The organism is Marinobacter sp. ANT_B65 (assembly GCF_002407605.1).
In the GTDB taxonomy this organism is placed as follows: domain Bacteria; phylum Pseudomonadota; class Gammaproteobacteria; order Pseudomonadales; family Oleiphilaceae; genus Marinobacter.
The window spans coordinates 114266-171287 of record NZ_NXGV01000005.1; the positions used below are offsets into that span (position 1 = coordinate 114266).

Sequence of the window (57022 nt, forward strand, 5' to 3'; positions counted from 1 at the left end):
TCGTAAAACCGGCGATTATACCGGAGAGGGACTGTGGAGGGGAGGGGGGGTAGCCCCGACAATTGACAGAAAAAGCCAGGTGGATGCGTCTGTGCCGGAATTGGTCAATCCGGATGCTCCGGGTATTATGGCGTGGCGAGGCTTGAAAATTATTCTGTAAGGTGGATTTTGCGGTTTGCCGGAGTAACAAAAGCACTTGCTTAAAGCATATTGTTCGACAATTACCGTAGCAGCCACAGGCGTGTGGTGGAGAGATTGTATATGAAGAAGTGGCAGTGCGTGGTGTGTGGTCTGGTTTATGATGAAGCGGAAGGCTGGCCCGAAGATGGCATTGAGCCGGGTACAGTGTGGGATGATGTGCCCGAAGACTGGGTCTGCCCCGATTGTGGCGTAGGCAAAGAAGATTTTGAAATGATTGAGATCGGCTGAACCCGAGCGGAGTATCGTTATGACAGAGCAGGCCCCCATAGTTATTATCGGAACCGGTTTGGCGGGATATTCTCTGGCCCGGGAAATTCGCAAGCAGGATAAGGAAATCCCGGTTGTGATGGTGACTGCTGATGATGGTGTCAGCTACTCCAAGCCGATGCTGTCCACCGGTTTTACTAAAGGCAAGGATGCAGACGGATTGGCCCAGGCTGCTACTGAAGCTATGGCAGGGCAACTTGGTCTTGAGCTCCGGACCTTTACGACGGTGACTGGCATAGACACGGAAGGTCACAGGGTTTTGCTGGGCGATGAGAGCCTGTCATATAGCAAACTGGTGCTTGCCTGGGGAGCGGGGGTTATTCGTCTGACCATACCGGGTAGTGGCCAGGAGCGTATATTCCCGATCAATGATCTTGCAGATTACCGTGCTTTCCGTAAAGCGCTGAACCCGGATAGTCGTGTGGCTATTATGGGCGCAGGACTTATTGGTTGTGAATTTGCGAACGATTTGCGTAATGGTGGCTATGAGGTGGATGTGATCGCACCTTCCGATGCTGTCATGCCGAGCTTGCTGCCGCCATCTGCTGCCGGTGCAGTTCAGGCAGAACTCGAATCGCTGGGTGTGCGCTTTCATCTGGAAACCGTGGTTGAGCGGATTGAGGCGGCAGAACCGGGTGTAACCCTGTTTCTGGCCAATGGTGATCAATTGCAGGCGGATCTGGTGATTTCCGCTGTGGGGCTGCGGCCCCGCACGGCATTGGCGCAGGCTGCCGGAATCGACACGGGCCGTGGAGTCACGGTGAACCGGGCTCTGGAAACCTCGGCTCCGGATGTCTATGCACTGGGCGATTGCGCGGAAGTGGACGGCCATGTACTGCTTTACGTACTGCCTCTGATGGCCTGCGCCCGTGCACTGGCAAAAACCCTCACAGGTGAGCGCACAGAAGTGAGCTATGGCACCATGCCGGTGATGATCAAGACACCTTGCTGCCCGGCGGCAGTCTGCCCGCCGCCATCAGATGTTGAAGGCAACTGGGAAGCCGAGATGGACGGCACCAGTGTAAAAGCCCTGTTCAAAAACGCGGAAGGCGATGTATTGGGCTTTGCGGTAACCGGCCGCTTTGCGCTGGAGAAACAGGCTTTGTCCAGGGTTGTACCACCCATTCATTCATGAGCAAGCTGCTCTCGCAGGCGCTTCACGTTGCGAAAATACCCCGCTTGGGGTAGAAACCCCGTCGTATGCTAACGAATCAACAGGAGCAGGCATGCTTGAAATTACAAAAAAACTGGTGGAGTTGCTGTATCTCTCCCCGACTGGAGAGGATCACTATCGCGGCGACAGCCAGGACCTTGGGTTTCCTCATGTATTTGGAGGACAGGTTCTGGGGCAGGCGCTGATGGCTGCCAGTCATACCGTTGAAGGGCGCCTCTGCCATTCCATGCACGCTTATTTTCTGCGCCCGGGCAACCAGCATATGCCTATCGATTATGAGGTTCAGCGGGTGCGTGATGGCAGGAGTTTTGCGGTTCGCCGTGTCATTGCCCGCCAGGATGGCAAGGAAATTCTGACCGGCTCCATGTCGTTTCACGCTGAAGAAGAGGGGTTCGAGCATCAGATCACGATGCCTGATGCGCCAGATCCTGAAACCCTGCGCTCAGAACAGGAGTGGGGCAAGATAATGGCGCCGCAGGTGCCAGAGAGGATGCGGGAGATCATGACCCGTGACCGCCCAATCGAAATCCGGCCTGTGAATCCGGTGAACCCGCTTCAGCCGGAAAAGCGCCCGCCACACAAGCAGAGCTGGATTCGTGCTGTCGGTCCTTTGCCGGATGATCCGGTTCTGCACCGTTGCCTGCTCACCTATGCGTCAGACTTTTCTTTCCTGGGTACGTCCCTTAACCCCCACGGTGTGTCCTTCATGAACAAAGGGCTGCAGATCGCAAGTCTTGATCACGCTATCTGGTTCCATAGGGATTTCCGTATGGAGGATTGGTTGCTGTACGACAAAGACAGCCCCAGCGCTTCTTTTGGTCGTGGCTTTAATCGCGGCAACTTTTTCAATCAGAAGGGCGTGCTGGTGGCCTCTACGGCACAGGAAGCGCTTATTCGCCAGCGCTGATAGCGAAGGTTATCCGGGCGAGTGTTGTTCAGGGGCTGCATTGAGCCTCTCTGTGAGCAGGCTGAGTAATTGTTCCAGCGGCAGAGGACGGCTCAGCAGGTAGCCCTGAATCATGTCGCACTCCATCCCCTTCAGCAGGATTGAAGTTGCCTCGTCCTCTACGCCCTCAGCGACTACCCGGTAGCCGAGAGCGTGGCACATATTGATGGTGGTCTGGACGATAACCCTGTCTTCCTCCCGGGTCGCCAGATCGGTTATGAGCGACCGGTCGATCTTGATTTCGCGGGCGGGCAGTTGCTTGATGTAAGACAGTGATGAGTAACCCGAGCCAAAGTCATCAATTGAAACCGGAATACCGGCATTTACCAGTGAGTTAAGTGCTTTCAGAGCGTTGGCAGGATCCTGCATCATTGATGTTTCAGTAACCTCAAAGACAATGGACCCCGCGTGCTGTGGGTGTGCACTCATAAGCCGGTCTACAAACAATGGGAAATCCGGCTCCCGGAGGTTGTAGGGTGAAATGTTTACCGAGATATCGAGATGATGCCCCTGCTCCGAAAGCCGGGTGCGAATCTGCAGAGACTGCTTCAGTACCCAGCGGGTCAGTGGCTTGATCATGCCCGACTGTTCAGCCAGCATGATCACTTCATCTGCAGGAACACACGGCTCCCGCCCGGGCCAGCGTATGAGTGCTTCCAGGCTGTCAATCCGGCCCGTCCGGAGGTTGAGCTTCGGCTGTAAATAGAGTTCCAGCTCCTCGTTTTCGAGGGCATGCTGTAACTCCGAGATCATTGTAAGCCGTCCGGCACTGTAGGAATCACGAGAGCTTTTGTAATAAGCGATCCCGAGCTCCCTGGCCCGGTCTGAGCCCTCTGCGATAACGGCTCTGCGTATCAGTGAAATGGCATCGCTGCCATGGGCAGGCGAGATGGCAATGCCGAGCTGTGCATTCAGCGGAACCTGCATTCCAAGATAATCAATGGGGCTACGGATAGCTTCCACTGCTCGTGCAACAGATAAGTGGGCGCTTTCCGCAAGGCATGCATCGACGACACAGGCAAAGGTCGCTGAGTCGAGAGAGGCTACGAAAAACTTGCGTCCGTTGTGCTGTCCAAGGGAAATAATACCGGGCAGTTCCCGTGTAATGGCATTCAGCCTTCGTGCCGCCAGCTCCAGGATCCGGTCGCTGTTCTGGTGGCCCAGTGTTTTTGTTACTGACTGCAGGTTGTTCAGGTGGATGACTACAACACCGTGTCGCTTGTCCGGGGCCTGGTGAAGGAGGTCGCTGACCTGCATCTCAAAACTGGTGCGGTTGGGCAACCCTGTAAGAGGGTTATGCAGGGCGTTTTCAATCAGCTTGAGCTCTGCTGAACGCTTTGCCGCCATGGCTGAAAGCTCTGCCTCACGGGCTTCTACCTTGTCCTCACGCTCCCGGTACAGGCGTGCGGCCAGAGCCAGAGCAATGAGTGTCGCTTCAATCACTGAGCCGATTTGCATGCTGTAAGTTGTGATGAAGTTGGTAGGAAGCAGGCCATATGTGCTCGCGCCTGTAACTGCGCCACCAAGAGAGAGCGCACCCCAGGCAATTGTGTAGTAGCCAGCCTGAGGCTTTCCACGCATCCATTGCAGGGGGCCGATTACAGTGAGCAGTACGGTGCTCAGAAGGGCCATGGCGACCGTAAGCCGGATGGCGGAGCTGTATTCAGCAAAGCTGCCTGCGAACACTGTCGCCAGATTCAGGAAAACGAAACCGAGCAAGATGCGATTGAGGGTTGGCCCGTTTTTTATAAGGTTGAGGAAGTCCCTTGCAAACAGCAGAGTGAATATTATGGCAAGAGGGATTGCAGCCAGTGTGGTATGGCTGTGCAATGCGGGACTTTCCGGCCAGATCAGTTGGAATGTTGTTCCATTCAGGTTACCGATGAGCAACAGGTAACTCAGGGTTGAGAGTACGTAAAAAAGATAGACCTTCTCTCGTAATGCGAAAAAAACAAAAAGGTTAAAGAAGATAATGCTGATCAATATGCCGTAATAAACGGCGTGGAGCTGTTCTTCAATGGAGGCGTGTTCAAAGAAGGCCTGGGTGTTCCAGAGCGCCATCGGAATCCTCAAGGTACCTCCGGTGCGAACCTCCAGAAGAATCTGACCGCCGCTGTTGGCTTCGGGGCTGAACGGGAATAAAAAGTGACGGTTGAGAACAGGGCGCTGGGCAAACGGTTTCAGGTCGCCGGTAATGATCGTTTCGGTGAGCTTTCCGTTTTTGACAATGTAAAATGCGATGTAGTCAAGGTGGGGGAAGGCTATCTCCAGTAAATCAATCTGGCGGTCAGCGGGTATGTCAAATCGAAGCCATGCGGTGTCGAGGGTATAGCCAAGGTTCGGGCTGTTGGTTTCCAGTGGTTGCCAGCCTTCAGCGGTCGCAGCCTCCAGTGCAGAGAGCTGTACATCAGGTGACTGCCGCAAAATCTCTACGTCGGGAAAACGAAACGTCTCTGCACTCTGGCAACTGAAAGCCAGAGATATGAGCAGTATCAGGGCTGTCAGCGCCCTGGACGAAGGTCGTTTTTTCACAGATCACCGTTAATCGTCATATTTGCCTGAATTGTCTTTATTGCAATTATTAGCGGTAAAAACGGTATTGAAATTACGTTCAGGTCTATAGGGCAGATACCCACTCGCGCACCCAGGGCAATGCCTCATCTTCAGGTTCCAGGGTTTCCGATGCATCAATGCGCAGGGTCTCGCCAACCTTGCGGGCAGCGGTTTCATAAAGCGCTTCTTCCATAAGCTCTCCTGCACCACAAAAAGTATCCCCGTAGGAGCTGTCTCCGAGAACGATTATGCCAAAAGGCCTGCCCGGCTGCTGTGGCAATTGCTCACGCAGGGCCAGATAGAAGGGCAGCAGATTAGCGGGAATCTCGCCCTGGCCAGTTGTTGATGTGCACACCAACAGTGCGGATGTGTTCAATGTTATATCGTCAAGGGTCGGGTTTTCCAGAACGGATACCGAGTGACCATCAGCATCCAGTGCCGTTTTGATGGCTTTTGCGGTCATCAATGCGCCCCCATAGACGCTGCCTACCAGAATTCGAATATCTGCCATGATCATACCTGTTCGTTGCAAAGGCGGGTTGCTGATGGCGCAGGATCATAGCGGCAGGAGCAGTTGGCCTCAAGCGCCTGGTTCGGCCTGGGTTTCTGTATTCTGGCTTCGGACCCGGGGGGCGATCCGGTTACGGCCTGCTTTCTTGGCGCTGTATAGCTGCAAGTCCGCTTGCCGGAGAAGGTTGTCAATAGAATTGGCCTGAGCGATGGAGCAGACGCCCGCACTCATGGTTATGGGTAAAACCTGTCCATTGAAGCTGAAGGTGCTTTGGGCCACTTTGCTGCGTAAACGTTCTGCCAAAGTGAGCGCCGGAATCAGTGAGGTGTCCGGTAGTAGCAGCAGAAACTCTTCACCGCCCCAGCGGGCTGCAATGTCGGTCTGGCGAATGGTGGATTGCACAAGGTCAGCGAACTGTACCAGAGCTGCATCGCCAGCGTCGTGTCCATATTGATCGTTGATGTTCTTGAAGAGATCCAGATCGATCAGGGTAATGGAGAAATGGTGTCCGGAGCGCTGGTATCGTGAAAACTCCTCCGACAACCGGTTCAGTATATCCCGGCGGTTCGAAAGACCGGTCAGTTCATCGGTTTTGGCGGTGCGTTCGTGGGCCCGGGCCAGCTCCAGAAGTTCATTGCGGGCCTTTAGTCTGCTCGCCTCCAGGACAAAACAAAGGATCGACTCAAAAGTCAGTGCGGCAAAAAAGCGGATCTTGAAGTCGCTGTCATACTCTGCATGTACAAAGGGCAGGCCCGGAAACTGAAATACAATAACTGCCACCAGGCAAACCAGCAGCAGGATCATCGTGCCGGTTTTCAGATTGGTCATGAAAAACAGCAGAGGTGGGAATACATAGAACCATAGAGGCCCGGTATTGCTTTCACCCCCGGAGGCAATCAGGTAGGTAAACAGGGCGCTGGATATGACGATCAGCCCGACTTTTTGCCTGCCATGATTGCCTGTACGTGCAAACCAGTTCAGATTTGCAAGGAGGGGAAGGGTAAATGCCATCAGAACCAGAGCGTGAGTGCTGTGACCGGAGTGCCAGGCTTTGAAGGCAATGCCAACAAGAAATACCACAGCGGCAAGGGTCAGCCAGGTCAACATCCGTGAAATCTGGGCATCTTCTCGTTCCCGGGCGGCTTGGTAGCCCGAGGATGTATCTCTGGTCATAGTGGCTCTGTCTGAATATCTGGCGCGCTTGTGCAGCATTCCGGCGCTTGTACCTATTATGTATCAGCCAGTGGTCTGTACGCATCCATTACATATTTGTTGTGTGATCGAGTCGCGGTGCTGCACATTTGTTTCAATTTAAAGTCAAAAATTCTATAGTTGCGCGCAACACATCGGTTCGCTCTCCATTCAGACCAAATGAGACCTTTTCAGCTATGGCCCGTTCAAGAGGATTCCTGGAAACTCTTCTTACCAGCAGCTCTACGGAACGATATCGAGTCGGGTTCAGCCTGTTTTTTCTGTTGGGCGTCTGGCTGGTTGTAGGTTCCTTCAGTGCTGGTCTTCCCAACAATGCACTGTTGATGGCAGCCGCGGTTATCGGCGGCTATATGGCTATTAATATAGGTGCCAATGACGTTGCGAACAATGTTGGCCCGGCGGTCGGCTCAGGGGCTTTGTCGCTGGGGGCCGCCGTTCTTCTGGCCGGTGTTTTCGAGTCGGCCGGTGCGCTGATTGCCGGTGGCGATGTAGTGTCGACCATCAAGGGCGGCATTATTGACCCGACAAATCTGAAAGATGGGCACACTTTTGTCTGGTTGATGACAGCTGCATTGCTGGCGGGAGCTCTCTGGTTAAATCTTGCAACCTGGATGGGCGCGCCGGTATCCACCACGCACTCCATTGTAGGAGGCGTGCTTGGTGCAGGCATTGCTGCGGGTGGCTGGGGTATTGCCGACTGGGCGGTTATGGGCAAGATTGCCGCGAGTTGGGTTATCTCCCCTGTACTGGGCGGTGCTTTGGCGGCTTTGTTGCTGTTTATCATCAAAAAAACGGTGCTCTACCGGAAAGATGTAGTGCCTGCCGCTCGTACATTCGTACCCTGGCTGGTAGCCATAATGGCCTGGGCGTTCGGGACATACCTGATGGTCAAGGGCGTAAAAAAGATCATCAAGGTTGATTTTCTGACGGCCTCTCTGGTGGGCCTGGCTGCTGCGGTGATTGTATTTGTAATCGTGCGGACCCTTACTGCCCGGCGTGCCGCCACGATGGAAAACAGCACCAGTGGGGTGAATGCGTTGTTTACCTGGCCGCTGATCTTCGCCGCCGCCTTGTTGAGCTTTGCCCACGGTGCAAACGATGTAGCAAATGCTATTGGCCCGCTTGCAGCGATTAACGACGCATTGTCCAATGGTGGGGTCGCCACGTCTTCGAGTATTCCTTTGTGGGTTATGATGGTGGGTGCCCTGGGCCTGACGGTAGGGCTTATGCTGTTTGGCCCGCGCCTGATCAGAACCGTAGGTAGTGAGATTACCGAGCTGGATAAAACCCGTGCGTTCTGTATAGCCCTTTCGGCTGCATTGACGGTTATTCTCGCCTCGCAACTAGGCTTGCCGGTGAGCTCTACACACATTGCCATTGGTGGTGTTTTCGGCGTGGGCTTCCTGCGTGAATACCTGAAATCCAACTACGCTACCCAGTTGCACAAGATCATGGAGGAGCGCGACGAGGTTGACCGGGCGCGCCTCAAACCATTCCTTGATGATTTTCGCAATGCGTCTGTGGAGGAAATGGAAGGTCTTCTGAAACAAGCCAGAAAAAAGAAACAGGTGCCCTTGTCCAAGTCGGATCGCAAGCGCCTGAAGAAGATCTATAAAGAAGAAATGGTCAAGCGTTCGCAATTGGCGCGCATAGCCGCAGCCTGGATTATAACCGTGCCTGCGTCAGCAGTTATGGCTGCTATTCTGTTCTTCACTTTGCGCGGGCTTTTGATTTAACGTACTGACTGGCTGTAGCACGCGGGTTTGGTCATACTGTGCATAAGTTGCGGGAGTTGAATGCTCCCAGAAAATTCATTTGTCCGGAGGGTGAGGTATGAGTACACCGGTTGAAAGCCGTCAGGCCAGGGTGATTGATGAACTGCGGGTGTTCATCAAGAAAGTGCTGAGCGATCCGACGATAGCAGTAAAGTCTGTAGATATTGCTCGCAAGTATCGCAAAGAAGCGGATTCCGATGAGTTGATTGCCCGGGAAATCAGCGCTAACACAACTATCCGTATTCCGGAAAAGTGGAGCGAAGCGGATCGCATGTTCCTGGATATTATTCACGAAGTGCTGGACGACGAAGAGGCGCTTTACTGAGTTAAGTGCTCGATGGAGTGAGCGAGGCGGGGCCGGTTTCAGAAGCACGCTGTGAATACTTCCCTGTACGCTCGGCTCCGCCATCCATGGCTCCGCACGGTTTCCGAAACCGGCCCCACCCCGCTCACCGGATCTTGGGAGTTATATTCCGTCAGGCCTGCTTCCGATCCTGCTTAAGCACAGCGTCTGCCATCTGATGCAATATTCTGATCTCGTCCTGAATCCCTTCTTCTCCTGAAAGTTCACGCTGTTCTTCCAGAATGTCAGCCAGGATTTTTGGTGTTGTGAGCGGGTTTGCCAGCACAACCCGGAAAACAATACACGGGAAATTGTAGTAGCAGTCGGGTTCCAGTCGGGTTCTTGAAACAAATGCCTTACCCCGCTCGCGCTGGGTTTTCTGGATAAACTTGGTAACGCTGTTCAGGCAGGCATTGAGTTTTTCCGCCTGGAGCGGATCCGCCAAAGCGAGAGCCTGCTGCACGTCGTCCGGGCAGTAACGGTAGGTAAGAATGTTCAGTTCGGGCCGGGTAACCAGTTCAAAGTCTGGCTGCGCTTCAATCATGTCAGCGAAAGTGGCCGCTTTCTCGATGCCCTGGTCAATCAGGATCTCGTAGCCCTCGCGGGCAAGAATTTTCAGGCCAGAGTGAATCAGCATGGACATGCCAGGGCGGGAGCCCTCCAGTGTTGTTGTGCCCAGATCCCGGGAGCCCTTCCGGATGATGTATTGGGCGTGATGCTCAACTGCGCTAGCCAGGCTCGGGTCTTTGAACACAACCAGACCGGCGCCCATAGGAACATACAGTTGCTTATGGGCATCGATGGTGACGGAGTCCGCCTGTTCTATGCCTCGCAGCAGGTGACGATAGGTTCTGGAGAACAGTGTAGGTCCACCCCAGGCAGCATCCACGTGAAAATGAGCGCGGAATTCCCGGGCAATATCCGCCATGGCATCAAGGGGGTCTACGTTGCCGGTTTCGGTGGTGCCGGCTACGCCACAGATTGCCAGGATCTTGATTTTCTGTTTCTGCAGTTCCAGGCATTTGTCGCGCAGGGCATCGGTCTGGATCCGGTTGTTATCGTCGGTATCTACAGCTACAAGTGACTCGCGGCCAAGGCCTAATACATCGGCAGCCTTTCCCAGAGAATAGTGACCACGGCGTGAGACCACGATAGCCGCGCCCTCGTAGCCATAGTATTTAAGTGCGCGGAACAGGCCTTCCTGATGCAGGCCGCGGAAGCTGCCTTCAGCGGGGAATGCGCGGTTTCGGGCTACCCAGAGTGCTGTCAGGTTGGCGACGGTGCCACCGGAGCACATGGCGCCGAGGGCATAGCGGGGGTCGTGCATCCACTTCCGGTAAAAAGCGCCGTCTTCCTGATATACCAGCCTGTGAATCATGCCGAGAACCTGGCGTTCCATAGGTGTAAACGCTTTGGAAGTTTCCGTTTTTACCAGGTTCTGGTTCAGGGCGATCATGATTTTGGACAGCGGTAACATGAAATATGGCAGCGCTGAGGTCATGTGGCCGATAAAAGCTGGTGAAGCGGTATGAACCGAATTGGCAACAAGCTTGTCGAGCAGAAACTGGGCCTGTTCGGACACAAACACGGGCTTTTCCGGGATAGCATAGTCTGAGAAATTCTTCTCGACGTCTGCCAGGTCCCGTTCAACCGCAACGATATGCTCCTGCAGGAAGCCTGCAAGATTGCGGGAAATGTCTTGGTCAACCCGGCTAAGTGTGGACTCCGGTGCCTCTGGCACGGTGAACACGCGGTACATTGCTTCGACTGAAGCCTGGGCGGATTTTTTCTTACCGGTCATAGATACCACACACAGTCAGTGGTCATCCGCAGGGTCGGTTCCGGATACCCGACGGATACAGCCGGGGTTTGGTTCCCGGCATTGGTTACTTGTCGCCTGTTGCTTTCAGGCTCACTGGCATCCTTGAGGTGGCGTAGTATACGGGCTGCTGTAATGTTGTGCCACAGAGCTTTGTCAGAGAATTTCTATGTGAATGTCGAGTAAGGCCGTGTCGATTTCCTGTGTTCGGAGTTTGGATCGCCCTCAGCACGATGGCATGCTCTATCAAATCGGGAAGTATATTCGGTTGTTACTATATCGTCTGAAGCGTTGCTATCTCGGGTCTGGGGGCCATCCGCGACCACACGAGTACTGTTTCTTCTTCTATTGTACTGGCAAGGCTTGGAGCCGATATGCATCGCTCAGGCGCTTTGTTCGGGACTTATCGTGTTATTCATCGCCAGGGAAAGAACTTTATTGTGCTTTCTGGATATGCCGGTTTGAGAAGGTATCTGACAGCACCGGTTTATGGCGTAGGAAACCCGAAAGTCATCAAAATGGGGATAGGGCAAGCAGCAGCAAAGGGGGCATTAAAAACCGGTGCAGTCCTGACACTGATCCTCAGTCCAGCTGTGAGAACTCTGGAGTGGCTTTTTACCGATGAACTGAAAAAGATGGAGGCGATGCTGGCCCACATAGCGACGGACATTGCGAAAGGCTTTATTACTGCGGGAGCTGCTTATTTTGCCGCAGCCATGCTTCTTAACATGGTGGATAATAAATTGGGCTTAACCGAGAAACTCGCCGATGCGCTGATTCAACATAAAGAGTCATGGGCTACGGCTATGGAAGAAAATAGAAGAAGTGTTGAGCAGATCCGGAGAGAGGCCAATTACTATTTCGGTAGCACGCGCGGTAACCTCGATTTTATTCGTCGTTTTGGTGGTTGGTGATGGGTGCGAGTAGTGGTTCATTGCCCCCTATCAATCGTCCCATTGCATTTTGGGGGGGGTGCTTGTATCAGGAATGGGTATTGGTCTGACAGCCTTATCTGTCTGGGCCCTTTGGGTCAACCATAGAGACTATGCTGAGGCTATCCAGGCGGGAGCACCTATCCTTCTGGAAGATACAGGAATTACAGCTATGTATCTTGCCCCGATCGCCTATATGGGGCTTGCTCTATTTGGTATGTGTGGGGTCGTTGTTGCGATTCGAGGTAAGGCTTTTGTAAAAGAAGTGTCTGATAAACTGAACAAAGTAGTGGCGTTGTTACTTGTTGTCGGCGTTTTCGGGATGCTTTCTGGCTCTTATGTCGCGAATAAGCTGTGGGCTGAACATTTCCATAATCAGGGTTATGTAGAGTGTTCCCAGCCATTCCTGATGACCGGCAAATGGTTTACTGCCGTATGGGTTGATTCGGTATCCTTGTGTGACGACAGAAGGGTTCTCAAGTTGTTTGGTGCTGGCAAGCATGTTTCGTATATCAATACCTTTATTGAGGAAAGCCGACACTAAAAGTCTGCAGCAGCGAGGTCTTTGGTTATATGTGGGGGGCTGACACTGCTCCCCCAGTTGTTGGTCTCGGCTACTGCAAGCTTTCACTGTCTCGTAATCCTAACGAAGACTATGCTGGATTTGCCTTTGAACTCTGGGGCCTGAGTCGTGTGATTAAATAAGTTCCCTGTGGACGTCAAGTATCGCCGCGTCGATTTTTTCCTGAATGGCTTTTTCGATCTGGTCCAGACGTTGGGTGATCAGCTGTGAGGATGTGCCAAGGGCAGCGATTGTCCAGGTCGCGCAATCCAGGGCTTCATGATCGGCGGTTTCTGCTACGGCCAGGTCCGGTTCTCTGCCCCATGTGGCGCGCAGAGGGGTGAAGACTTTGCGTTTGGCTTTGAGGTCTTCGCAGCCGTAGAGTTGGAAGTGTAGGGTGAGTACGCCTACGTGGGGTGTTATCGCGGCATGTTGTTGAGGTGCGTTGCCTTCTTTGAGTAGTTTTCTCAGTGCTTCAGACATGGTTCTTCCGATTTGGGTGCAGGAACCGGGGAAGGCAGTCTGCCCTCGCCGGTTCTCGGACAATTCAGGGGGAGTCCACACAGTTTCAGAAGCTGCGCCCCATTTGCACCCCTAAGCTGCTAGTAGGTTTTGTTTAGCCTACTACAGGCGTAGCCCTCTTGATAATAGCCGCTGTATCGGTGCCGGATGGCAGGTTCCCGTAGTTCATGCCGCCATTGGATTGCAGGCGGGAGGCGCAGAAGGCGTCTGCCACAGCTTTGTTGGCGTTGCGCAATAGCAGGGATGCCTGCATGGCCAGCGCCATCCGGTCGACCAGGTTGCGGGCGCGGTACTCTAGGTCGCTGGTGCCGGTGAAGTCATTCTTCAATTGCACAAGGAACTGGTCAAAGCGGCGGTCTGCACCTTTTGCCTCGGACGCTTCATGGAAGAACGCCTCCAGGGTTTCCGGTTCTTTATGGATGGCACGGAGGGTGTCCAGACACTGGACGTTTCCGCTGCCTTCCCAGATCGCATTGACCGGAGATTCCCGGAACAGGCGGGGCATTATGCAGTCTTCCATCACGCCGCTGCCTCCGATGCATTCCATGGCTTCATAGGCGTGGTTAGGTGTGCGTTTGCAGATCCAGTATTTGCCTACAGGAGTAGCAAGACGGGCCAGCAGACGCTCGTGTTCCTGATCCTGGTTGTCCAGCGAACGGGCGATTCGCAGGGTGTAAGCGAGGGCCGCTTCGTTTTCCAGAGCCAGGTCGGCAAGTACGTTTTGCATCAGAGGCTGATCGCTCAGGCGGCTGCCGAAGGCGCTGCGGTGGCGGCAGTGATGTGAGGCCTGAGCCACAGCCTGGCGCATTCCGGCAGAACTGCCGATCATGCAGTCGAAGCGGGTCATGGCTACCATTTCTATGATAGTGGGTACTCCACGGCCTTCTTCACCAATCATCCATGCCAGAGCTCCGCGCAGTTCTGCTTCGCTGGATGCGTTGGCGACGTTGCCCATTTTGTTTTTCAGGCGCTGTATCTGCCATGGGTTTTTGCTGCCGTCCGGGCGCCAGCGTGGCATCAGGAAGCAGGACAGGCCGCGGGAGGTCTGAGCCAGTACCAGAAAGGCGTCACACATAGGGGCGGAGACAAACCACTTGTGACCTACCAGTTCATAAGCCTGGCCAGGGCCACTGTTTTCTGCGGGGTAGGCCATAGTGCTGTTTGCGCGCACGTCGCTGCCACCCTGTTTTTCGGTCATCGCCATGCCGATGGTTACCGAGCTTTTCTCTGTATCTGGAACGTTGCGGGGGTCGTAGCTGTTGGCCAGTACGCGGGACTCCCATAAGGCTGCCAGTTCCGGTTGTTTACGGATAGACGGAATGGCGGCAAAGGTCATGGTGACCGGGCAGCAGTGTGCAGCTTCTACTTGAGAGTGCATGTAATACTTTGCTGCGCGGGTGACGTGCGCGCCTTTGCCGGGGTCTGTCCAGGGGCTGCTGTGCAGTCCGTTCTCGAAGGCGGTACTCATCAGTTCATGATACGAAGGGTGAAAATCCACCTGATCGATGCGGTGGCCAAAACGGTCGTGGGTGTTGAACACCGGCTTGTTGTTATTGGCCTGGAAACCCTGGTCGATGGTTGCTGCCCTGCCGGTAAGTGCGCCGAAGGCTTTCAGGTCGCTTTCCGCAGTTGTGGCGCCCTCACGCTTCACAGCTTCCTGAAGCGCAATATCCTCGTCATACAGATTGTAGTTCTCCAGCGCTGGAGGCTGATTGACGACTTCATGAGTGATCGCCAGGTAACGATCGCCGTGATCTTTGGAAGATATGGGGGGCGGGGTATTCATAGCTACCTCCTGGTGCCGGTCAACCCCTGTATGCAAAAGCGGATGATGGTGTTGACCAGCGAATCGTTGTTGTTGGTTTCACCTGCGGCTACCTGTCCGGCCTGCCTTGGTGACAGCGGTCCGACAAAGCTTTCCGCTATGGCGCCTACCAGACAGGTGCTGCTCTGGCGTGCATCCTGATCCGGAATGCACCCTTCCTCGATGCCTTCACGAATCGCTTGCTCAAACAGAGTGGCGTAGGCTTCCCGGTAGGCCAGCCGCTCTTCTTCTAATTTCGGGTCCACCGGCTCGGCAATGAGTGACCATGCAATCACCGGGGCTTTCATTGCACGTTCGGCAAACTGTCTCAGTGCACTTTCCAGTCGCGTTATTGCATTTCCCGGTGTTGCCAGAGCTTCCGCTACTTTGTCCACTTCGCGCTGTGTCGCCTGGCGGAATATTTCCGCAAACAAGTCTTCTTTTGACTTGAAATGCCTGTAAATCGTTCCTGTAGCCACGCCTGAAAGCTGTGCAATACGGGTAATTTTCGCATTACGGAAGCCCCCTTCTGCCACGCACTGAAAAGTGCAATTGGCAATCTGTTGACGCGCGGCGGTTTTGCGATGCCGCATTTTTTCCGTTTCACGGTAGGCCATTCCGGCTCTCTCCAATCAATGAATCATTATTCATTCTTTTAATTAAAGCAACATATCTTCAGGTAGCAAATATTATTAATAAAAATCAACATTCTACGCACGGTTACAAAAATTCACAAAAAATATATTGGCGGGAAATAGCGCTGTAATGGAAAGCGGATTATAAAGGCCTCTAGACAGGGCCGCAGTAGCGGCGGGTCGAGGTTAGGTGCTGTACCTTACTCTGGGGCGCGGCACTTGTAATAGTGTTTTCGTTGATGGAGAAAAATATGAGTGAGTTCGACGAAAGCAACCTGGAGCAATCCGGGAGCTGGGTTAACGAGAGTAGCGATGCCCATTCGATCACAGGTCGGGCGCGGGTACGGGAGCAGTTGCAGCGGGATATTGAAACATTTCTGAGCCAGGGGGGCAGAATCCAGGAAGTTGCGACATCTTTCCGTGCAGACTCCCCCCGCAAGGTTGAGACGGACTTTAACAATCGCTCTCTCTGATCACTGTCTGTGCAGGCCGGGGTTGTTGCAGGCCCCGACCATTATTGTAAAGCCTGTTTTCAGGCTTTCCTTTGTCCCTCCTGTAATCACAGTCGCTGTTGTTACATTCTGCCTGCCTGTTACTTTTGGTGGGCAAGGGCCCGCACTTGCGTCTGTTGGCAGCCTGCAACCGGCCGCCCCGGAGGTGTATGATGGGGTAAGCGGCGCCGCAATGGCCATGCCGCCGGGATTTTTGATCCAACTCTATAGCAGTGTCATTCAGGAGGTTTTCAGTGCCCTTATCAACTCCCCGTGCCTTTCCGGCTACCCGTCTGCGTCGTAATCGGGCCAGTGATTTTTCTCGCCGCCTGGTGAGGGAACACCAACTGACGCCGGATAACCTGATCTATCCGGTTTTTGTTCTTGAGGGTGAGGGGCAGCGCGAGCAGGTGCCGTCCATGCCTGGCGTGGACCGCGTCAGTATTGATCTTCTGGTTGAGCAGGCTGCAGAACTGGTTGAGCTGGGCATTCCCGCAATAGCTTTGTTTCCCGTTGTCCCTGCGGAGAGGAAAAACCTGTTCGGCTCTGGTGCCTGGGATTCTGAGGGGCTTGCGCAGCGGGCAGTCCGGGCATTAAAAAAGGCTTATCCGGAGCTGGGCGTGATAACCGATGTAGCACTGGATCCATTCACCACCCATGGTCAGGATGGCATCATCGACGACGATGGATACGTGTTGAACGATATTACTGTGGAAGCCCTGGTAAAGCAGGCCCTGTCTCATGCGGAGGCAGGTGCTGATGTCGTTGCGCCCTCCGATATGATGGACGGCCGTGTTGCCGCCATGCGTGAAGCGCTGGAGTCTGCTGGGCATGTGAATACCCGCATCCTGGCCTACTCTGCCAAGTACGCATCCGGCTATTACGGGCCGTTCCGGGATGCTGTCGGCTCTGCAGCAAACCTGGGCAAGAGTAACAAGGCCACCTATCAGATGGATCCGGCCAACAGCAATGAAGCGATTCATGAAGTGATGATGGATCTGGCAGAGGGCGCGGATATGGTGATGATCAAGCCGGGCATGCCCTATCTGGATATCGTGCACCGGGTGAAAACCGAGTTGCAGGTGCCGACATTTGTTTACCAGGTCAGCGGCGAGTACGCCATGCACATGGCAGCGGAGCAGAATGGCTGGCTTGATGGTGACACAGTCATGATGGAAAGCCTGATGGCTATGCGCCGTGCTGGCGCAGACGGAATTCTGACTTACTTTGCAGTGCGGGCTGCACGATTGATGCGGGCTCAGACGCGCTGAAACTGTATTACGTTAGTCACCCGCTGCCGGAAAATGCCTCCGGGGCGAACCACACAGGAACGGAAGGGCCATGACAACTGACATTACCAGTAAACGGAAGGCGGACGGAGAGCAGATCGTTCCGGCCTCAGTGGATGTTCCCCCAGCGGGTGAAGTGATCAATCTGGACGCCAGTGAGAATTACTTTAATCGTGAGCTGAGCCAGCTCCGGTTCAATTACCGGGTGTTGAAACAGGCGCTTGATACTGCTCACCCGCTGTTTAACCGTCTGATTTTCTGCTGCATTTTCAGTAGTAACATGGATGAGTTTTTTGAAATACGGGTAGCTGGCCTGCGTCAGCAGATGAAATACGGCCGGGAGACGGTTGGTGCCGACGGCATGATCCCGGAACAGGCGTTGAATGAGATCAGTCGTGTTGCCCATGAGTACATCAACGAGCAGTACGACATTCTCAACAATGTCCTGATTCCGGAGTTGGAGAAAGAGAACATCCACTTTGTGCGGCGTCGGGAGTGGACACCGGAACAGGCGGAGTGGGTGCGTAATTATTTTGAAGATGAAATTCTGCCGGTGGTCAGTCCTATCGGCCTGGACCCATCACATCCATTCCCGCGTCTGGTGAACAAGAGTCTGAACTTTATTGTTGAACTGGATGGCAAGGATGCTTTTGGGCGGGAGACCGGCATGGCCATCGTGCCTGCGCCGCGCTCACTGCCGAGGCTGGTGCGCCTGCCGGATGAGATTTGCAATGGCGGGGAGAACCTGGTGTTCCTGTCTTCCATGATCCACGCCCATGCAGATGAGCTTTTCCCGGGTATGGAAGTCAAAGGCTGTTATCAGTTCCGTCTCACCCGCAACGCCGATCTGGAGTTGGAGGATGATTTGGAAGATCTGGCGTCAGCCCTGCGCGGAGAGCTTCTCAGCCGCCGGTTTGGCGACGGTGTGCGGCTGGAAGTTGCGGACAATTGCCCGCAGGAACTGGTGCAGTTCCTGTTGACGGAGTTTGGTCTGGGGGCGCGGGATTTATACCAGGTAAACGGCCCTGTGAATCTTACCCGTTTGATGGCAGTTACCAGCCTGGTGGATCGTCCCGATCTGACTTACGCTGGTTTTTCGCCGTCTATCCCCCGGTCGATCCGAAGCAAAGAAACTATCTTCGATGCTATCCGGAAGCGGCCTATTTTACTGCACCACCCCTTCCAGAATTTCAGCCCGGTAGTTGATCTGTTGCGCCAGGCAGCAAAGGATCCGCAGGTTCTTGCGATTCGGCAGACCCTTTACCGTACCGGTGCTAACTCGGAGATCGTTGAGGCGCTGGCTGATGCGGCCCGTCGAGGAAAGGAAGTAACGGCTGTTGTCGAGCTGCGGGCACGATTCAGTGAGGCCGAGAACCTTGAGTTGGCAAGCCGGTTGCAGGAAGCCGGTGTTATTGTGGTGTACGGTGTTGTGGGGTATAAGACCCACGCCAAAATGATCCTGATTGTACGCCGTGAGGAGGGGCGCTTGCGCCGCTATGTGCACCTGGGAACTGGTAACTATCATGCTGCGAATGCGCGCCTTTACACTGATTACAGTTTTCTGACGTGTGACGAGTCGATCGGCGACGATGTGAATAAACTGTTCCAGCAGTTGACTGGTATGGGTAAGGCGCTGAAAATAAAGAAATTATTTCATGCGCCGTTTACACTCCTTACCCGCCTTCTTGGTTTGGTTGAGCGTGAAACCGCACTGGGTAGAAAAGGGCGGATTGTCATCAAGATCAACGGGTTGACAGAAATTCAGTTGATCAAGGCGCTTTACCGGGCTTCTCAGGCGGGCGTGCAGATCGATTTGATTGTGCGTGGTATTTGTAGCCTGAAGCCCGGCGTGCCGGGACTTTCCGATAATATTCGGGTGCGGTCTGTTGTGGGGCGTTTTCTGGAGCATACCCGGATTTATTGTTTTGGTAATAATGGAAAGCCGGATGTTTACTGTTCAAGTGCAGACGGCATGGAGCGTAACCTGCTGAATCGGGTTGAGACTGCATTTCCCATTGAAGATCCGGAATTGATCGCACGGGTGCGCGAAGATCTGGATACCTACCTGGCAGACAATTGCCAGTCATGGGTTTTACAACCGGATGGAAGTTATATTCAAAACCAGCCGGGCGAAGGAGAAGAACGTTTCGCCTCGCAGTTGGTGTTGCTTGAACGCCTGACGGGAAAATCCTGACATTTTCAGACGGAGAGAATTTTTGAAAGCAAAATGGATTATTGCTGGCGCCGGTGTACTGGTTGTGGCTGGCGCTGGCGCAATGCCTTGGGTCGTGGGTTATGTAACCGAGCAGCAGTGGCAGCAGGTTACCCGGGAGCTGAATCAGTCGCAGCAGTTTGTGCAGATGCAGACGGAAGATTATCGCCGGGGGTTCTTTAGCGCAGAACTGGATGGTGCGGTAACGGTGCTTAACCCTGAGACCGGTGAAACTCACCCTGTGGAATATCGGGCCAAGGTGACTCATGGTATCACCGGCAGCTTGATCGATTTTAAACCGGTGGATGGATGGGCACCAGAAGGCGCTGGCTGGTTTCAGGAAGAGCCCCGGCTGACTCTGGAATCCCGTCTCTGGGGTAATGCAGTGCTTGAGCTGGAGGCACCAGCTATGGCCATCAACGACCCTGAAGGCGGTGAATCACTCAGAACCAGTAGCGGTGTTATCCGGGTTGAGCTCAGTGACGCCGGGTCGAAGGCTGAAGCGCTGGTGGTATGGCCACAGTTAAGTTTTACCGGGCCGGATATGAACGTCCGTGTTAATGACTTCCGTGCTGAGCAGAGCATGTCTCACCTGAATGGCGATGTCTGGACAGGAACCATGGAGTCCTCGATTGCGTCTGTTGAAATGACCTCATCCGCGGCTCCGCCGGTAACCCTCGAGGAGCTGCGGGCGAGCAGCAGTACCGAGGCAAAAGATGACGGGCAGCGGCTGGATTCCCGGTTGTTGATTGAGGCAGGGAAGGTTCGCCTTGAAGACGAGGCCTATGGGCCGCACAAACTTTCGTTCGTTCTCGAAGATCTGGATGTTGCGAGCTGGGGTAATCTGACAACCAGTATTGCGGAGCTTCAGAACACGGCGCTTGCATCGGATGCGGGCAGCCGTGAGGCGTTTGAGCGGCAGATGGCCGCCATGGGGCAGGTGAGTATGGCCATGCGCGATCTGGCCGTGGAAGGTTTCTCAGTGGGGTTTCCCGAGATTTCCCTGAATACGCCTGAAGGCGCGGTAACCGGCAGCGTAATGATCAGCCATCCCGAGCTGGCAGACGATCAGAAAGGTGAAATGCTGATGGTCATGCAACAGCTAACCGGATCCATGAATCTGAGCATGCCTGCTGTGTTGGCAGATGAGTACCCAGGGGTGCGTTTGCAGTTGGCGCCGCTGATCAAGCAGGGATTGCTGGTGCCTGAGGGCGACCGTCTGGTAATGGCTGCGAAGCTGAACGATATGGTTATCAGCGTTAACGGCCAGGAAATTCCTCTGCCACCCCTGTTTTAGAGTGGTTTGAGTAAAAAAGCCCCGATTGGGGCTTTTTTTGGTTTACTGACATGGGTTTCAGGCTTCGCGGAACTTTTCTTTCAGGGCTGCGACGACGGCCGGGTCAACGAACTCAGATACATTTCCGCCAAGGGAAGCGATCTCTCTGATCAGGCTGGAGGAAATGTAGGAGAGATGGTTGGATGGTGTCAGAAATACACTTTCCAGTTCCGGCGCCAGGCGGCGATTCATATCCGCAAGCTGGAACTCATACTCGAAATCGGACATTGCTCGCAGTCCGCGGATAACAACGGTGGCGCCCTGGTCGCGGACGAAATCGGCAAGCAGGTAGTTGAAGCCTGTCACACTGACGTTGGAGATGTGAGTTGTTGCCTGTCGGACCAGCTCGCAGCGCTCTTCCACGTTGAATAATGGCTTTTTCTTGGAGTTATAGGCTACGGCAACCACAACCTCATCAAACATCCGGCTGGCACGCTCGATAAGATCTGTATGCCCGTTGGTGATGGGGTCAAAGGTGCCCGGGTAAATAACTTTAGACATGCACAGCTCCTTTTTTATAAGGCGCCCAGAGTATCAGCATTCCAGCTATTTCTGTAGGTGCTGTACGAGCGGGGCGTGTGAGAGCCCCGGCCAAATTACAGGATGCTCAGCGAATAAAGAACTTGTAAACCATTTTGTGGAAGGATGTCCCGTACGGAGGGTAAACAAACTTCCCGCTATTGAACTTCTGTTTGGCAAAAATGGCGCGCTGATGCGAGAAGGTAAGGAAGCCTTCCTTGCCATGGTAGTGCCCCATGCCGGAGTCGCCTACTCCGCCGAAAGGCAGATCATCCTGAGCGACATGCATCAGTGAATCGTTGATGCACATGCCCCCCGAAAGGGTGCTGTTGATCACTTGCTGCTGCTGGTTGCGATCATATCCGAAAAAGTAGAGTGCCAGCGGGCGCGGGCGCTCGTTGACATACTGGATTGCCTCATCGAGATTTTCATAGCTCACAACAGGGAGAATGGGGCCGAAGATCTCATCCTGCATGAGCTTCATGTCCGGTGTGGTTTTCAGTACCAGCGTTACCGGGATCTTGTGAGTGCCGTCGCCCATATTTTCCTGTGCCGGGTTTATCTCGATCAGCTCGGCGCCCTTGGCTCTGGCGTCCTCCAGATAGCCTTGCAGGCGATTGTACTGGCGCTCGTTGATAATGGCTGTGTAGTCGTCATTGTCGCGCAGTGAGGGGTACATCTCTGAAAACTGTGTACGGAATTCGTCTACGAAGGCCTGAGTGCGGTCATCTGGGCAGAGTACGTAATCTGGTGCCACGCAGGTCTGGCCGGCATTGAATGCTTTGCCAAAAGCAATCCGCTGGGCCACATCTTCCATGGGAACGTCCGGGGAGATGATTGCGGGTGATTTGCCGCCCAGTTCCAGGGTGACCGGTGTCAGGTTTTCAGAAGCTGCGCGCATCACCAGTTTGCCAACAGAAGTGGAGCCGGTGAACAGCATATGGTCGAATGGCCGGGCGGAAAAATCGGCGGCAACATCGGCTTCGCCATTGATAACCGAGACCAGATCTTCCGGGAAATTTGCGGCGATAAGTTCCTGGAATAACGCAGATGTGTGGGGCGTGAATTCAGACATTTTGATCATTGTACGGTTGCCCGCTGCAAGCGAGGCCACGAGCGGGCCGACTGCAAGGTAGAGCGGGTAGTTCCAGGGTACGATCACACCCACAACGCCTTTGGGCTGATAACAGACCTTGTTGCTGGCGGGCTGGAACAAAATGGAGACATGCCGGCGGGAGGGCTTCATCCAGCCTTCAAGGTTTTTCAGGGTGTAGTTGATCCCCTGAACAGAAGGCATAACTTCCGCAATCAGGGACTCATCCCGGGAACGACAGGAGAAATCCCGGTCTATGGCCTCCACCAGGCGATCCTGATACGCCAGCAGGGCCTGCTTGAGACGCTTCAGGTTTTCCTGGCGTTCTGCCAGCGACGGAGCGGGATTATTGTGAAACGCTTTTTTCTGATCCCCGAACACCTGGTGAATATGCTGAATGTGCTTTTTGCTCTCTGTGAGCTGAACAACGCTGGCACCCATGGTGTACTCCTCCCGGCGCCATCGCTTCGCGGCAGCGGCCTGCTGTTTTGTGTTGGCGAAAAAACGCTCAGTTTGCATCGGGGGGTATTATTAGAGTATATACTCTAGAGAGTCAAGCGAGCCCCAATGGCGAGCCAGGCCATATGTGAGCTGTCAAACCACGGGCGCTGATAAGATTATGAAGACCAGAGATAAAATACTGCTGTCCAGTCTTGAGTTATTTAACGAACAGGGCGAGCGGAATGTTACAACGAATCATATCGCGGCAAATCTGGCAATTTCTCCGGGCAATCTTTATTACCACTTCCGCAACAAGTCCGACATCATTTACGAGTTATTCCAGGAATATGAAAAACTGGTCGATTTCTATCTGGATATTCCGGAAGACCGGCCCATGACGCTGGACGATATGGCGTTGTATCTGGAGTCGGTGTTTGACGGGCTTTGGAGCTACCGGTTTTTTCATCGGGATCTGGAATATCTTCTGGACAGGGATTCGCGTCTGCGCAACGACTACCGGGAGTTTACCAACCGGTGCCTTGCGGCTATAAGCCGAATATTCGAGAAGTTGGCAGATGCCGGAATTATAGCGCCACAAGAGGAATCTCTCCGGGCGGCCATGTCGTTGAATGTCTGGCTTGTTATTACGAACTGGATGGCTTTTCTCAAGACGGCTCATGCAGCCAAGGCTTCCGCAAGCCTGACTCTTAACGAACTAAAACAGGGGATTTACCAGGTATTGACGCTCGAGATGCCTTACCTTACGCCGGCATACCGTAAAGAAGTTATGGCGCTGCGGGAGCAATATCGGCCAACAGTGCCGGAACCTTTGGTTGATGAACCTGTCATATTGTCGGGTGCCGGGAATCCGGACATTTCCGGCGCTTCCTGAGTGAGTTCTCAGGTTTTAGCACGTTGTAAACCCTGACGTTTTACCGGCCTGCTTTTTTCAGGCCGGTTTTTTCTGTGTTATTCCTCTGCGTTCCCGGAGCCTTCCAGCCAGTTAATCAGTGCCGCCCGGCATTCATCAACACCACGCTTTGAGGTTGATGAAAACATGAGCAGATGCTCAACGCAGGTGAATTCCTCCAGTCTGCGGGAAATGTCCAGCATACTGTTTTTTGCCTGTCCGAATTTAAGTTTGTCGGCTTTGGTTGCCAGAATCATCAGTGGCAACTTGTTATGCTCGCACCATTCGACCATCATCTGATCGAAATCGGTAAGGGGATGGCGGATATCCATCACCAGAACCAGACCGCGCAGGCATCGACGATCGTTCAGGTAATGCCCAAGGTGTTTTTGCCAGTCGTCTTTCATGTCCCGGGATACTTTTGCGTAGCCATATCCGGGCAGATCCACCAGTCGGACATGCTCGCGATTCAGGGAGAAAAAGTTAATGAGACGCGTCCGCCCCGGAGTTTTACTGGTTCTGGCCAGCTTGCCGTTTGCAGTGATTGCGTTCATTGCACTGGATTTTCCGGCGTTCGAACGTCCTGCGAAGGCTACCTCTGCACCTGTATCCGGCGGGCAGTCTTCCAGCCGGGGGGCGCTGATCAGGAAGCGGGCGCTGTTAAAAGAGATGCTTTTTTGAGTCAGATCAGAGTCCACAGCAGTTGGCTTTCCTTTGGATTTCAGTTATCAGGGATTAATGTATAATGCTACACCAAATCCGGGCGGTACGCTTGGCGTAACCGCTGTCAGTCCCGGTTTTGAGCGTGACTGGTCAGCGCCTGCCGGCTGCAAACAAAGAATATTTTCGAGATGAGAGAAGCGGAGCGAGCATGAAGAAACTGATCGCAGGGTTTGTATTCGGCGTTGGGCTTACTGCCATGGCGCATGGAGCAGGTGATCCTGAAGCGGGAAAACAGAATGCAGCGGCCTGTCAGGCATGCCATGGCCAGGGTGGGGCGAAGCCTATTATGGGCTCTTATCCTAAAATTGCCGGGCTGGGTGAAAGGTACATGTATGACCAGTTAGTGGCCATTCAGGAAAATTCCCGGGTTATTCCGGAAATGACCGGGCAGCTGGATGGAAAGTCCAAGCAGGATCTTCAGGATCTGGCAGCGTATTTTGCGTCGCAGGATATGGGCGTCAGCCAGGCAGATCCGGAACTGGTAGAGAAAGGCGCTGCGGTATACCGTGGCGGCAACATGGCTTCCGGAGTACCGGCTTGTGCCGGTTGTCACAATCCGCAGGGCAAGGGCAATGCGCCTGCCGGCTATCCACATCTTGGTGGCCAGAACGCGGAATATCTGGTCAAGCAGCTGAACGCCTATCGTGAAGGTACGCGGACCAGTGGTTCTAATGCTGCCATCATGATGGACGTTGCATCCAGATTGACGGATGCAGAGATTGAGGCTGTTGCCAGTTATATTTCGGGCCTGAACTGATTCCGTTATTCGGTGTCTGAAAAACCCCGCCTTGCGCGGGGTTTTTTGTCTTTCGATCCCGTAATCCTGAACGGTGGAACTTTTCAGGTTCGGCGGGTCATAATTAATCTGTAATGATATTCATACAATCTGGAGATATTTCATGTTCCGAGCGCTCAGAACAGCCGCCTTGCTGATAACAGTCCTGGCGGTATCTGGTCAGGCTTATGCGGCCGACTGGATAGAAGGCACACACTACAAAAAACTGGATACCCCTGTGCACACAAATGCCGATACCGGCGTTGAGGTGGCAGAAGTCTTCTGGTACGGCTGTCCGCATTGCTACAACTTCAAGCCGCTGGCGGAGAGCTGGGAGGCAAATGCTCCGGATTATGTAAATTATGTGCGGATTCCCGCCGCTCTGGGGCGCTCCTGGGAGCCTCATGCCAGGGCTTTCTATGCACTTGAAGCCCTCAACGCGCTGGATAAGCTACACGATCATATGTTTGATGGGCTGGCAGGCCAGCATCTGCCCCTTAATGATGGAGAGTCTCTGGCTGATTTCGTTGCGGGTTATGGTGTGGATCGTGACGAATTCCTTGATAGCTACAATAGCTTTGGCGTGAATGCTCATATGCAGCAGGCTCAGTCAAAAGTCCGGGGCGCGCGGATTACCGGTACACCGACTATGCTTGTAAATGGCAAGTACACGGTCAGTGCCTCTATGGCAGGAAGTCTTGAATCAATGCTGGAGGTTGTAGACTATCTGGTTGAGAAAGAGCACGCTGCGGATTGATTAAGTAGTTCCCCGCCAGGTGGCTTGTTCACTTGAAGAGTTGTCTGGCGGGGCAGAGCGGCAGGTTTACTATGTATAAGCGCTTCAGGAAACAGCTGGATGGTATTGTCAGTGCCCGGGGCGAGCCGAAGGGTTCGAACTCTGGCCTGGAGCATGTGCCTGCGTTTGAGCCCCAGCGTCATCTCCGGCTGCTGACGTTCAATATACAGGTTGGTATCAGCACTTCCTCCTATCGCCACTATCTCACCCGAAGCTGGCAGCATTTTCTTCCCAATCGCAACCGGATTCAGAATCTGGATCGCATAGCCTCGCTGTTGAGTAACTACGATGTGGTTGCTTTGCAGGAGTGTGATGGCGGGAGCCTGCGTAGCGGGTATATCAACCAGGTGCAATATCTTGCTGAGGCGGCTGGTATTCCGTACTGGCATCAGCAGCTGAACCGCAATCTGGGGCAGATTGCCCAGCACAGCAATGGCTTGCTTAGCCGGTTCAGGCCGCTGGACGTGAGAGAATACCGGTTGCCCGGGCTGATTCCGGGGCGCGGAGCCATCGTGGTTCGATATGGCGCTGAAGAGGATCCGCTGGTTCTTGTGCTGATGCACCTTTCGTTAAGCAAAGCGGCGCAGCAGCGCCAGCTCGGTTTCATCAGTGAGCTGATTTCAAAGTACCGGCATGTGATTCTTATGGGTGATATGAATAATCATGCTGAGGAGCTTCTGACCCGGACGCCGCTCAAGGATACCGATCTGGTGCCTTTACCTGATACGGCCCACAGCTTTCCGAGCTGGCGTCCAGAGAAAGCGCTTGACCATATTCTTGTGAGCCCGAGTTTGCAGGTCCGGCGGGCAGAGGTGGTGAGTTATCCTATGTCGGATCATTTGCCAATTGCTATGGATATAGCTTTGCCGGATGGGTATCTGGAGAAGTTTTGAGATACCCATAAGAAATATCCACAAAAAAACCCGGCAGATCGCCGGGTTTTTTTGTGGATACCAGATCAGGAATTACTTGATCTTGGCTTCCTTGTACGCAACGTGCTTACGGACAACCGGATCATACTTTTTGATCTCGATTTTTTCCGGAGTGTTACGCTTGTTCTTGATGGTCGTGTAGAAATGACCCGTACCTGCTGAAGATACCAGCTTGATTTTTTCGCGCATGATGCGACTCCTTAAAATTTCTCGCCGCGGGCACGAAGATCGGCCAGTACAGCGTCAATGCCTTTTTTGTCGATGATGCGCATGCCCTTGGTGGATACGCGCAGCTTCACGAAACGCTTTTCGGTTTCAACCCAAAAGCGGTGGCTCTGCAGATTCGGCAGAAAACGACGACGAGTGTGATTCATCGCGTGGGATACATTATTACCGGCTACCGGACGCTTACCGGTTACCTGACAAACTCTGGACATACTTGCCTCCGACCTGAGCAATGGTCTTATTAAATGCGAATTCGATTTTTAATGCGTCTCTGGTTGCCGAGGAACGCTTACGCCCCTTGTTTGCGCCTCTAAACTGAACGCTGCTCGCCAGACGCCGCCAGAAAGGGACGCTTTTATACCAGAACCAGCAGCGCAACGCAAAAAATTGTTGGGAAATTGGCCAGTTTATCGGCCTGAATCTGTAGCGATCTACATCAATCCACGTTCAGCAAGGGATATTACCTCACCGTGGCCAATTACCATATGGTCAAGAACCCTGATATCTACCAGTCCAAGAGCTTCTTTCAGGCGCTTGGTCAGCGAAATGTCGGCCTGACTGGGTTCTGCAACACCGGAAGGATGATTATGGGCAAAAATGACGGCCGCAGCGTTGTCTTCCAGTGCTTGCCGGACAACCTCTCGCGGATATACGGCTGCGCCATCAATCGTGCCGCGGAATAGTTCCCGGTACTGGATAACCCGGTGGCGGTTGTCGAGGAAAAGGCCCGCGAATACCTCGTGAGGATAAGTGCCCAACCGGCTGGTGAGAAAGCGCCGGGTGTCCTCTGGTGAGCGCAACGGGTCTCCCTGGCGCAGGGGTTCATCCATAACCCGCCGGGCCATCTCCATGGCTGCCTGCACCTGTGCATACTTTGCTGTGCCCAGTCCCTTGACGCCACAGAACTGTCTGCGGGAGGCCGTCAGGAGCCCGCGTAATCCGGAAAATTCCTGCAGCAAAAATCGTGAGAGCTCCATTACTGGCATGCCAGTTGTGCCGGTGCGGAGAAAAATTGCCAGCAGTTCGGCGTCAGAGAGGCTTTCGGCCCCGTGGGCGAGCAGTCGTTCCCGGGGGCGTTCGTCCATGGGCCAGGGAGAATCCGTCATTTGAGCTTCCTTGCGTATAATCCGATGGTTTTTGCGCTTCCTGCGCCTTTCAATTACAAAGGTTACTTCAAAAAGTAACAAACGGTAAACGTACCGGGGACCTGGCAGGCTGTCGGTATCGTCAGGGCATGCTATCTTATAAGTCTTTCTTTATAAGTGGATACGGAGCCTTTATGAAGGTCAGAAAGATTCTGCTGGGTATAACCGGCGGCATTGCGGCCTATAAAAGTGCTGAGCTTGTGCGCCTGCTGAAGAAGTCCGGTAACGAGGTCAGGGTTGTCATGACCAGGGGTGCTGAAGCCTTTGTGACGCCGTTGACTTTCCAGGCTCTCAGCGGCGAGCCTGTGCGCACCTCTCTGCTGGATCCGGAAGCTGAAGCTGGCATGGGGCATATAGAGCTGGCAAAGTGGGCCGATCAGGTGGTTATTGCTCCGGCCTCTGCGGATTTCATCGCACGGCTTGCCCAGGGGATGGCTGACGATCTGTTGACCACGGTTTGTTGTGCGACAGAAGCGCCTGTTGCGGTGGTGCCTGCTATGAATCAGGCGATGTGGGGTAATGCCCGTACGCAGCGCAACATTCGCCTGTTGAGCGACGACCCGCAGATAACGCTGTGGGGGCCGGATCAGGGTGAGCAGGCCTGTGGTGATACCGGGGCGGGGCGCATGCTTGAGCCGGGGGTGATTGCCGGGCTGATAATGGGCGGGGGTTCCGGTTCTGGTGAGCTTGCAGGTAAACGTGTGGTTATTACAGCTGGCCCTACGCGCGAACCTATCGACCCTGTGCGTTATATCAGCAATCACAGTTCGGGCAAGATGGGTTATGCCCTGGCCGCTGCGGCCCGGGATGCGGGCGCCAGTGTACTCCTGGTGAGCGGGCCTGTGACGTTGCCTGTTCCGGCAGGGATCGAAGTCCGCAATGTCGTTACCGCAAACGATATGCTACAGGCGTCCTCACGGGCAGTGGATGAAGGCTGTGATCTGTTTATTGCAACCGCTGCCGTGGCAGACTACCGGCCTGAGACCTGTGCCAGTGGAAAAATCAAGAAATCCAGTGAGAACATGTCGCTACCATTGATACGCAATCCGGACACGCTGGCTACTATTGCCGGGCGCCCGGACGCGCCGTTTACCGTGGGCTTTGCAGCTGAAACATCTGATGTTGCCCTGTATGCCAAAGACAAAATGCAGCGCAAAAACCTGCGCATGATTGTTGCAAATGACGTGTCGTCCCCCGGTTTGGGGTTCAACAGTGACAATAACGCCGTGACTGTTTTCTGGCCGGAAGGGCAGGAAGCTATTGGCCCGGATACCAAGCAGGCAATTGGTGCACGCCTTGTGGCGCTAATCAGCCAACACCTGAAGCAGGGATAGTATGAGCAGAAAGAATTTACAGGTACGCATTCTTGATGACCGGATTGGCGACCAGATTGCTTTTCCGGAATACGCCACCGAGGGCTCCGCCGGGCTTGATCTGCGTGCCTGTCTTGATGCGCCATTAACGTTGGAGCCGGGTGATACGAAGTTGATCCGGACCGGGCTGTCCATACACATTGCCGATCCTTCGCTGGCGGCAATGATTCTGCCCAGAAGCGGGCTCGGCCACAAACACGGCATTGTGCTTGGTAATCTGGTTGGCCTGATTGATTCCGACTATCAGGGCGAGTTGATGGTGTCATGCTGGAACCGTGGTGATACGACTTTTACCATTGAGGTCGGTGAACGGATAGCGCAGTTGGTACTGGTGCCTGTTGTCCAGGCAGATTTTGAGGTGGTTTCCGATTTTGATGCCAGCAGCCGGGGCGAAGGCGGGTTTGGTTCTACCGGTACCCGATAAGCGTCACACAGGAATTTGTTGCGGTGTCTATACTTTTCCGACAAGTGCTTGTCCAGGACAAAAAAAGATAATTGCAGGATGAACTATGAAACTGGGTAAGAAGAAAACTTCCGAAGCGCTTGCTGATGAACAGCCTGCCGCTAAAGCGGGGAAAAAACCGAAAACGCGAGCACCCGCAGGCTCAAAACTGAAGCATCTAGGCTCGACGGCGTTAAGTCAGGCGTTGGTAGTTCTTCTGGCGGGTTTGATTGCTGTTGTTCTTGTGCATTTTCTGGTGCTGCAGCCTGCTGCAGAGCAACGCTTCAGTGCATGGAAAACCGCTGAAGCCGATGCGGCTTCCCAGCGTTTAAACCAGTATCTTGGGTTAATACAACAGAGCGTAAATGGTCTGGCAACCCAGCCCCATGTTGTTGATACGTTAATGCAGCGTATCGATGCGGGTCCCGTTGAGAAAAAGCTGGTTACCGCTATGCCAGGCGTCAAAGCTGCTTTTCTTTTTCCCTACCGCCAGATCCCGAGGACAGGGAATGGAAACGGGCTGCTGGGTTTTGCAGGGCTTGAGCTGGCCCGTCGCGCTGAAAACGGCCAGCCCCTGTATCCGGATGCCTTTCCCCGGGAGAGTGAGTGGTATATGCAGATGGCTGCCCCCGTGCGCAATCCGACCAGCAAGGCCGTTGTAGGCAGTCTTCTGGTGGTCTTCGACGCTTCACTTTTACAGCCGCTTCTTTCCGTGGTAAACACCCGGCTCGGAGGGGATATGTCACTGGTTCAGACTGTCTCCGGGGCCCCCCGTACATTCGTTGGCAAGGGGAGTGGTGTTGACACAGGTACGACGGAAGTCCGGACACTCGTTAACCCCGATTGGACTGTCCGCTATAAACCGGGCGCTCTGCCGGAATCAGCCGTCAGTACCCTGATGGTGGCGCTTCTGGTCGGCATTCCGGTTTTGGTGGCGGCAACCTTGGTGTGGTGGCTGCTGATCAGCGCTCAGAAAGGTCTGCGCCACGAAGTGACCAGCCTGATTCAATGGGCTCACAAGGTGTTTGGTGGTGAACGCCAGAAAGTGCCTGCCTTGAAGTGGGATATGGTTGCCTCCGCTGGTGAGGTGCTTTACCGGTTGTCTCAGGTGACGGAAAAACGTGTGGCCAAGGCGGCGGAAAATGCCCGGCCGAAGCCCGCAAAAAGCGCAAGGCCGGCTGAAGCTTTAGATGCTGAACCTCTGTTCCAGGACAAGGAACTGCCGGACATCGACATGCTCGATGGTGATGAAGATGTTCTGGGCTTTGGAAGCGGCAATAATGACAGTTCATTTTTCAGCGGCGGCGAAATGCCCGGAGTTGAAGAGGCGGATGAGTTTTCCGTAGAGATGTCACCGGATATTTTCCGGGCTTATGATATCAGGGGCATTGTCGGCGAGACTTTGTCGCCGGCCATTGTTGAGCGTATTGGCATGGCTATAGGTTCAGAAGCCATCAGTCGCGGGCTGGCGTCGTTGTGCATTGGCTACGACGGCCGTCACTCAAGCCCTGAGTTAGCAGACTCGCTGGCCAGAGGTGTTATGGCCTCGGGCTGTAATGTTATTCATGTGGGTGCTGTGCCAACGCCAGTACTCTATTTTGCGACCCATTATCTTGAGAACGGGTCAGGCGTTATGGTGACGGGCAGCCACAACCCGGCCAACTATAACGGGCTCAAAATCATGCTGGGCGGCGAAACCCTTTCTGGCGCGGCTATTCAGGCGCTTTACCGGCGGGTTCAGACGGGCGACCTTGCTGCCGGCCGCGGTACCCAGTCCTCTGAAGATGTTCGCAGGGCATACCTTGACCGCATTCTTGGTGATATTGCTGTCGCAGCCCCGCTCAAGGTTGTGGTGGATGCCGGCAATGGTATCGCGGGAGAGTTGGGTCCCATGCTTATCGAAGAGCTGGGATGCGAAGTGATCCCGCTATACTGCGATGTTGACGGAGATTTCCCGAACCACCATCCCGATCCTGGCAAGCCAGCGAACCTTGTTGACTTGATTGAGAGGGTTAAAGCCGAAGGCGCTGATCTTGGTGTGGCGTTTGATGGCGACGGTGACCGGTTGGGTCTGGTGACCAACACAGGCAAGATTATCTGGCCGGATCGCCTGCTGATGCTCTTTGCCCGTGACGTGGTTTCACGGAATCCCGGGGCCGATGTGCTTTATGATGTGAAGTGCAGTCGCCGCCTTGCAGGCGTGATTTCCGAAGCTGGCGGGCGACCCATAATGTGGAAAACCGGCCACTCGCTGATGAAGGCAAAGATGAAGGAAACCGGAGCTCTGCTGGCGGGCGAGATGAGTGGTCATATTTTCTTCGCAGAGCGCTGGTACGGGTTTGATGACGGGCTCTATGCGGCTGCGCGACTTCTTGAAATACTGGGTATTGAAGACCGGCATAGTGATGAGGTGTTTGAAGACTTCCCGGAAGATATCAGCACTCCGGAGCTTAACGTTGAAGTGACAGATTCCAGCAAGTTCACCATTATGGATAAGTTGACCAGCGAGGGTGAATTTGGTGACGGTAATGTCAGCAACATAGACGGTATTCGTGTGGATTACGCTGACGGCTGGGGTTTATGCCGCGCATCCAATACCACGCCGGTTCTGGTTTTGCGTTTTGAGGCTGAAACGCAAGAGGCACTGGAACGGATAAAAGATGTTTTCCGGGCTCAGCTGAAGAACGCCGCGCCGGATCTCGTAGCCAGGTTCTGATATCAGCCCTGCATGTGTGCAGACTCCCGATTTTTAATACAGATTTACTAAGGCAACAAGATGACGCTGGATCGTGAAACAGCAATGCAGGTGGCTACAGTACTGAGCCGCGGGTTACCGTATATTCAGAGATTTACGGGGAAAACCGTTGTTATCAAGTATGGCGGCAACGCCATGGAGAATGAGGAGCTGAAGCGCAGTTTTGCCCGTGATGTCGTGCTTATGAAACTCGTGGGTATTAACCCCATTGTTGTCCATGGTGGCGGCCCCCAGATCGGCGAGTTGCTGAAGCGTCTCAACATCCAGTCCCGTTTTGTGAATGGTATGCGTGTTACCGATGCCGAAACGATGGATGTGGTGGAAATGGTGCTGGGAGGGCAGGTAAACAAGGAGATTGTCTCTCTGATCAATGCCCAGGGCGGTACAGCTATCGGCTTGACCGGTAAGGACGCCAACCTCATTCGCGCCCGGAAGCTCGAAGTTGTGGACCGTTCCCCGGAACTGGAGCGTCCTGAGATTATTGATATAGGGCGTGTTGGCGAGGTGGCCAGTATCAATGTTGACGTGATCGATATGTTCACCCGAAGTAACGTGATTCCTGTGATCGCACCTATCGGTGTTGGACCGGATGGCACCTCCTACAATATCAATGCAGACCTTGTCGCTGGTAAGGTTGCAGAGGCCATGAAGGCTGAAAAGCTGATGTTGCTGACCAACGTGTCTGGCCTGAAGAGCAAGGAAGACAAGGTGCTTACCGGGCTGACTGCTCAGCAAGTGAATGATCTGATTGAAGACGGCACCATTCACGGTGGCATGCTGCCAAAAATCCGCTGTGCGTTGAGCGCTGTCGAGAATGGTGTGCGTACATCTCATATCATTGATGGCCGTGTGGCAAATGCGTGCCTGCTGGAAATTTTCACGGATGAGGGTGTTGGCACCCTGATTTCCCGCAACTGACGGGCCCTGTGCCTGAGGACTTTCCGGATGAAACGTCTGCTAACAATAATGATTCTGGCTGCCTTGCTTGGTTTTGCAGCCTTCAAGGCCGGGGTGTGGTGGCTGGCTGACCAGCGCATGTCAGAAGCTCGTCAGGCCCTTGGCGAGAGTGGGGTGCTGGAGCGTGGCAAAATTGGCTCCGGAGTCGAAGGTCGCCTGGTACTGTCCGGTGCGTCCTGGCAGGATTTCGAACTTACCCAGCCATTGTTTATAGGTCGGGCCGAGTTTGATGCCGGCTCTCCCATCGCTTTGCTCAAAGCTCTGGTGGATCCTTCTGATCTGCCTGCCAGTTGGTCGCTGCAGGCCGAAGGACTGGCATTGGTGCTTGAGGCGACCATGTTCCGCAACTGGGTTACTGCAGATGGCGCCAGCGGGAGTGAACCGGCGTCTTTATTTATGCTTCCCTGTGCACCGGATCCGCGGCAGCAGCTTGGTAGTGGTGATCTGTTACGTATGGGTATCACCCGTCTGGCCGGTGAGCTCATTGTGCACCAGTCCCCTTACCGTCTTCATCTTGAACTGAATTCTGCCAATACTGGCAGCCTGGAGCTTAAGTGGCCAGGCGCCCGTATAAACCTGTCATCTCCCGAATTAACGCTGACGAGTTCGGCTGAGCCTCTTGAACTGAAGCTGAGAGACGGCGGCCTTATGCGGCGGGTTGCAGCCTACTGCGCCCGTGAAGCAGGTGTAGATCCGGCTCAGTGGGCGGGGCGTGCACTGAATTCCTTCAGAGCCGGACTGCAGTCGAGGGGCTGGAGTGCAAGCGAACAGTTGCAGGCACTGTACCGGCAGTGGTTGCTTGAGGGCGGGGAGATTACTGTGACTTTACGGCCGGGTTCCGAATCTCTGGGGATCCCGGTGCGCTCAGCGGATGAGAGTGCTGATGGCTCAGTGGCCTGGGCGCTGGAGTATAATGGTGCCATGGTGCCTGATATTTTTCTTCGTAAAGCAGAACCGGTTGCCCCGGAGCTTCCCAAAGAAGTTCTTGAGCCACAGGCTCCCCGGGAAGACCCGGAAGTTATCCGCTGGCATGTCGAAGATATTGAGCAGGCGACTGAGTGGATCGGGCGTCAGGTTCGGGTGTCTCTCTCTAACAGTAATGTGGTGGACGGGCGCCTCGCTAGTGTTACCGAACGGGAGATGGAAATCGCTCGTGAAGTGGCTGGCGGCGAGGTGGTTTATCCGATAGCTGTCCGCGCAATCACAGTGTTTGAAGTCTGGCGGCGCGGCCAGGTCCAATAGGGTTCAGGCCGCCCCAGGAGGCACAATGCATCAGCCCCGTGACGACGATGGCAGCCGTAAGCGCATCAGTCGCGCCGAAACAGTCCCGAATGTGCGCGAGATGCTGGAAAGGCTTGTTGGGTTGCCGTCTATCAGCAGCGCATCGGCTGAGTGGGATCAGAGCAATGAGCCGGTAGTGCGAACGCTTGGGGAGTGGCTGGAAGCCTTGGGGTTTTCAGTGGAAATTCTGGCGGTGCCCGGCATGCTTGGCAAGTACAACCTGGTTGCTACTCTGGGGCGTGGTTCCGGGGGGCTTGTGCTTGCCGGCCATACAGACACTGTGCCTTTTGATGACAAGCGCTGGCAAAGTGATCCCTTTACCCTGACCGAGCGTGACAATCGCTGGTACGGCCTGGGCACCTGCGATATGAAAGGGTTTTTCCCCCTGGCGATTGAGGCTGCCAAAGCCTTTACCGCTGGCGATCTCAAGCAGCCCCTGATTATCCTTGCAACAGCGGATGAAGAAAGCTCCATGAATGGCGCCAAGGCTCTGGCGGAAGCCGGCAAGCCGAAAGCCCGTTACGCGGTTATTGGTGAGCCTACCAGCCTCAGGCCAGTGCGTATGCACAAAGGCATCATGATGGAGCGGTTAACGTTTGAGGGGCAATCTGGTCACTCTTCCGATCCGGGGTTGGGGCGCAGTGCCCTTGAGGGTATGCAGGAGGCGCTTGGCGAGCTTCTGGCCCTGCGCGAAGGCTGGCAGGAGCAGTACCGCAACCCGAATTTTGATGTGCAGGTACCCACCCTTAACCTTGGGTGCATCCACGGAGGTGACAGTCCTAACCGTATCTGTGCCCGGTGTGAGCTGCACTTTGACCTGCGACCGTTACCGGGAATGAATATGGAGAGTCTGCGTCAGACTATCCTGCATAGAATCCAGCCGGTGGCTGAGCGACGCGGATTAATTATGGAGTTTGAGCCGCTGTTCGACGGTGTTCCACCTTTTGAAACCCAGCCGGATGCGGTGCTGGTAAAGGCTTGTGAGAGGCTTACGGGCCACACCGCCCAAGCGGTCGCTTTTGCAACCGAGGCTCCCTGGTTGCAGAAGCTTGGCATGGAGACACTGGTTATGGGCCCGGGTTCAATCGACCAGGCGCACCAGCCTGATGAGTTTCTGGAGCTGTCACAATTGGAGCCCACGGTGAAAATTCTCAGGGGCCTTATCCGGCAGTTTTGCCTTTAAGTAACCGGGTACTTGCAAGAAAAGCAGATTGGAGAGCAATACTTGAAATCAAACGGCTGGCTGCATTCATTTCGCCATTCATCGCCCTACATCAATGCTCACCGTGGTCGTACGGTTGTATTGAACATTCCGGGTGATGCAGTCGAACATGAAAACTTCATCAACATCATCCATGATATTGCACTGCTGAGCAGTCTTGGGGTGCGTCTGGTTGTTGCTTTTGGTGCGCGCCCGCAAATCCAGAAGCGCCTGGATGATGCGGGCCTGAAGTCGTCATTCTCACGCAGTCTGCGTATTACTCCCGAGAACCACCTGCCCCTGGTTATGGAGGCGACCGGTGGTTTGAGGGCGCATCTTGAAAGCCAGTTGTCCATGGGGCTGGTTAATTCACCTATGCACAATGCCCGCATTCGGGTGAGCAGCGGCAACTATGTAACGGCCAGACCGGTTGGAGTGCTGGACGGAATCGATTTTGGCTACACTGGCAAGGTGCGGCGTGTTGATGTTTCCGGTATCGAGAAGCTTCTGGAGCAAGGACACATTGTTTTGCTGCCTCCTATGGGTTATTCACCGACCGGGGATACCTTTAATCTGTCGTACGAAGACGTTGGTAGCCAGGTGGCCGCAGCTCTGCGGGCAGAAAAACTAATCGTATTCATTGATGATCAGGGGCTGCTTGAACAGGATGGGTCCCTGATCCGTGAGCTTTCAGCAAGGCAGGCACCGGAGCGTCTGGCTGATGGAACCATAACGGGGCACGACGCAGATCTTCTTCGGGCAGCCAGCGATGCCTGCGTCAAGGGTGTCAAACGGGCTCATATCATCAGTTACGTTAGTGATGGCGCGCTGCTGGAAGAACTTTTTACCCGGGATGGTACAGGTACGCTGGTCAGTGGTGATCATTACGAACAGGTTCGCCAGGCACGTGCTGAGGACATCGGCGGCATACTTGGATTGATAGAACCGCTGGAAGAGCAGGGTATTCTGGTGCGTCGATCCCGGGAAATGCTGGAGACTGATATTGAACACTTTGTTGTCGCGGAACGTGACGGCACCATTGTAGGTTGCGCTGCTCTGCATAATTATCCGGATGAGGGCGCAGGTGAGCTTTCTTGTTTTGCTGTGGATTCTGCGTATCGCCGCGCCGGTCGTGGCGACGAAATTCTTTTGATGGTCGAAAAGCATGCCCGTAGCCAGGGAGTCCAGAAGCTGTTCGTGCTCACCACACAAACAGAGCACTGGTTTCGCGAGCGGGGGTTTCAGCCCAGCACGGTTCAGGCTTTGCCCGGGCCCAAGCTCGCATCTTACAATACCCAGCGTAATTCAAAGGTTTTCTTCAAGCCGCTTTGACGGGTTGTGCCAGCACGCCGCTGGAGCCGGTCAGAGCTGTTATGAGTAGTAAGGTTGTGCATACCTGGCTAAGCTGTTTTGCAGATTACGACAGTTAAGATTGCACTGGTTAGTGTGCCCGGAACTGGCCACTATAGTACACTTATAATTGCGGTTATAAGGACCGACATTTTTCCCATAACAACATGTGGTTTTTGCCACTGTTTTCAGAGACATCAGCCGAACATCTGTCTCTTTCCGGCTTTGCCCAATATCAGGTAGTTCATGGATCCGAAAGAACGTCGCAGCAGCCCTCGCAAACCCATCAAACTTGCTGCCCAGATTGTTCTGGGTACTGGTGAGACTTTACCGTGTCAGGTTGCAGATTTTTGCCCTGAAGGCTTGTTTGTCCGTTATTCCGGCGAGACATCCCTTAAGCTTGAGCGGGTTTTTGCTTCAGGTACGCCACCTGAGCTGATCGTGCGTTTTCGGGACCCGGATGGAAAGCGCCGGCATGAGCTCCATGTCAGCATTGTCCGTCGCATTGATGGCGCTATGGGCGTTAATTTCACACGTACCAACCCGGAAGCCGTTGCGGCAATGCTGCAACAGTGTGGCGGTTCCAATACTCAGGACCGTGCATCATTGCGTGCCCCGAGTGAGCGGGTACAGTTTGTCCTGCATCAGTCTGCACGTGCGCTTATACAGCATATCGAACCGCTCATGGACGCTTGTTTCGTGCAAATGGGAACGGCGCTGCGAGATGCTGCCCACGAGGCCAAGAGCGACCAGCAGGCAAATGAGCTGATGGATTTTTCGGGCCAGGTTCAGACCCGGCAACGGGTAATATGGCATCAGATAGCGCGCAATCTGGAATCCCCCCTCAAGCCTTCCCCCAAAGGCTTTCCCGGTTCAGAACTTTCGATGGTGGACAAGGGTGAGTTTGAAGACTGGCTGACAATCCGGGTTATGGTTACCAAGGCTGACACCCTGTACCGCAAAGATCTGTTGCAGTTGAAGCTTCGCCTGGACAAGCTTGGTATCGCTAACGCGACCGGGCACCATAACCCTCTGGGTCCGTCACTTGTATGCGAGTCGTTTCATTCAGGGTTGAGCCAGCTCAAGGCCTCCAGGGAAGTTGAAAAGATCTGCCTGAAGGTGTTTGAACAGTCTGTACTGCTTCATCTGGGGCCGCTATACCAAGAACTGAACAATATCCTGATCCGTCATGGCGTGTTACCCGAGCTGGATCTTAGCAAGTATCTCAGTGAGCACACCGCTGGAAGCTCCCTGAACAAAACGGTTCCGGCTCAGAAGCCAGAAGCCGGAAAGCCCAGTGAGCCTGTCCAGGCCATGTCAAAACCGGCAACCGCTGCGCCAGTGCACCGGGATTCTTCAGGTGCCGGTGCGGTGCCGTCGAAGCCCGCGCCTGTAGGTCGCGATACCGGGCCTGGGAAAACACGCCTGGGTAGTGAGTTCAGGAGCTATGCTCAGGCAGCGCAAACAGCGTTTGCAACCGTGCGGAATCTGCTTGGTACTCTTGCTGCCAGTCGGGCAGTTCGCGGTGAGGCTGAGCCAGAGCCTTTCCCTGTCAACGCAGTGCCGATGTCTTCGGGTGAGTTGCAGCGCGAGCTTCAGCAGCTTCAGACTGAACCCGTTGTCAGTACCACTAATGTTATCCCACTGCGTGAGAGGGTGGTGGGGAAAGTCCGCGAGAGTGGTGCAAAAAAACTGGATGTTGAGCAGCAGAGTACACTTGATGTTGTTGACCGTTTCTTTAACTCGGTTACTGAAAGCCCCAAGCTGAGTGAATATGCCCAGAGACGGATGCGGCAGCTTGAAGTGCCGGTTCTCAAAGTTGTCATGCGTGACCCGGCCTTTTTTGATGACAAAAACAGCCCTGTCAGGGGGGTGATGAACCGACTGGCCCAGCTTGGTATCAAGGGTGGCCGGCTCAACCCGGTCGTTCAGCGCCGTGTCGATGAGCTTATCCAGCGTATTACCTCGGAATTTGAGCAGGATGTAGGGGTGTTTGAGCAGACGGTTCAGGAACTCGACGATCTGATTGATCGCCAGAACCTGGTTTACCGTCGGAATGTTGAACGGGTAACCGCTGCAGCGGAGGGCGCCCAGAAAGTTTCAGAGTCCAAGACTGCGGTTGCAGATGTGCTCAACCGGAAACTTGCGGGACGAAAGGTACCAAAAGCAGTGCTAAGCCTGCTTGAGGGTGGCTGGCAGGATTTGTTGTCGCTGACCTGGATCCGTCAGGGACCGGACAGCCAGGTCTGGCAGGACTATCTCTCGGTTGTTGATTCATTGCTGGTGTTTGCAGAGGACCCTGCCAGCACAGTGAACCTGCCAGAGTTGCTCCGGGTTATACAGGACGGCCTGGCGTCGATTTCAAGCAACCATATGCCGTCAGCCCAGATACGTGATGAGTTGAAGCAGTTTCTGGTGCGCAGTTCGGATAAACCACCGGAAATGGTGGAGGTGCCGCTGCCAGCGACTGACAAGGATATCAAGCAGTCCCTGTCAGAACGCGAACAGCGTAGTCTTCAGCGTTGGATGAACCGGGCTCAGAAGCTTCGGACTGGTGATTGGCTGCGGGATCAGGAAAAGCCCGACGAGCCGCAGTATATCCGTCTTGTCTGGGTGGCCCGAGGGTTCAGCCGGTTTGTTTTTGTGAATCATCAGGGTATGCGGGTTGTAGAGCTTGATCTGGAAGCCCTGGCTCGCCATATGCGCAAAGGCGTAATTGTGCCTGACGGTCAGTACGAACGGCCACTGGTGGATGAAAGCATCGACCGCATGGTGCGTAAGGTCTATGACCAGTTGTCTTGGGCTTCTACCCATGACGAGCTGACCGGCCTCCTCGGTCGCCGTGAGTTTGAACGGACGCTTGATCAGCAACTGGCCCGGCGGGAAGACGAGCGCTCGCTGTTACGGCTGGATTTACGCAACTTCCGTCTTTTGAACGATACTGCGGGCTATCAGGCCGGAGATGACACGCTGAAAAATGTCGCCGACATGCTGCGCAAGCATGTGGGCGGCGGAATGCCCCTGGCCCGGCTTGCGGGAAATGAATTTGGCATGCTGGTGCCGGCTGAGAACGCAGGCGATGTAGCTCGCGATCTGATTGCAACTATAGAGGGCACAGAGTTTGTCCATGGTAGCAGTAGCTATAGTTTGTCCGCCAGTGTAGGTATGGTGCCAGAGCTGCCAGGCCTGGTCAGTGCTGAGCGCTGGCTGAGAGCGTCCGAACAGGCATTGAGTGCGTCCAGACAGAAAGGGCATGGAAAAGTCGCAGAATATACGCTGGGTGCGGATGATCAGGCACGTCAGGAACAGATTGCGGCCAAGGTAGCGAGCCTTGGTGATCTGGATGAAGAGCGGATGCTGCTGCGTTGTCAGAAGATTATCCCCTTGCACAGCCGCACTAACATGGCAGCTCAGTATGAAGTCCTGATCAGTATGTACGACGATGCAGGTGCCTTGATTACTGGCCGTGACTTTGTACGTATGGCTGAACGCTATGACCGCATGCAAGCCGTTGATCGCTGGGTTGTCGGCCATATGCTGGACTGGTTGCGGGTGCAGGCGCCGGATCCTCGTGATCTTGGTGGGGTGTGTATTAACCTGTCCGGTTACTCACTGAATGACCAGTCGTTGCTTGAATACATTTATGAAAAATTAAGCGATAACGACGCGCCCATTGAGCGCCTGTGGTTTGAAGTAACCGAAGCCTCTGCCATTAATGACATGGAAGCAGTAGCGGACTTTATCCTCGAGATGAAAGAGCTGGGGTGCAGATTCTGTCTTGGAAACGTCGGTAGCGGCCCCAATTCCTTTGAGTTCATGCGCTCACTTCCGGTTGATCTGATCAAGATAGACAGTGCTTTTACCAGCCAGCTCAATACCAGCGAAACCGATCGTGCAATGGTGCAGTCCATGGTGGATATGGCGCACTATATGGATCGGGAAGTGATTGCTGGCCAGGTTGAGTCACGCGATGTTCTGGATACGTTGAGGCAGTTGGGCGTGGATTACGCTCAGGGTTTTGTGATCGAAAAACCCCGTTCGCTCGACAGTCTTAACTGATTTTCCCCGAACCTCCTCTAACCCACGGCGCGCTCCAGCTATGTCAAAACGTCACCCGATTATTGCTGTGACCGGTTCGTCCGGCGCAGGTACCAGCACTACCGGTCATATATTCCGGCGTATGTTTGCTGGTGAGGGTCTGGTTGCCGCTATGGTCAGTGGTGACAGTTTTCACCGCTATAACCGGGAACAGATGGCGCGACTTGCAGCTAAAGGCCAGTTTGGTGAGCGCAATCACTTTGCCCTGGCCGCTAATCATATCGATAAGCTGGAGGCGCTGTTTTATGACTACAGCCATACCGGCAACGGGCGTTATCGTCAGTATGTTCATGATGAAGACCGGGCCTTGCAGACAGAGGGGCACAAACCTGGCACGTTCACGGCCTGGGGCTCGCTACAGCCGGACACTGATCTTCTGTTCTATGAAGGACTGCACGGGGCGGTGGTGAGTGAGGCGTTCAATATTGCCCAGTATGTGGACTTGCTTATTGGTGTGGTGCCCATTGTTAACCTTGAGTGGATCCAGAAGATTCACCGGGACACTCATCAGCGTGGCTACAGCGAGGAAGCAGTAGTCGCAACAATCATTAACCGGATGGACGATTACGTTCACGATATAGTCCCGCAGTTTTCACATACTCACATTAACTTCCAGCGTATCCCGCTGGTGGATACTTCCAATCCGTTTGTTGTCCGGGATGTTCCCACGGAAGATGAGAGCATGCTGGTGATCCGTTTCCGGGATGCCGCCGAGGTTGATTTCTCTTATCTCTTGCAGGCTATACAGAACAGCACGCTTTCCCGGCACGACACTCTGGTTATTCCGGGCACAAAAATGGCGCTGGCCATGGACCTGATTGTAAGGCCCATGGTGCAGCGCCTGATTGCCCAGAAATCTTTTGCCTGATGCCTTCAGATTTCCAGTACTGCCCTTACTATTCGACGTTACGGGAGTAGAAAATCTCCAGCATTTCCCGGCGCAGGCGATCTTCGATGGATTGCGCTACCTGCGGATCCAGGTCGCTGGCGTTTACTCCGAACACATAGTTATCCAGGTTGAAATCCTTAAGCATCATCTTGGTATGGAAAAGATTTTCCTGGTAAACATTCACATCGATCATCTGATAGGCATTCTGTGTATCTTCGGTCAGATAGTTCTGAATCGAGTTGATATTGTGATCGATGTAGTGCTTGGTTCCGTCCACATCACGGGTAAATCCGCGAATACGATAGTCGACGGTAACCACGTCGGAATCGAAGCTGTGAATCAGATAGTTCAGTACCTTCAGGGGCGAGATCAGACCACAGGTTGAGACATCTATGTCGGCCCGGAAGGTGCTGATGCCTTCGTGAGGATGGCTCTCTGGGTAGGTGTGCACGGTAACGTGGCTTTTGTCCAGGTGGGCTACGATGGTGTCTGGAAACGGCCCGGGGGATTCTTCGTTATCAGGCTCTTTGCCGCCGCTCAATTCGTGCTCAGCGATCAGCATAGTGACTGATGCACCATGAGGCTCATAGTCCTGGCGGGCGATGTTGAGAATGTTTGCGCCGATGATTTTGACGACGTCGGTCAGGATCTGGGTCAGACGCTCTGCATTGTACATCTCGTCAATGTAATCAATATAGGCTTCGCGTTGCTCTTCAGTCTGCGCGTAACAGATGTCGTAGATGTTGAAGCTCAGGGATTTGGTCAGGTTGTTGAAACCGTGCAACTGGAGTTTTGGTTCCATGCTCAGCCCCTCCGGATAATGGAGATGAATGACGGCAGGGCACGCAATACATGCTCTGCATAGGCCGCCACCGACTACTGACCAGGTTGTTCACCTTTTGCGCAGACCGGCGGAGAAAGGGCGGTATTATGCACGCCCCATCCGCTATTGAATAGTGTTGTGAGTACAGCTTATTCCACGTTGTGTATTTCGTGGCTGTGGGTGATTTCTACGCCTGCCTGTTCAAGCATGATTGAGGCGGAGCAATACTTCTCGGCTGACAGGCTTACGGCACGCTTTACCTGATTTTCCTTGAGGTTGCGGCCGGTCACCACAAAATGAAGATGGATCTTTGTAAACACCGAAGGTATGGCGTCCGCCCGCTCTGCTTCCAGTTCGGCATGGCAGGCTGTGACATCCTGCCGGCTTTTTTTCAGGATGCTCATAACATCAAATGATGAACAGCCCCCAAGGCCCATCAGCAGCATTTCCATGGGGCGGGGCCCCAGGTTTTCGCCGCCATGATCGGGGGGGCCGTCCAGTTGCACTGAGTGTCCGGTGCCACTGGTGGCCCGGAAGCTGGCGTTGCCTGTCCAGTCGACGGTTGCTTTCATGAAAGGTGATCTCCTGTTGAACAGGGGCGGGCGTTGGCTGGCCCCGGGATATACGGTTTAGGCGAGATGCTAGCACAACCCGGGTATACTGACAGTTGACTGTGCTCGTTCAGGATACATCTTGTTTCCTGTTTCCAGTTGCCCGAAGCATGCCTTCTTGCTATAAGTCACTAGGATTTGTACAAAAAAATGAGCCCGCAGGGAAAGCCGGGTGAATAACAAACATCGGAACCCGCCAGTATTTGAGGAGGCACGACTCGCATTATGGCTACTATCGTCAAGCCGGTTGAGCAGAAGACCAAACATCTCGATTATTTTCTTTCGCAGTGTCATCGTCGCCGGTATCCGGCCAAGAGCACCATTATTTACGCAGGTGACAAAAGCGACTCCCTCTTTTACATCGTCAAGGGTTCCGTCACGGTTATCATCGAAGACGATGATGGCCGTGAGATGATCATGGCTTACCTCAATGCAGGGGATTTCTTCGGCGAGATGGGGCTGTTCGACAATATGGATTCCCGCAGCGCCTGGGTGAAGGCTAAAACCGAATGTGAGGTTGCGGAGATAAGCTACCCGAAATTCCGGGAAATAGCCCAGCAGGATCTCGGGGTACTCTACTTTATCGGCGAACAGATGGCCTCACGGTTGCGCCAGACGACACGTAAAGTCGGCGACCTGGCTTTTCTGGACGTCACCGGGCGGGTTGCCCGTACCTTGCTGGACTTGTGCAAGGAGCCAGACGCCATGACTCACCCTGATGGTATGCAGATAAAGATTACCCGTCAGGAAATCGGCCGTATTGTGGGTTGTTCCCGGGAAATGGTAGGCAGGGTCCTGAAGACTCTCGAAGATCAGGGGCTGGTCAGAGTGAAAGGCAAAACCATGGTGGTGTTCGGTACCCGATGAGTCAATGTGGAGTTCCTGCATCAGAAGCTCCGTCAGTCAACAATTGCTACAGACTTTACCTGCATCCACAGCCGCTGCCCGGGCGCAAGAGCCAGGGTATGTACGGCTCGCGAGGTCAGGCGTGAGAGAAAGGGCGTTTGCCCAGCGAGCAGGCGTACCATGGAGATACCCGGACATACATCTGAAGCGACTTCGTCTACGATGGCGGGCAGCAGATTCTGAATACTCTGATCGGTTTGTTTGCTCCTGGCCAGGCTGATGTCCCTTGCCAGCACCTGCAAGCGGATGCTTTTCCCGATTTCCATGCCTTCAGCCCGCACCCAGAGGTGTCCCCCCGTGAAATCTGCGCGGCACAGGTGCCAGCGATCGTCACGTTCTGATATGCGGGCGTCGAGAATAACCCCCGCATCTTCCTCAAGCCCGAAAGGCTGGTCTGTACGCGCCATGATCTGTTGCAGAGGGCCTTCGGCAACCACCTGCCCTTTACCCATTATCACAATATGGTCTGCCAGCCTGGCGACTTCTGCTGTTGAGTGGGAAACATAGAGTATAGGAATGGCCAGGTTGTCCCGCAGAGCTTCCAGATAGGGCATGATTTCCTGCTTGCTGGTCTGGTCGAGGGCGGACAGAGGCTCGTCCATCAGGAGCAGTCTGGGGCTGGTCAGCAGTGCCCGGGCGATAGCCACACGCTGACGTTCACCGCCAGAGAGCTTATCGGGCATACGCTCAAGCAGCCGGGAAAGGCCGAGCCATTCTGTGGCCTGGTCGAAGGAAATCTGACGATCACTTTGCGGTATGCGCCGGTACCCGTACATCAGGTTGCGCTTTACTGAAAGGTGAGGGAACAGGCCGGTTTCCTGAAATACATAGGCTAAAGGCCGCTGGTGAACCGGACGGCTGCCCGTCTCGCTCTGCCATTCAACTCCATTTACACACATAGCGCCTGTCGCCACCTGCAAGCCGGCCATACAGCGAAGCAGTGTTGTTTTGCCGCAACCGGAATGCCCAAATAGCGCGGTGAGCCCGCTACCCGGCAAGTCCAGATCGACATCCAGTGTAAATGTTCCGAAGTTGCAGCAGAAACGTGCCTGTATTCCTGAAGCCGTCATTATTTCACCAGCCCTGGCTGCAGCCGGCCATTGAGTGAATACAGTACTACGAGCACCACAAAGGAAAACACAACCATTCCAGCTGCCAGCCAGTGGGCCTGGGCGTATTCCAGAGACTCTACGTGGTCGTATATAGCCACAGAGAGCACTTTGGTTTCACCGGGGATGTTGCCTCCGATCATTAATACTACGCCAAACTCGCCGATGGTATGGGCAAATGTGAGAACGCCGGCGGTAAGAAAACCGGGGCGGGCCAGAGGAAGAACAATGGAGAAAAAGCGATCCCGGGGTGAAGCGCGGAGGGTGGATGCTACCTCAAGAAGTTGCTGGTTAATGGATCCGAATGCGTTTTGCAGAGGCTGAACAGTAAAGGGTAGTGAATAGATGACCGATGCAATCACAAGCCCCTCGAAGGTGAATGGCAGCAAACCCAGGCCCAGCTGCTCGGTGAGCTGGCCGACCATGCCCTTGGGACCCATGAGCACCAGAAGATAAAAGCCGAGAACTGTAGGCGGCAATACCAGGGGTAAAGCAACGATTGCTGCAACAGGTTGCCTTACCCAATGGTTGCTGCGGGCCAGCCACCAGGCGACAGGCGTGCCCACCACGAGGAGCACTGCGGTGGTAAGGCCTGCAAGTTTCAGGGTCAGCCATACTGGCTCCCAGTATATGTCCATGTTATCTGCCGGTTACTGTTCAGTGTTCGGTTTCATAGCCCGAATTTTCGATGATGCTTCTGGCTATGTCACTGCGCAGGAATCTCAGCCATTGGCGCGCTGCATCATTATTCTCGCTGCGGCTCAGAAGGATAGCCTGCTGGTTAATAGGGGCATAGTGGCTTTGCGGAATCATCCATAGTGAGCCGTCTTCTTTACCCCAGCCGCGTACTTGTGAGAGGGCTACAAAACCTGCCTGGGCATTGGCGGTGGCCACAAACTGAAAAGTCTGGGCAATGGAGTCGCCACGAACAAGGCGATCCTGCAATGGCTCCCAGAGGTATAACGAGGAGAGTACCTCCCTGGCGGCCAGGCCATAAGGTGCCGTTTTCGGGTTCGCAATAGCCAGCCGGGAAAAATCGCCAGATTCCAGCCAGGCCCTGGGGTCGTCAAACGTTCCAGGTACAGGGCTCCATAGCACCAGCTTTCCTTTTGCATAGTTGAAACGGGTTCCTGCTACGCCCAGGCCATTCTTCTCAAGAAGCTCGGGGCGGCGGCTGTCGGCTGCAAGAAATACGTCGAATGGAGCGCCATTTTCTATTTGGGCATAGAGCTTCCCGGTGGATCCATAGCTTGCCACAGCTTCCAGCCCGGTAGCCCTGCCAAAGGCTGCAACAAGGTCACGGTTGGTGTCGGTAAAGTTGGCGGCTACGGCGATACGGACATCAGCTGCGTGCGCGAAACTGTTGAATGTCAGTAGCAGACAGAGCCATAGGCACAGGCGCACCCCTTCATGAGCGCTTTTTATGAGCAGTGACATGGGCTGATTTCCTTATATCCGGTTGTATATAACGGTAAGGATGGTATCTCTGCCAGCGGCTGGACACAAGCGTAACCTGTTTGCCGACAGGTTTCAGGCTGCGCTTGTGTCGTCCAGCATGGCCGCGAGTTCAGTGAGTTCGGGGCATTCTGCTACTGCTTTTTCATACTGCCGGTAGAGAGCCAGCACTTTCACTCCTTCGGCAGAGAGTTCGGCACCCCCGCCTTGAGAGCCTCCAGTGCTGGTTAGTACCAGTGGCTGGCGGAAACATGAATTCATGGTATCTACCAGTAGCCAGGCTCTCCGGTAACTCATCTTCATGGCCCGGGCGGCGGCGGAGATTGAGCGGTATTGCCCGATAAGCTCAAGCAGCTGGGCTTTTCCGGGCCCGAGAGCGATGGTATTGCCGGATTTCAGTCTCAGCCTGGGAATCAGGCGGGGCTCAGGTATCGGGTTCATTCTGAATGTCTTCCTCTTGTCTTCCCCGGTTCAGGTTCCGAAGTGGCCAGGGGCCTGCAGGCTGCTTTCCATATGTACAGAAGCAACGGGCACCACAGGACTAACGATAATCCTCGTAAATCTTACTGAGCACCTGTAGCTGCGGTTGCCACTGGTCAAGCCAGGTTTGTATATCCTTTGGTACACGTGCCGGTTTTGGCCAGGGTACCGGGTAAGCCTCTGGCTGAAACAGCGGTGCAAAAAGTGCAGCAGCTGTGAGATCGGCACGGGAAAAGGAATCACCTGCCAGGAATGGCCGCCGGCTGTAGGTTTCTGCCAGTTCCGTGAGCAGCTTCTCCATAACCAGCCGTGACTGCTCGGCAGTTCTATCATTGATTTTCATCCACTTTCGCATAACTTCATTCACCCGGCTGAATGCCAGGCTTAGCAGGATGCGGTTGTAGAATGGCGTGCCTGCAGCCAGTAATGGCACCACAATTTTTGGCCGTTGCAGGAAATGATGATACGAATAGCAGCGAACGGCAGGGCCAGCCTCGTTATCGAGACGCTTTTCCCATTCTGTTGCCAGCGCTTTTGAAGTCTCGTCCGTGGGCATGAGTGGTTTGCCGGGAAAGGTCCGGTCGAGGTAATCGAGTATGTCAGATGAACCCTGAATTACCTCTCCATCATGTTCCAGAACCGGTACTGAGGCTCCTGCACCACGGGTTAGCTTCTGTACGGTTTTAAGATGCTGCCCCGGAAGCAGGTTTGTTGTTTCATAATTGAGATCCTTGTAATCCAGTGCCCAGCGGATTTTCTCGCAGTAATGGGATATGGCGAACTGGTAAAGCCTGATAGCCATGAGGTGCCTCCTGAGTTATGGGCTTCAGCATAGCTTTGCGCCGGGGAGATAAAAAGCCGGACGGGCGCATGGATTGTCCATTTTCAGGGGATCAGGCCTGAGGAATTGGTTTTCAGGCAGGCAGGTCATTAAAATGCTGGTTTTTATTCACGATACAATCACAGGGCATCGCTATGCACATGCAAGGGTATTTGATGGCATCCGCTGTCGCAGTGAGCGGACTTTTTATCTCCGCGTGTGCCACAGGACCGGATATTTCAGCGGTCTCTGGTGAGTATCAGTGTGGTCAGCTGGGCATCACGGTTGCCAGTGCGGGTGACAGAGATATCCTGAGGGTTGATTATCAGGGCGAACGCCTGCTGCTGGAGTCGAAGGTAAGCGCTTCCGGAGCGCTTTTCGTGGCTCCGGGTGGTGAAAATACCAGTTTCTGGAGCAAGGGCGAGCGGGCAACGTTTACCGTAAAAGGGCAGGCTTATCCGGAGTGCTTGCAGGCAGGTGCGTTGGAAATGCCGTTCCAGGCTGCGGGCAATGAGCCTTTCTGGCACATACAGCTGGACGATGGAGAACTGCTGTTTTACCGCCCTTTCGAATCCGGAGAGCCGGAGATTGTAGCCCTCGACACCATTGTTGCTAACCGCCATGGCCGTGAATTCCACGGTGAGCTGGACGGGCAGGAACTGACGCTGAAGGTGGACCGTCAGTTATGTGAAGATACCATGTCTGGCTCGCAGTTCCCGGCTCAGGTCCGGCTTGAATTGAATGGCGAGGTATATAAAGGTTGTGGTGGCGACCCTTACCGGTTGTTTCGTGGCACAGAGTGGGTTGTTGAAGACCTTGCAGGTGCCGGCATTATTGACAGCTCCCGCATGACTATCGAGTTTTTCGGAGAGAACCGTATGGCTGGGCTGGCATCCTGCAATCGATATGGTGGCCAGTACGAGATAAGAGGTGAAGGTGCGGGCTTCAGCCATCTGTTCTCAACGAGAATGGCGTGTGCCCCCGCTCTGATGGATCAGGAGCAGCGCTTTCTGGAGCTGATGGCGAAGGTGCAGCATGCAGCGATTGGCCGTCATGGGGAGTTGTTGCTGACAACCTCCTCTGGCGGGAAAATCACCGCCTTTCAGTCAACGGAAAACAAGGGGCATCAATAAGGATTCACTGCTTTGCTGGATTGTCCGAAAGCTGGTGAAGACTGCTCCGGCTTGCGGACAGGAAAGCTGAACGCCAAAGCCGGAGAGGGTCTGATATTGGGGTAGTCAGCCCGTGAGGTTATTTCCCGCCGTGGAAGCGTCCGTCGGAACCAGTGCCCGCGTCAGGTTTTTCATGCTCAGACTACCTACCATCTCACCGTTTCTGACAACTCTGAAGACCATATCTGTATCTCCCCCGGAGCGGGAGAGAACCGCTTCGAGGTTATCTTTCTCCGAAATGTCGCCATCATAGTCTGCATCGTTATCAACGTGCTTCTCCATGATGGAGCGCACACGAATCACCCGTGCCCGGTTTATATCACTGATAAAATCGATAATATAAGGGTCATTGGGGTTGAGCAGGATTTCCTGAGGATCGCCCTGCTGAATTACTTCACCATCCTTGAGAATGACCAGATGGTCCGACAGTTTGAGGGCTTCGTCCAGGTCGTGGGTGATGAATACTATGGTTTTCTTGAGCTCTGCCTGTAGCTCCAGCAACAGATCCTGCATGTCTGAGCGGATGAGTGGGTCCAGTGCTGAGAAAGCCTCGTCCATCAGCATGATGGGAGAGTTGGATACCAATGCGCGGGCTATACCAACTCGCTGCTGCATGCCTCCTGATAGCTGATGGGGGTATTGGTTCTCGTTACCCTCAAGTCCTACACGGGCCAGCCACTTTACCGCTTCGCTTTCAAAGTCGGCGACCGTATAACCGCGAATGTTAAGAGCCATGCCAGAGTTTTCAAGCACGGTTTTATGCGGCAGTAACGCAAACTTCTGGAACACCATGGACATCTGTTCCCGCCGGAGCTGACGCAACTGCTCTTCGTTCAGGCTCAGAACGTCTGTGTCATCAAGCCGGATTTCACCAGCCGTGGGTTCAATCAGGCGGTTGAGATGGCGGATCAGTGTTGACTTGCCGGACCCTGAAAGGCCCATGATCACGGTGATTTCGCCATCGCGGATGTCCACGTTGATATCTCTGAGCCCCAGAACATGGTTTTGCTGATCCAGAAGATCCGCCTTGTTCATGCCACGCTTCACATATTCCAGTGCCACATCCGGCGTCGGCCCGAAGATCTTGTAGAGGTGTTTGATGGAAATCTTGATATCGTTTGCCACGTTATGTCCTCACTGCTTATGGGTGGCATTGATGCGTGCCAGAGAAGCCTTGGTCACCCGGTCCAGAATAACCGCCAGGATGACTATGCCGAGGCCGGCAACCAGGCCAACGCCAAGCTCCAGATTCCGTATGCCGCGGAGTACCAGAACGCCGAGGCCAGGTGCTGATACCAGAGATGCAATAACAACCATGGCCAGACTCATCATGATGGTCTGGTTCACGCCAGCCATGATATTGGGCAAAGCAAGCGGGATCTGAACCTTGAACAGTTTCTGTCGGGGGGTCATGCCGAAGGCGTCAGCGGCTTCGATCACGTCCTTGTCCACCAGGCGTATGCCCAGGTTGGTCAGGCGTACGACAGGTACGATGGCGTAAAGGATAATTGCGATGCCATAGAGTTTGGATTCCGTAACACTGAACAGAAAAATCAGCGGAATCAGATACACAAAAGGCGGCAGCGTCTGAAGCATATCGAGGACAGGAATTGTCATCCTCTGAATGGTGTCGCTCCTGGACATGGCAATGCCAATAGGTACTCCAAGCAGAACACAGAGGAAGGCGCAGACGAAAATGATGGCAAGCGTCTGCATGGCGTATTCGTAGTAATCAATGAATGCCAGCAGACAAATGCTGCTTGCAACAAGAAGAACCAGTTTCCAGGATTTGGTTACCAGAAAAACCACGGCCAGCATGACCGGAATAACGATCCACCAGGGCGTATTGAGCATGCCATAGAGCGCCCCGTCCAGAAACCAGCTGAGTGGCTGAGTGATTGGGTCGAGTACCAGGCTCATATTGTCTTTTATGGCAAGGAAACCCTGCTCCAGACCTTTTGTGAGCTCTCGCGACTGCGGGAATGCAGCGCAGGATTCGTTAAGCGTATCCATGGATGGAAAAGGAAGGTCCCACAGAGATTCCGGCTCTGTGTTTTTGCCCTTGGTTTTGGCGAGCAGATCAGCCATCGACATAGGGCCATCTGATTTACCTTCCGAGCACCAGTCTTTTAACCCCAGTGTCGAAAACAGGGAATCGTAGGTTGCCATTTGCGTTCAGCCTCTCATGTGCATAGGTGACCATGCACTACAGAAATCAGTTGCTATTACTACCAGGCGTGCCCGGGGCAGACGCTGCGCCCGGGCAAAGGCGGGTCAATCAGTTTTCAAGAAGGGCTGAGAGTTTCTTCCTTGCGTCTTCGTTCAGCCAGTCTGACCATTCATCACGATTGTTGCTCAGGAAATAGACTGCAGCTTCTTCGCCGGATGCATTACTGGAATCCATCCATGCCAACAGCGCGCTCATGGTTTCCGTTTTGAACGTCATTTTTCGGAGCATCTCGGTTACTTCCGGTTCGCGATCTTTGAAATCGGCGGTAACGGAGGTAAGAACTGTTGCCGCCGGGAACTCTGATACACCGGGATTATCTGCGTCAGCAGTCTGGTTTTTCTGGTGAACCTGCGGTTTGTACTCGCCCAGTTCCACTCGAGTCATATCATATTTTCCGAGAGGTACGGTCGGGCCCCAGTAATAACCAAACCAGGGTTCTTCGCTCTGGACGGCAGACGCCATTGAAGAGGCCAGAGTCTCACCGGAGCCGTGGTTGAAAACTTTGATACCGGATGCTTCGAGGTCCAGAGCGCGGACCAGGTTGTCGCTGACAACCCTGCATCCCCATCCGTCCGGGCAGTTGTTGAAACGTGCGCCAACCAGTTCGGGGTTGGCCATTACACCTTCGATAGTCTTCAGCTCTGGATGTTCTTTGACCAGATAGGTGGGGATCCACCAGCCTTCCACGCCGCCGGGGTCCAGTACCTTGCCGAGCCGTTCAATTTTGCCTTCTTCCTCAAGACGCAGATAGGCTTCGCCGGCCGAGTTCAGCCAGAGTTCGGTAACAATATCCGGCTCGCCGTTTTCGGCAACAGACGTTACCGCAGGAACAGTATCGGAAGGCACAACTGATACGTCGCAGCCATAGCCTTGTTCCATGATGAATTTGGCAACGTTGGTGACCACTGTATTGGAAGCCCAGTTCATTTCAGTGATTGATACTTCACCGCAGTTGGCTTGGGCCATGGCTGGCACTGAGAGCGCACATAGTAGTGCGGCAGACGTTAGCTTTCGCATAGTCACTTCTCCATATTAGGGTTGGTAAATTTTGTTGGAGTAATGTGCTGTCGTTTTTCTGAAACCGGTTGTTTGGTTGTCAGTTGGGTAATTAATGGTTTTATTGCAGGTTGAAAGTAACCGGAAAAGGTTCTTTGCAAAGCGGTTTTCGGGCAACACGGGGAATAGGGCAAAACGACTCATCTCGGTTACTACGTAACTACAAGCATAAGGATCCTGAGCCCAGTTACAAGGTTTTAACGAAAATGCATCATTTCTCCAGATGTATCAGGGGCATAGGCGTCGGGTCTGATCAGTTGCTTGACGCAACCCTTTTTTCGGGTCAGTCTTTCGCTTGTTTTTTGTGTTGAATGACCCCCTATTTGTCCGGAACGGAGCTTATAACAATGAAAATTTATGAAACCAAAACCGCCCCGAATCCTCGCCGCGTACGCATGTTCATGGCAGAGAAAGGACTTCTCGATAAAGCAGAATTCATCGAGATTGATCTGCAGAAAGGCGAGAACCTTACGCCGGAATACGTGGCACGCAACCCGATGAAAAAAGTTCCGGTTATGGAGCTGGATGACGGAAGTTGTATCTCGGAAACCATGGCAATTTGCCGGTACTTTGAAGAGAGTTATCCGGAGGCACCGACTCTTCTCGGCGATACACCGTTTGAAAAAGCACTGATTGAGCAGTGGGTCAGGTGGGTAGAGTTTTACCTGTTTTCCCCTACAGGTATGTGCTTCCAACATACCAGCGGCTATTTCAAGGACAGAATGAACCCCATAAAAGAATGGGGCGAGGAGTGTGGGCAAAACGTCAGCAAGTTTATGGCATTTCTCAATGATCACCTTGCCGGCAAGGAATTCATTTGCTGTGACCGGCTCACCGCTGCCGACGTCAATGCCTTTACAACAGTAGCTTTCGCCCGTGTTGTGAATATTCGCATTCTGCCTGAGCAGACTCACCTTCAGGCCTGGTATGACCGCATGAAGGCTCGTCCGTCCGCTCAGGCCTGAACCCCCTGCGTGAATGAGTGGTAGCTGAAATCAGAGTGCGCCGGCGGGCATGAGCTCGCCGGCCAGGCACAGGCGCAGCTTTTCGTGCAGGGGCCGGGTGTCAGCCGCTATAATCATCAGCCAGTACGAAGCCTGGTGTAGTAAGCTCTCTGATTCAGCGTGTAGTCAAAGGAAGCGGTATGGAACGAACATCTCTCGCGTGTGCTCTGGATACAATCGACAAGGCAAATCGCGCAGACCCCAATCATGAGGTTGTGGCGGGCGAATCCATGCCCAGAGAGCATGCCTACAGTCTGCATATGACTCGCTGGCTGTTTGAACTGGAACCTTCACCCTCGGAGCGAATGCAGATTGCCTGTCGTGCTCAGCATATTGAACGTTGGAAAATGCCCCGGAGTGATTACCCTGAGGGCAGGAAATCCTATTACGAGTGGCGTCAGGCATGTGGGCGTATGCATGGTCGAAGAGCTGCAGAGATTATGGAGAGTTGCGGCTACCCGGAGACCGAATGTGAGCGGGTTGAGGTGATTCTGACCAAGCGGGAGTTGCGTAAAGACGCCGATACCCAGCTTCTCGAAGACGTTGCCTGTATGGTATTTCTGGAAAAATATTTCGCCAGGTTTTATGCAGATAACGCTGAATACGAACGGGAAAAGTGGCTGAGGATTGTTCGCCGCACCTGGGGTAAAATGTCGCCCCGGGCTCATGAACGGGCTCTGGCGTTATCATCGAAGCTTCCTGAACACTTGCAACTGCTGATGCAGGAAGCCCTGGCGGATCCTGCCTGATCCGCCCCGGTTCTGAGGCTATACTGCTTATCCTGGGAAAAACAGTTCCTGCAGTTTCGCGCCGGGGTTGGCGGCGCGCATGAAGGATTCACCGACCAGAAACCCATAGATGCCGCGGCCGGTCATGGCTTCCACGTCGGCTCGGGTCATTATGCCGCTCTCGGTGATTGCCATGCGATCCTTGCCTATGCGCTGATGCAGGTCGAACGTGGTCTCCAGCGAAACGTCGAAGCTGTGCAGGTCACGGTTGTTGATGCCGACGAGCGGTGTGGTCAGCGTCAGGGCATCATCCATTTCTTCGCTGTTGTGTACTTCTACCAGTACGTCCATTCCGGTTTCGTGTGCTATGCCCTCAAGTTCCTGCATCTGGTCTTTGGTGAGGCAGGCTGCGATCAGGAGTATGCAGTCGGCACCGATGGTGCGGGCTTCGTACACCTGATAGGGCGCGACCATGAAATCTTTGCGGATCACCGGCAGGCTGCAGGCATTGCGGGCAGCGATCAGATAGTCTTCGTGGCCCTGAAAGAAATCGTGATCCGTGAGCACGGACAGGCAGGCTGCGCCTCCCTGCTCGTAGCTTTCAGCGATTTCGGCTGGTTCAAACGGCTCGCGAAGTACACCTTTGCTCGGTGAGGCTTTCTTGATTTCGGCAATGACTGCTGGTGTGCCGGCTTCGATGCGCTGGCGCAGGGCGTTGGCGAACCCTCGTGTTTCGGGCTGGTCGCCGGCGCGGGCTTTGAGATCCTCAAGGCTTGCACTGCGTTTGCGGACCTCGATTTCTTCCCGTTTCCGGTCGATGATTTTCCGCAGGATGGTTGGCGTTCTGTCGCTGTGTCTGCTCATTTCAGTTTTCCGGGCTTAAAAACAATGGGAGAAATCAGCCAGTTCAGCCAGTTTGCCAGCAGCCAGGCCAGAGCCCATGGCATCAAGCGCCATTTCCACGCCCGATTTCACAGTTGGTGCCAGGCCGGCGATGTAGATAGCTGCGCCGGCGTTGAGAGCGATCAGATCCCGGGCTTTTTCGGCCATGTCATCGTGACCGCGCCCGAAGGCGGCTTTGATCAGGTTGAGAGAGTCTTCGGCGTTATTTACCGACAGGCCCACAAGGCTCTGGCTTTTAATGCCCAGGTCTTCCGGGGTTATGTCGTATTCGGTGATCTCACCGTTTTTCAGTTCAGCTACATGAGTGGTGCTGGCCAGGCTGATTTCGTCGAGACCATCTTTGGACGCTACCACCATGATGTGTTCAGAGCCGAGCTTCTGCAGTACTTCGGCCATAGGGCGGCACAGGGCTTTGCTGAATACGCCCAGTAGCTGGCGTTTGACACCGGCCGGGTTGGTCATGGGGCCGAGGATGTTGAACAGGGTGCGGCAACCCATTTCCTTGCGCGGGCCTACGGCGTGCTTCATTGCACCGTGATGAGCCGGGGCAAACATGAAGCCGACGCCAATCTGCTCTACGCAGCGGGCAACCTGTTCCGGCGTCAGGTTGAGGTTGATGCCGGCCTGCTCAATCAGGTCGGCGCTGCCGCTTTTGGAAGAAACGGCACGGTTCCCGTGTTTGGCTACAAATCCACCAGCCGCCGCAACCACAAAAGCCGAGGCTGAGGATACGTTGAACAGGTTGGAGCCATCGCCGCCAGTGCCTACGATGTCTACCAAAGGCTCTGCTTTGATATTCACGCCGGTTACCAGTTCGCGCATGACTTCCACAGCGCCGGTGATTTCATCGACGGTTTCGCTTTTGGTGCGCAGGCCCATAAGCAGGGCGCCAATCTGGGCGTCCGTGGCTTCGCCGCTCATCACGATACGCATCACTTGCTTCATTTCGTCCCGGGACATGTCGAGGTTGTCGGCCACCCGGTTCAGTGCGTCTTTCATGTTCATTGGATTTGCCTTTTTACTGGGTTCGCAGAAAGTTACGCAGCAGTTCGTGACCCTGTTCGCTCATGATCGATTCCGGGTGGAACTGGACCCCTTCTATGGCCAGGGTCTTGTGGCGTACGCCCATGATTTCTTCTACGCTGCCGTCGCTGTTACGGGTCCAGGCTGTCATTTCCAGGCATTCCGGCAGGCTGGCCTGTTCGATTGCCAGACTGTGATAGCGGGTGGCTTGCA

At 54.2% G+C, this 57022-nt stretch carries 54 protein-coding genes (1 of these 54 only partly in view); 28 read left to right on the forward strand and 26 right to left on the reverse strand.

The genetic code is table 11. The features are described 5' to 3' along the window. Positions 1-261: 261 nt before the first annotated feature. From CPA50_RS17925 to CPA50_RS17935, 3 genes are all read left to right on the forward strand, one after another. Positions 262-429, forward strand: a complete 168-nt coding sequence (locus CPA50_RS17925; RefSeq protein WP_096783911.1) for a rubredoxin — start codon at positions 262-264, stop codon at positions 427-429. Positions 430-448: 19 nt separating this feature from the next. After that, positions 449-1603: an NAD(P)/FAD-dependent oxidoreductase gene (locus CPA50_RS17930; RefSeq protein WP_096783912.1), complete on the forward strand. Its 1155-nt coding sequence runs from the start codon at positions 449-451 to the stop codon at positions 1601-1603. A 91-nt stretch (positions 1604-1694) separates the two neighbouring features. After that, positions 1695-2549 (forward strand): acyl-CoA thioesterase, encoded by an 855-nt coding sequence (locus CPA50_RS17935; protein WP_096783913.1) that lies wholly within the window; start codon positions 1695-1697, stop codon positions 2547-2549. A gap of 9 nt (positions 2550-2558) precedes the next feature. On the opposite strand, the gene CPA50_RS17940 is transcribed toward CPA50_RS17935, so the two are convergent. The 3 genes from CPA50_RS17940 to CPA50_RS17950 all read right to left on the reverse strand — a co-directional run bounded on the left by CPA50_RS17940 (position 2559) and on the right by CPA50_RS17950 (position 6825). After that, positions 2559-5120, reverse strand: coding sequence for an EAL domain-containing protein (locus CPA50_RS17940; protein ID WP_096783914.1), 2562 nt, complete (start codon positions 5118-5120; stop codon positions 2559-2561). An 85-nt stretch (positions 5121-5205) separates the two neighbouring features. Further along, positions 5206-5652, reverse strand: coding sequence for a flavodoxin (locus tag CPA50_RS17945; protein ID WP_096783915.1), 447 nt, complete (start codon positions 5650-5652; stop codon positions 5206-5208). Between the two features lie 69 nt (positions 5653-5721). Beyond that, on the reverse strand, positions 5722-6825 hold the full coding sequence (locus CPA50_RS17950; RefSeq protein ID WP_096783916.1) for a GGDEF domain-containing protein: 1104 nt from the start codon (positions 6823-6825) through the stop codon (positions 5722-5724). A 215-nt stretch (positions 6826-7040) separates the two neighbouring features. Between CPA50_RS17950 and CPA50_RS17955 the strand changes: the two genes are divergently transcribed. Next, positions 7041-8600, forward strand: a complete 1560-nt coding sequence (locus tag CPA50_RS17955) for an inorganic phosphate transporter (protein ID WP_096783917.1) — start codon at positions 7041-7043, stop codon at positions 8598-8600. Positions 8601-8697: 97 nt separating this feature from the next. Then, positions 8698-8964, forward strand: a complete 267-nt coding sequence (locus CPA50_RS17960) for a hypothetical protein (protein ID WP_096783918.1) — start codon at positions 8698-8700, stop codon at positions 8962-8964. 151 nt (positions 8965-9115) lie between these two features. On the opposite strand, the gene panP is transcribed toward CPA50_RS17960, so the two are convergent. Then, positions 9116-10783: a pyridoxal-dependent aspartate 1-decarboxylase PanP gene (gene panP, locus CPA50_RS17965; protein ID WP_096783919.1), complete on the reverse strand. Its 1668-nt coding sequence runs from the start codon at positions 10781-10783 to the stop codon at positions 9116-9118. 392 nt (positions 10784-11175) lie between these two features. Between panP and CPA50_RS17970 the strand changes: the two genes are divergently transcribed. Then, on the forward strand, positions 11176-11715 hold the full coding sequence (locus CPA50_RS17970) for a hypothetical protein (RefSeq protein ID WP_096783920.1): 540 nt from the start codon (positions 11176-11178) through the stop codon (positions 11713-11715). A gap of 73 nt (positions 11716-11788) precedes the next feature. Next, positions 11789-12277, forward strand: coding sequence for a hypothetical protein (locus CPA50_RS17975; RefSeq protein WP_143750767.1), 489 nt, complete (start codon positions 11789-11791; stop codon positions 12275-12277). Between the two features lie 153 nt (positions 12278-12430). Here CPA50_RS17975 and CPA50_RS17980 read toward each other — a convergent pair whose 3' ends face one another. The 3 genes from CPA50_RS17980 to CPA50_RS17990 all read right to left on the reverse strand — a co-directional run bounded on the left by CPA50_RS17980 (position 12431) and on the right by CPA50_RS17990 (position 15238). Continuing rightward, the gene (locus tag CPA50_RS17980; RefSeq protein ID WP_096783922.1) at positions 12431-12778 is read right to left on the reverse strand and encodes a DUF503 domain-containing protein; all 348 of its coding nucleotides are present in this window, start codon (positions 12776-12778) and stop codon (positions 12431-12433) included. Positions 12779-12911: 133 nt separating this feature from the next. Beyond that, positions 12912-14603: an acyl-CoA dehydrogenase family protein gene (locus CPA50_RS17985; protein ID WP_096783923.1), complete on the reverse strand. Its 1692-nt coding sequence runs from the start codon at positions 14601-14603 to the stop codon at positions 12912-12914. A 2-nt stretch (positions 14604-14605) separates the two neighbouring features. Next, the gene (locus CPA50_RS17990) at positions 14606-15238 is read right to left on the reverse strand and encodes a TetR/AcrR family transcriptional regulator (RefSeq protein WP_096783924.1); all 633 of its coding nucleotides are present in this window, start codon (positions 15236-15238) and stop codon (positions 14606-14608) included. A gap of 269 nt (positions 15239-15507) precedes the next feature. Between CPA50_RS17990 and CPA50_RS17995 the strand changes: the two genes are divergently transcribed. From CPA50_RS17995 to CPA50_RS18010, 4 genes are all read left to right on the forward strand, one after another. Next, complete coding sequence (locus CPA50_RS17995; RefSeq protein ID WP_096783925.1) at positions 15508-15729, forward strand: hypothetical protein; 222 nt, start codon at positions 15508-15510, stop codon at positions 15727-15729. A 272-nt stretch (positions 15730-16001) separates the two neighbouring features. Beyond that, the gene (hemB, locus tag CPA50_RS18000; RefSeq protein ID WP_096783926.1) at positions 16002-17018 is read left to right on the forward strand and encodes a porphobilinogen synthase; all 1017 of its coding nucleotides are present in this window, start codon (positions 16002-16004) and stop codon (positions 17016-17018) included. A 70-nt stretch (positions 17019-17088) separates the two neighbouring features. Further along, positions 17089-19230, forward strand: a complete 2142-nt coding sequence (gene ppk1, locus CPA50_RS18005; protein ID WP_096783927.1) for a polyphosphate kinase 1 — start codon at positions 17089-17091, stop codon at positions 19228-19230. Between the two features lie 22 nt (positions 19231-19252). Continuing rightward, positions 19253-20545, forward strand: a complete 1293-nt coding sequence (locus tag CPA50_RS18010; protein WP_096783928.1) for a DUF945 family protein — start codon at positions 19253-19255, stop codon at positions 20543-20545. Positions 20546-20602: 57 nt separating this feature from the next. On the opposite strand, the gene coaD is transcribed toward CPA50_RS18010, so the two are convergent. Both coaD and CPA50_RS18020 read right to left on the reverse strand, forming a co-directional pair. Then, positions 20603-21085 carry a pantetheine-phosphate adenylyltransferase gene (coaD, locus tag CPA50_RS18015; RefSeq protein WP_096783929.1) on the reverse strand — a complete coding sequence of 161 codons (483 nt, stop codon included), beginning with the start codon at positions 21083-21085 and terminating at the stop codon, positions 20603-20605. Positions 21086-21191: 106 nt separating this feature from the next. After that, entirely contained in the window at positions 21192-22637 is a 1446-nt protein-coding gene (locus CPA50_RS18020) for a coniferyl aldehyde dehydrogenase (RefSeq protein WP_096784011.1), read from the reverse strand. 178 nt (positions 22638-22815) lie between these two features. Here CPA50_RS18020 and CPA50_RS18025 point away from each other — a divergent pair, with 178 nt between their 5' ends. Next, positions 22816-23529 carry a TetR/AcrR family transcriptional regulator gene (locus CPA50_RS18025; protein ID WP_096783930.1) on the forward strand — a complete coding sequence of 238 codons (714 nt, stop codon included), beginning with the start codon at positions 22816-22818 and terminating at the stop codon, positions 23527-23529. Positions 23530-23606: 77 nt separating this feature from the next. Here the strand turns inward: CPA50_RS18025 and yihA are convergent, their stop codons facing one another. Beyond that, on the reverse strand, positions 23607-24245 hold the full coding sequence (gene yihA / locus CPA50_RS18030) for a ribosome biogenesis GTP-binding protein YihA/YsxC (RefSeq protein WP_096783931.1): 639 nt from the start codon (positions 24243-24245) through the stop codon (positions 23607-23609). Between the two features lie 173 nt (positions 24246-24418). Here yihA and CPA50_RS18035 point away from each other — a divergent pair, with 173 nt between their 5' ends. From CPA50_RS18035 to CPA50_RS18045, 3 genes are all read left to right on the forward strand, one after another. Next, positions 24419-25027, forward strand: coding sequence for a c-type cytochrome (locus CPA50_RS18035; RefSeq protein WP_096783932.1), 609 nt, complete (start codon positions 24419-24421; stop codon positions 25025-25027). A 142-nt stretch (positions 25028-25169) separates the two neighbouring features. Further along, complete coding sequence (locus CPA50_RS18040; protein ID WP_096783933.1) at positions 25170-25802, forward strand: thiol:disulfide interchange protein DsbA/DsbL; 633 nt, start codon at positions 25170-25172, stop codon at positions 25800-25802. A 71-nt stretch (positions 25803-25873) separates the two neighbouring features. Continuing rightward, positions 25874-26734: an endonuclease/exonuclease/phosphatase family protein gene (locus tag CPA50_RS18045; protein ID WP_096783934.1), complete on the forward strand. Its 861-nt coding sequence runs from the start codon at positions 25874-25876 to the stop codon at positions 26732-26734. A gap of 72 nt (positions 26735-26806) precedes the next feature. Here the strand turns inward: CPA50_RS18045 and rpmG are convergent, their stop codons facing one another. From rpmG to radC, 3 genes are all read right to left on the reverse strand, one after another. Beyond that, positions 26807-26962 carry a 50S ribosomal protein L33 gene (rpmG, locus tag CPA50_RS18050; RefSeq protein ID WP_096783935.1) on the reverse strand — a complete coding sequence of 52 codons (156 nt, stop codon included), beginning with the start codon at positions 26960-26962 and terminating at the stop codon, positions 26807-26809. A gap of 11 nt (positions 26963-26973) precedes the next feature. Beyond that, positions 26974-27210: a 50S ribosomal protein L28 gene (gene rpmB / locus CPA50_RS18055; protein ID WP_096783936.1), complete on the reverse strand. Its 237-nt coding sequence runs from the start codon at positions 27208-27210 to the stop codon at positions 26974-26976. 219 nt (positions 27211-27429) lie between these two features. After that, the gene (gene radC / locus CPA50_RS18060; RefSeq protein ID WP_096783937.1) at positions 27430-28104 is read right to left on the reverse strand and encodes a RadC family protein; all 675 of its coding nucleotides are present in this window, start codon (positions 28102-28104) and stop codon (positions 27430-27432) included. A 173-nt stretch (positions 28105-28277) separates the two neighbouring features. Here radC and coaBC point away from each other — a divergent pair, with 173 nt between their 5' ends. From coaBC to CPA50_RS18105, 9 genes are all read left to right on the forward strand, one after another. Then, on the forward strand, positions 28278-29477 hold the full coding sequence (coaBC, locus tag CPA50_RS18065) for a bifunctional phosphopantothenoylcysteine decarboxylase/phosphopantothenate--cysteine ligase CoaBC (RefSeq protein ID WP_096783938.1): 1200 nt from the start codon (positions 28278-28280) through the stop codon (positions 29475-29477). Position 29478: 1 nt separating this feature from the next. After that, positions 29479-29940 carry a dUTP diphosphatase gene (gene dut / locus CPA50_RS18070; RefSeq protein WP_096783939.1) on the forward strand — a complete coding sequence of 154 codons (462 nt, stop codon included), beginning with the start codon at positions 29479-29481 and terminating at the stop codon, positions 29938-29940. 85 nt (positions 29941-30025) lie between these two features. Next, positions 30026-32674 carry a phosphomannomutase/phosphoglucomutase gene (locus CPA50_RS19855; protein WP_096783940.1) on the forward strand — a complete coding sequence of 883 codons (2649 nt, stop codon included), beginning with the start codon at positions 30026-30028 and terminating at the stop codon, positions 32672-32674. Between the two features lie 60 nt (positions 32675-32734). Further along, positions 32735-33631: an acetylglutamate kinase gene (argB, locus tag CPA50_RS18080; RefSeq protein WP_096783941.1), complete on the forward strand. Its 897-nt coding sequence runs from the start codon at positions 32735-32737 to the stop codon at positions 33629-33631. Between the two features lie 27 nt (positions 33632-33658). Next, positions 33659-34912 (forward strand): acetylornithine deacetylase, encoded by a 1254-nt coding sequence (locus CPA50_RS18085; protein ID WP_096783942.1) that lies wholly within the window; start codon positions 33659-33661, stop codon positions 34910-34912. A gap of 25 nt (positions 34913-34937) precedes the next feature. Then, positions 34938-36134 (forward strand): acetylornithine deacetylase, encoded by a 1197-nt coding sequence (gene argE / locus CPA50_RS18090; protein WP_096783943.1) that lies wholly within the window; start codon positions 34938-34940, stop codon positions 36132-36134. 42 nt (positions 36135-36176) lie between these two features. Further along, positions 36177-37484, forward strand: a complete 1308-nt coding sequence (gene argA / locus CPA50_RS18095; protein WP_096784012.1) for an amino-acid N-acetyltransferase — start codon at positions 36177-36179, stop codon at positions 37482-37484. Positions 37485-37748: 264 nt separating this feature from the next. Then, positions 37749-41561 carry a DUF1631 family protein gene (locus CPA50_RS18100; RefSeq protein ID WP_096783944.1) on the forward strand — a complete coding sequence of 1271 codons (3813 nt, stop codon included), beginning with the start codon at positions 37749-37751 and terminating at the stop codon, positions 41559-41561. Positions 41562-41601: 40 nt separating this feature from the next. Beyond that, on the forward strand, positions 41602-42468 hold the full coding sequence (locus CPA50_RS18105; RefSeq protein ID WP_096783945.1) for a phosphoribulokinase: 867 nt from the start codon (positions 41602-41604) through the stop codon (positions 42466-42468). A 28-nt stretch (positions 42469-42496) separates the two neighbouring features. Here the strand turns inward: CPA50_RS18105 and speD are convergent, their stop codons facing one another. Continuing rightward, the gene (gene speD, locus CPA50_RS18110; protein WP_096783946.1) at positions 42497-43291 is read right to left on the reverse strand and encodes an adenosylmethionine decarboxylase; all 795 of its coding nucleotides are present in this window, start codon (positions 43289-43291) and stop codon (positions 42497-42499) included. Between the two features lie 170 nt (positions 43292-43461). Next, on the reverse strand, positions 43462-43884 hold the full coding sequence (locus tag CPA50_RS18115) for an OsmC family protein (protein WP_096783947.1): 423 nt from the start codon (positions 43882-43884) through the stop codon (positions 43462-43464). 264 nt (positions 43885-44148) lie between these two features. On the opposite strand from CPA50_RS18115, the gene crp reads away from it, so the two are divergent. Then, on the forward strand, positions 44149-44790 hold the full coding sequence (crp, locus tag CPA50_RS18120; protein WP_096783948.1) for a cAMP-activated global transcriptional regulator CRP: 642 nt from the start codon (positions 44149-44151) through the stop codon (positions 44788-44790). Between the two features lie 32 nt (positions 44791-44822). Here the strand turns inward: crp and modC are convergent, their stop codons facing one another. The 5 genes from modC to CPA50_RS18145 all read right to left on the reverse strand — a co-directional run bounded on the left by modC (position 44823) and on the right by CPA50_RS18145 (position 48675). Further along, positions 44823-45899: a molybdenum ABC transporter ATP-binding protein gene (gene modC / locus CPA50_RS18125; protein ID WP_096783949.1), complete on the reverse strand. Its 1077-nt coding sequence runs from the start codon at positions 45897-45899 to the stop codon at positions 44823-44825. Then, positions 45899-46576 carry a molybdate ABC transporter permease subunit gene (modB, locus tag CPA50_RS18130; protein ID WP_096783950.1) on the reverse strand — a complete coding sequence of 226 codons (678 nt, stop codon included), beginning with the start codon at positions 46574-46576 and terminating at the stop codon, positions 45899-45901. Before modB ends, modC begins: the two co-directional genes overlap by 1 nt. A gap of 19 nt (positions 46577-46595) precedes the next feature. Continuing rightward, positions 46596-47375, reverse strand: coding sequence for a molybdate ABC transporter substrate-binding protein (gene modA / locus CPA50_RS18135; protein WP_096783951.1), 780 nt, complete (start codon positions 47373-47375; stop codon positions 46596-46598). A gap of 93 nt (positions 47376-47468) precedes the next feature. After that, positions 47469-47834 carry a winged helix-turn-helix domain-containing protein gene (locus CPA50_RS18140; RefSeq protein WP_096783952.1) on the reverse strand — a complete coding sequence of 122 codons (366 nt, stop codon included), beginning with the start codon at positions 47832-47834 and terminating at the stop codon, positions 47469-47471. 100 nt (positions 47835-47934) lie between these two features. Further along, entirely contained in the window at positions 47935-48675 is a 741-nt protein-coding gene (locus CPA50_RS18145) for a glutathione S-transferase family protein (protein WP_096783953.1), read from the reverse strand. Between the two features lie 194 nt (positions 48676-48869). Here CPA50_RS18145 and CPA50_RS18150 point away from each other — a divergent pair, with 194 nt between their 5' ends. After that, a complete protein-coding gene (locus CPA50_RS18150; RefSeq protein ID WP_096783954.1) occupies positions 48870-49826 on the forward strand; it encodes an META domain-containing protein in 957 nt (318 codons plus the stop codon). 105 nt (positions 49827-49931) lie between these two features. On the opposite strand, the gene CPA50_RS18155 is transcribed toward CPA50_RS18150, so the two are convergent. The 3 genes from CPA50_RS18155 to CPA50_RS18165 form a co-directional block, all read right to left on the reverse strand. After that, positions 49932-50990, reverse strand: a complete 1059-nt coding sequence (locus CPA50_RS18155) for a quaternary amine ABC transporter ATP-binding protein (RefSeq protein WP_096783955.1) — start codon at positions 50988-50990, stop codon at positions 49932-49934. Positions 50991-50999: 9 nt separating this feature from the next. Next, complete coding sequence (locus CPA50_RS18160; RefSeq protein WP_096783956.1) at positions 51000-52034, reverse strand: ABC transporter permease; 1035 nt, start codon at positions 52032-52034, stop codon at positions 51000-51002. 109 nt (positions 52035-52143) lie between these two features. Further along, positions 52144-53112: an ABC transporter substrate-binding protein gene (locus CPA50_RS18165; RefSeq protein ID WP_096783957.1), complete on the reverse strand. Its 969-nt coding sequence runs from the start codon at positions 53110-53112 to the stop codon at positions 52144-52146. Positions 53113-53498: 386 nt separating this feature from the next. Here CPA50_RS18165 and CPA50_RS18170 point away from each other — a divergent pair, with 386 nt between their 5' ends. Continuing rightward, positions 53499-54116 (forward strand): glutathione S-transferase family protein, encoded by a 618-nt coding sequence (locus CPA50_RS18170; RefSeq protein ID WP_096783958.1) that lies wholly within the window; start codon positions 53499-53501, stop codon positions 54114-54116. A 179-nt stretch (positions 54117-54295) separates the two neighbouring features. Continuing rightward, positions 54296-54904 carry a DUF4202 domain-containing protein gene (locus tag CPA50_RS18175; protein WP_096783959.1) on the forward strand — a complete coding sequence of 203 codons (609 nt, stop codon included), beginning with the start codon at positions 54296-54298 and terminating at the stop codon, positions 54902-54904. 27 nt (positions 54905-54931) lie between these two features. Here the strand turns inward: CPA50_RS18175 and trpC are convergent, their stop codons facing one another. The 3 genes in view from trpC to CPA50_RS18190 are tightly spaced (at most 15 nt apart) and all read right to left on the reverse strand, a layout consistent with a single transcriptional unit that may run on beyond the window. Further along, complete coding sequence (gene trpC / locus CPA50_RS18180; RefSeq protein ID WP_096783960.1) at positions 54932-55747, reverse strand: indole-3-glycerol phosphate synthase TrpC; 816 nt, start codon at positions 55745-55747, stop codon at positions 54932-54934. Between the two features lie 15 nt (positions 55748-55762). After that, entirely contained in the window at positions 55763-56791 is a 1029-nt protein-coding gene (trpD, locus tag CPA50_RS18185) for an anthranilate phosphoribosyltransferase (protein WP_096783961.1), read from the reverse strand. Positions 56792-56804: 13 nt separating this feature from the next. Next, positions 56805-57022: the end of an anthranilate synthase component II gene (locus CPA50_RS18190; protein WP_096783962.1), read on the reverse strand. Its footprint extends 364 nt past the window's final position; only the last 218 of its 582 coding nucleotides appear in the window; the start codon falls outside the window, past its right edge; the stop codon is at positions 56805-56807.

Bases quoted from the DNA above. Each gene is read 5' to 3' on its own strand.
- CPA50_RS17925 (WP_096783911.1), top strand. From the start codon at position 262: ATGAAGAAGTGGCAGTGCGTGGTGTGTGGTCTGGTTTATGATGAAGCG.
- CPA50_RS17930 (WP_096783912.1), top strand. From the start codon at position 449: ATGACAGAGCAGGCCCCCATAGTTATTATCGGAACCGGTTTGGCGGGA.
- CPA50_RS17935 (WP_096783913.1), top strand. From the start codon at position 1,695: ATGCTTGAAATTACAAAAAAACTGGTGGAGTTGCTGTATCTCTCCCCG.
- CPA50_RS17945 (WP_096783915.1), bottom strand. From the start codon at position 5,652: ATGGCAGATATTCGAATTCTGGTAGGCAGCGTCTATGGGGGCGCATTG.
- CPA50_RS17950 (WP_096783916.1), bottom strand. From the start codon at position 6,825: ATGACCAGAGATACATCCTCGGGCTACCAAGCCGCCCGGGAACGAGAA.
- CPA50_RS17955 (WP_096783917.1), top strand. From the start codon at position 7,041: ATGGCCCGTTCAAGAGGATTCCTGGAAACTCTTCTTACCAGCAGCTCT.
- CPA50_RS17960 (WP_096783918.1), top strand. From the start codon at position 8,698: ATGAGTACACCGGTTGAAAGCCGTCAGGCCAGGGTGATTGATGAACTG.
- panP (WP_096783919.1), bottom strand. From the start codon at position 10,783: ATGACCGGTAAGAAAAAATCCGCCCAGGCTTCAGTCGAAGCAATGTAC.
- CPA50_RS17970 (WP_096783920.1), top strand. From the start codon at position 11,176: ATGCATCGCTCAGGCGCTTTGTTCGGGACTTATCGTGTTATTCATCGC.
- CPA50_RS17975 (WP_143750767.1), top strand. From the start codon at position 11,789: ATGGGTATTGGTCTGACAGCCTTATCTGTCTGGGCCCTTTGGGTCAAC.
- CPA50_RS17980 (WP_096783922.1), bottom strand. From the start codon at position 12,778: ATGTCTGAAGCACTGAGAAAACTACTCAAAGAAGGCAACGCACCTCAA.
- CPA50_RS17985 (WP_096783923.1), bottom strand. From the start codon at position 14,603: ATGAATACCCCGCCCCCCATATCTTCCAAAGATCACGGCGATCGTTAC.
- CPA50_RS17990 (WP_096783924.1), bottom strand. From the start codon at position 15,238: ATGGCCTACCGTGAAACGGAAAAAATGCGGCATCGCAAAACCGCCGCG.
- CPA50_RS17995 (WP_096783925.1), top strand. From the start codon at position 15,508: ATGAGTGAGTTCGACGAAAGCAACCTGGAGCAATCCGGGAGCTGGGTT.
- ppk1 (WP_096783927.1), top strand. From the start codon at position 17,089: ATGACAACTGACATTACCAGTAAACGGAAGGCGGACGGAGAGCAGATC.
- coaD (WP_096783929.1), bottom strand. From the start codon at position 21,085: ATGTCTAAAGTTATTTACCCGGGCACCTTTGACCCCATCACCAACGGG.
- CPA50_RS18020 (WP_096784011.1), bottom strand. From the start codon at position 22,637: ATGGGTGCCAGCGTTGTTCAGCTCACAGAGAGCAAAAAGCACATTCAG.
- CPA50_RS18025 (WP_096783930.1), top strand. From the start codon at position 22,816: ATGAAGACCAGAGATAAAATACTGCTGTCCAGTCTTGAGTTATTTAAC.
- CPA50_RS18035 (WP_096783932.1), top strand. From the start codon at position 24,419: ATGAAGAAACTGATCGCAGGGTTTGTATTCGGCGTTGGGCTTACTGCC.
- CPA50_RS18040 (WP_096783933.1), top strand. From the start codon at position 25,170: ATGTTCCGAGCGCTCAGAACAGCCGCCTTGCTGATAACAGTCCTGGCG.
- CPA50_RS18045 (WP_096783934.1), top strand. From the start codon at position 25,874: ATGTATAAGCGCTTCAGGAAACAGCTGGATGGTATTGTCAGTGCCCGG.
- rpmG (WP_096783935.1), bottom strand. From the start codon at position 26,962: ATGCGCGAAAAAATCAAGCTGGTATCTTCAGCAGGTACGGGTCATTTC.
- rpmB (WP_096783936.1), bottom strand. From the start codon at position 27,210: ATGTCCAGAGTTTGTCAGGTAACCGGTAAGCGTCCGGTAGCCGGTAAT.
- radC (WP_096783937.1), bottom strand. From the start codon at position 28,104: ATGACGGATTCTCCCTGGCCCATGGACGAACGCCCCCGGGAACGACTG.
- coaBC (WP_096783938.1), top strand. From the start codon at position 28,278: ATGAAGGTCAGAAAGATTCTGCTGGGTATAACCGGCGGCATTGCGGCC.
- dut (WP_096783939.1), top strand. From the start codon at position 29,479: ATGAGCAGAAAGAATTTACAGGTACGCATTCTTGATGACCGGATTGGC.
- CPA50_RS19855 (WP_096783940.1), top strand. From the start codon at position 30,026: ATGAAACTGGGTAAGAAGAAAACTTCCGAAGCGCTTGCTGATGAACAG.
- argB (WP_096783941.1), top strand. From the start codon at position 32,735: ATGACGCTGGATCGTGAAACAGCAATGCAGGTGGCTACAGTACTGAGC.
- CPA50_RS18085 (WP_096783942.1), top strand. From the start codon at position 33,659: ATGAAACGTCTGCTAACAATAATGATTCTGGCTGCCTTGCTTGGTTTT.
- argE (WP_096783943.1), top strand. From the start codon at position 34,938: ATGCATCAGCCCCGTGACGACGATGGCAGCCGTAAGCGCATCAGTCGC.
- CPA50_RS18100 (WP_096783944.1), top strand. From the start codon at position 37,749: ATGGATCCGAAAGAACGTCGCAGCAGCCCTCGCAAACCCATCAAACTT.
- CPA50_RS18105 (WP_096783945.1), top strand. From the start codon at position 41,602: ATGTCAAAACGTCACCCGATTATTGCTGTGACCGGTTCGTCCGGCGCA.
- speD (WP_096783946.1), bottom strand. From the start codon at position 43,291: ATGGAACCAAAACTCCAGTTGCACGGTTTCAACAACCTGACCAAATCC.
- CPA50_RS18115 (WP_096783947.1), bottom strand. From the start codon at position 43,884: ATGAAAGCAACCGTCGACTGGACAGGCAACGCCAGCTTCCGGGCCACC.
- crp (WP_096783948.1), top strand. From the start codon at position 44,149: ATGGCTACTATCGTCAAGCCGGTTGAGCAGAAGACCAAACATCTCGAT.
- modC (WP_096783949.1), bottom strand. From the start codon at position 45,899: ATGACGGCTTCAGGAATACAGGCACGTTTCTGCTGCAACTTCGGAACA.
- modB (WP_096783950.1), bottom strand. From the start codon at position 46,576: ATGGACATATACTGGGAGCCAGTATGGCTGACCCTGAAACTTGCAGGC.
- modA (WP_096783951.1), bottom strand. From the start codon at position 47,375: ATGTCACTGCTCATAAAAAGCGCTCATGAAGGGGTGCGCCTGTGCCTA.
- CPA50_RS18140 (WP_096783952.1), bottom strand. From the start codon at position 47,834: ATGAACCCGATACCTGAGCCCCGCCTGATTCCCAGGCTGAGACTGAAA.
- CPA50_RS18145 (WP_096783953.1), bottom strand. From the start codon at position 48,675: ATGGCTATCAGGCTTTACCAGTTCGCCATATCCCATTACTGCGAGAAA.
- CPA50_RS18150 (WP_096783954.1), top strand. From the start codon at position 48,870: ATGGCATCCGCTGTCGCAGTGAGCGGACTTTTTATCTCCGCGTGTGCC.
- CPA50_RS18160 (WP_096783956.1), bottom strand. From the start codon at position 52,034: ATGGCAACCTACGATTCCCTGTTTTCGACACTGGGGTTAAAAGACTGG.
- CPA50_RS18165 (WP_096783957.1), bottom strand. From the start codon at position 53,112: ATGCGAAAGCTAACGTCTGCCGCACTACTATGTGCGCTCTCAGTGCCA.
- CPA50_RS18170 (WP_096783958.1), top strand. From the start codon at position 53,499: ATGAAAATTTATGAAACCAAAACCGCCCCGAATCCTCGCCGCGTACGC.
- CPA50_RS18175 (WP_096783959.1), top strand. From the start codon at position 54,296: ATGGAACGAACATCTCTCGCGTGTGCTCTGGATACAATCGACAAGGCA.
- trpC (WP_096783960.1), bottom strand. From the start codon at position 55,747: ATGAGCAGACACAGCGACAGAACGCCAACCATCCTGCGGAAAATCATC.
- trpD (WP_096783961.1), bottom strand. From the start codon at position 56,791: ATGAACATGAAAGACGCACTGAACCGGGTGGCCGACAACCTCGACATG.